Raw genomic sequence first — 57671 nt, forward strand, 5'->3', positions numbered from 1 at the left:
CGACGCGCCGATCTTTGGCGACGACGGCCGGCTCCTTGCCGCGCTCGACGTCTCGTCCGCGCGGGCCGATCAGACGGCGTCTTACAACCGGCTGATCGGCGCGATGGTCGCGCAAACCGCCCGCGCGATCGAGGCCGATTATTTCCGGGCGTCCTTTCCCAGGACTCGGATCGTGGTCGCCGACGGCGGCGATGCGGATGCCGCCGTCTTGCTGGCGCTGGACGGCGACGATCTGGTTGTCGGCGCGACACGCGCCGCACGTCGCGTCTTCGGGCTCGAGGCGCAGGGAGACCTGCGGCCACGCCCGGCCTCCGACCTTCTTGGCCGCGACGATGGCCCCTCGGGGTTCGAAAAGGCCGAACGGGCCGCGGTGATGCGCGCGCTCGCACGCGCCGACGGCAACGTTTCCGAAGCGGCGCGGGCGCTTGGCGTCGGCCGCGCAACGCTGTACCGGCGCATGAAACGGCTCGGCATCGCGGATTGATCCGGCGGCCTGTCTCAGTTCTGAGACAGGTTCGACATACCGGCCCCTCCCGCCCGGCTGACAGGAAAGGACCGATTCGACAAATCTCCCCCATCCGGGCCGAGGACCCGGTTTAAGGAGGAGATCCCATGAACGAGATGACCCAAACGACGAGCCAGTTCCGCTCGCCATTCAAGACCCGCTACGACAACTTCATCGGCGGCAGGTTCGTCGCGCCCGTGAAAGGGCAGTATTTCGATAACATCACCCCGATCACCGGGGCCAAGGTCTGCGAGATCGCCCGCTCCACGGCCGAGGACATCGACCTTGCGCTGGATGCCGCGCATGCCGCCAAGGAGGCCTGGGGCAAGACTTCGGCCGCCGAACGCTCGAACATCCTTCTCAGGATCGCCGACCGGATCGAGGAGAACCTCGACCTGATCTCGACCGCCGAGACCTGGGACAACGGCAAGCCGATCCGCGAGACGGTCAATGCCGACATCCCCCTCTCGGTCGACCACTTCCGCTATTTCGCCGGCGTCCTGCGCAGCCAGGAAGGCACGATGTCGGAGATCGACCACGACACGGTGGCCTATCACTTCCACGAACCTCTCGGTGTCGTCGGCCAGATCATCCCCTGGAACTTCTCGATCCTGATGGCGGCTTGGAAGCTGGCGCCGGCGCTGGCGGCGGGCAACTGTATCGTGCTGAAGCCCGCCGAACAGACCCCCGCCGCGATCATGGTGCTGGTCGAACTGATCGGCGACCTCCTGCCGGCGGGCGTTCTGAACATCGTCAACGGCATGGGCGCCGAGGTCGGCGCGCCCTTGGCCCGCAGCCCGCGCATCGCCAAGATCGCTTTCACCGGCTCTACCGCCACCGGCCGCAAGATCATGGAGGCCGCGACCGAGAATCTGATTCCGGTCACGCTGGAACTGGGCGGCAAGTCGCCGAACATCTTCTTCTCTGACGTGATGGCCGAGGATGACGCCTTCCTCGACAAGGCGGTCGAAGGCTTCGTTCTCTTTGCGTTCAACCAGGGCGAGGTCTGCACCTGCCCGAGCCGCGCGCTGATCCAGGAAGACATCTACGAGGCGTTCATCGAACGCGCCATCGCCCGCGTGAAGGCGATCAAGCAGGGCGACCCACGTGTCATGGAGACGATGGTCGGTGCCCAGGCCAGCCGGGAACAGCAGGACAAGATTATGTCCTACCTGAAGATCGGCGTCGAGGAAGGGGCCGAGGTGCTTGTCGGCGGTGATGCCGCGCGGTTCAACGGCGACCTTTCGAACGGCTTTTACATCCAGCCGACCATCCTGAAGGGCCACAACAAGATGCGCGTCTTCCAGGAGGAGATCTTCGGCCCCGTCGTGTCGGTCACGACCTTCAAGGACGAAGCCGAGGCGCTCGCCATCGCCAACGACACGATGTACGGCCTCGGGGCCGGCGTCTGGACCCGCGACGGCACCCGGGCCTACCGCTTCGGCCGCGCGATCGAGGCGGGACGTGTCTGGGTCAACAACTACCACGCCTATCCCGCCCATGCGGCCTTCGGCGGCTACAAGCAGTCCGGCATCGGGCGCGAGACCCACAAGATGATGCTCGACCACTACCAGCAGACCAAGAACATGCTGGTCAGCTACAATCCCAACAAGCTCGGCTTCTTCTGAGGCCGCCGGGAAAATATCGGGATGCGCCTGAAAGCGCATCCCGATTCCAGTATTTTCATGTCGGCCCGGACCGGCATGCAAGAGTTGCGGCGACGAAGCTCAACTGACGGCTCGAAGCTGGACAGACGCGCACCAATCGGAAGAGTTTTTGCGATTTTGTTCCCGGCTGGCCAACATTCACCAGTTTGTTGCCATCATTCGGGCGCATTTCCTGACGACTGTGGCGAATAGTTGACGGCCTCCGGGCATCGCATTTCTGTCACCACGCATCCAGGGAACAGAATTGGACAAGTCGCCGAACAAAGACGTTGTCGATCAACCCGATATCTTCGGGGACGAGTTGTCGCCGGGAACGGAACTGTGCGGCGGGCAATACACGATCGACTCCTATCTGAATTCCGGCGGATTCGGGGTCACCTACCTTGCGCGCGACAGCCTCGGCCGGAAAATCGTCATCAAGGAGTGTTTCCCCGGAGCGATCTGCTGCCGTACGCGGCAGACCGTGCGGCTTCGCTCGAAGGGCGGGGAGCAGGAATTCGGCAAGATCCTCGAGCTTTTTGAAAAGGAAGCGCGCGCCCTGTCGGAACTGCAGCATCCCTACATCGTCGGCGTCCACCAGATCTTCAAGGACAACGACACCGCCTACATGGCGCTCGACTTCATCGACGGGCGCGACCTCCTCCAGGTGATCGAGACGGAGCCGGGCCGGCTGAGCCCCGCAGTGATCAAGGATCTCCTGCTCAAGGTGCTCGATGCCGTAGCTTATATGCACGACAACGACATACTGCACCGCGACATTTCCCCCGACAACATCCTGCTCGAAGCCGACAATTCGCCGGTCCTGATCGATTTTGGCGCGGCGCGCGAAAGCGCGACGCAAGTGAGCCGGGTGCTCTCGAAGGTGCTGACCGTCAAGGACGGCTACTCGCCGCAGGAATTCTACCTTGCCGGCAGCGAACAGGCCTATTCCAGCGATCTCTACGCGCTGGCCGCGACATTCTATCACCTGGTGTCGGGCAAGGCACCGCCCAGCAGCCAGGTGCGGCTTGCTGCGGCGGCGAAAAAGCAGAAAGACCCGCTCGAACCGCTGACCCCGCAAACCGTCAGGGGCTATGACCGCTATTTCCTCGAGGCCATCAACCGTTGCCTCAGCATATTCCCGGCCGAACGGCTCCAGAATGCGCGGGAATGGCGCGACCTGATCGACACTGAACGTCGCAAGCGCCTGCTGCTGGAACAGGCCCAGAACGACCGCGAGATGGAAAAGCGGGTTGCGCAACTCGTGCAGGATTTCGAGCATCAGGCGCAGTTGGAGCCGTCTGTTGCCGCGCCGCGTGAATCATCCGAGCCACGGGCCGGGGCGGGCGTTACGGCCCGGCGGGTGCTGGCGACCTCCGGACGCGGCAGCGCCCGGGAAGACAAAACCGCTCGTGGCAAAACCGATCCGGAGCCGGAGACCTATGCGGACATTCCGGCTTCGTCGATGTGGAATGTCGTCCCGGTCGACGATCCGGCCGATGAGCCAGAGATCGAAGAAGTCGAAAGCCCAGAACTCCCAGATACGGCGTTCAACCGTTTCTTCGCCGGCTCACGTGTTTTGCGCATCTTCGGGGTCACCGTCGGCCCAAGACTGAAAGAGGTGAGAAGGTGAGATCTCTGAGGGACGTCATCGTGCGCAAACGACCCCTGCCGCCGTCCGAGAAGACGCGCGATACGGGTGATGCGGAACAGGTTTCCGATTTCTTCGATCTCGTTGCCATGCGCGAGAAGCTCCAGGAACCCGACGGCGCCGGGGAACAGACGACGGGGTCGCGTGCCGATCCGCCGCAGGAGGAGGCGTCGGTAGAGGCCGAAGCGCCCGCCAGCCCCGCCACGAAGAAGCAGATATGGGACATCGAGCCGGACGAACGCGACGAGGATACGGCCCGCTTGGCGCAAAGGCCGCAGAGGCGTGCGCCCGAGGGTCGGCATGCGGATGAAATGCTGCCGGCACGGGCCCTGACGGGGCTGGAACGCGACGGCGGCAAAGGCCCCGCGCTCACTGGCGCGGCGCGGGTGAAGACGCGGATCATCGGTTTCCACGCCGGCGGCGCTGAAAACGACGTCTTCGCCGCCGACCGGGCAACGCCGTCCGCGAGAGGCCAATATCCGGTCGGCTGGCTGGTGGTGGTCGACGGTCCGGGACGGGGCGCGTCGTTCACGATCGGGACGGGCGTCTCGACCATCGGTCGTGGCGCGGACCAGACGGTTTGCCTCGATTTCGGCGACACCAGCGTCTCGCGCGAGAACCACGCCCTGGTCGCCTACGATGACGAGCAGAACAAGTTCTTCGTCGGACATGGCGGCAAGTCGAACATCGTTCGCCGGAACGGCAACCCCGTGTTGGCGACCGAAGATCTCGCCGATGCCGACCTGATTCGGATCGGCAAGACGACCCTTCGTTTCGTGGCTTTGTGCGGACCGGATTTCACCTGGGGCCCGACGGAAGACAGGCAGGAAACCGATGCCCGGGAAGACTGAGATTGCGATCGACGCCGCGTCGGCGCTGTGTCTCGGCGCGCGGTCTCGTCAGGAGGACGCGCTCGCGACCTCGTTCTCGCTGGGCTCCGAACTCGGTTTTGCGGTGCTGTCGGACGGTATGGGCGGACATGCCGCCGGGGATGTGGCGAGCCGGATCATCGTCGCCGAGATCTTCGCCGAGCTGACGCTCGGGGTTGACGATCCCGGCTTGGCCGAAGCCGAATTGCCGGAGCTTCTGCGCAGCGCGGCAAACGTCGCGAACCGCCGCATCCGCGCGCGGATCGACGCGGCGCCCGAGACCGCCGGGATGGGCGGCACGGTGATCGTGGTCGTTGTGATCGAGGACCGTCTCTACTGGCTGTCGGTCGGGGATTCGCCGCTCTATCTGTTTCGCGACGGGCAGCTCACGCGCCTGAACGACGACCATTCGCTTGCTCCGCAGATCGACCTGATGGTCAGGGAGGGCCTGATCGACCCGGAAGTGGGCCGCAATCACCCTCAGCGCAATTGCCTGACCTCCGCGCTGATCGGCGGCGAGATCCCTTCGATAGATTGCCCGGACCAGCCGTTCACGTTGCGGAGCGGCGATCTGGTGCTGGTCGCCAGCGACGGCCTCCAGTACCTGCCCGACGATCGGATCGCGGCGGTGCTCGGGCGGACGGGCGGCGAGCCCAGCGCCACGATTGCCGGCGCCCTGATGGCGGGTGTCACGGGGCTGGCCGACCCGGAACAAGACAACATCTCGGTCATCGTGCTGAAGGCGACCGACACGGCGGCTGAACGGCGTCTGGCGCCGATCGCCTGGTTGTCACCAGCGACCATACTGCGTGCATGGACCGGCGCGATCGCACCGGCGCGGCACCTCGGGACAAGGAGCTGATCCCGTGGCATCGCTCGCGCCCTGCACCTGGAAGACGCTGGACGAACTCGAGGCTGTGCTCGGCTCTGCAGCGATTCCCCCGCGGATTGCCCGAAGCTGCGAAGAGCTTGTCGAGAGACTGCGCCGTCCGGTCCGGGTGGGGCTAATCGGGTTCGAAGCCCGGCAGCGCAAGCGCCTTCTCGGCGCGCTTCTCGGGATCGAGGTTCTGCCGGACCGGATGACATGGCCCACCGTCGAGATCGGCTTTGCCGAGCGGCCGCACACCAGGGCAACGCTGGCCGACGGAAGTACCCTCGCCGCCGAAGGACTGCCGCGCGCCGAACTTCTCGGGCAGGAGCCGGTCTTCCTGAAGATCGGGGCTCCTGTCGACGCGCTGCGGCGCATGACGTTTCTTCACCTCGCGGCCGGCGAAGACGCGGAGGAACAGTCGGCTGCCTTGCGCTGGGCGGCGCGCCGGATCGACTTTGCCCTCTGGTGTACCCGCGACTTCTCCGCGCTCGAGGCCCGGATTTGGAACGCGGCCGCGCCTGAACTGAAGAACCACGCCTATCTTGTTGCCTTCGCGCCGGAAGCCGGGGCCGGCAGTCTCGGTGCCCGAACGCCGCCGGATTTCGAACGGGTGGTGTTCCTGCCGGACGAAAACGCCAATCGCGGATCCGATGATGCGGATATGAAGGCCGGCGCCCGCAGGCTTTTCGATAAGCTCGCCGCCGATATAGATGATGCCGTTGCAGAAGACCTCGATGCCGCGCGTTTGCTGCTGCGTCAGTGCGATCAGGGGATCGCCGCGCCGGGGCCGGATGCGGGCCCGACGCCCGTCGATGTCGATCGCCCGTCCCCGGTGACGGCGGATCGATCGGACATACCCGCATCGTCCGACCTCGCCGGGCTTCTTTCCGAACCGCTCCTCTATCTCAGGCGTACCTCGCGCGACCTCTTCGAGGCTTTGGAATGGCACGACGCGGACTCCCCCGACTGGGCGGGCGACGTCCTGGAACGCTGCTGCGAAGTCACTGACGGGCTTCGGGACCGCGCTGCGGACTGGCCGGAAGACGAAGAGCCGGTGCTGGCGCTCCGGGGGATGATCGACGATGCCGCCGATATGGCGACGCTGCTCCAGATCGAGGGCGGCCCCGAGCAGGCGCAGGACGCGGCCGCGCTCCTGCTTCAACTCCGTTCCGCGTTCGAGGCAAGCCTGGTGCGTTCCGCAATGCCCCTGAATTGAGGAGATCGACGATGAATGCCGAACGAGATACCGCAGGGGCAGTCGACGTACCCGAGGGCGACCTGATCCGGTCGGCGTTTTCCGGACTGCAATCATTCGCGGAACGTATCCAGAAACTCGATACCGCGGTGGACGCGATCGCCGATGCCGGCGGAGACACCGCCCGCGCTGCGACGCGGAAGCTCAAGCGTCAGATCCGGAGCTTCGAGCCTTCGGTGACGATGATCGGACAGGTCAAGGCCGGCAAGACCACCTTGGTCAACGCACTGGCGGGCTGGCCCGGCCTCTTGCCAGCCGACATCAATCCGTGGACCTCGGTTGTGACCTCGCTCCACCTCGATCCCGCAACCCGCACGGGTTCGGGAAAGGCGAAGTTCCGATTTTTCGACGAAGAGGAATGGGCCCGGCTGCTCAACAGGGGCGGGCGCGTGGGGGAACTTGCGGCCCGCGCCGGCGCCCACAAGGAACTCGAGAAGGTGCGGCGCCAGCTTGAGGAGATGCGCGAGAAGTCGCGCCAAAGGCTCGGCCGGAAGTTCGAGATGCTCATGGGGCAGGAGCACGAATACGGCTATGTCGACGAGGAACTTGTGCAGCGCTACGTCTGCCTCGGTGACGATGCCGGCGACCAGGGCGGCGCCAGCCAGCAGCAGGGCCGGTTCGCCGACATCACGAAGTCGGCCGACCTCTATCTCGGGCAACCCGACCTGCCGCATCGGCTCTGCATCCGCGACACACCCGGTGTGAACGACACGTTCATGATCCGCGAGCAGATCACCGTCAATGCCATCCGCGAGAGCCGGCTGTGCGTCGTGGTGCTGTCCGCGCACCAGACCCTGTCGACCGTCGACATGGCGCTGATCCGCCTGATCTCCAACATCCGCTCGCGCGAGGTGATCATCTTCGTCAACCGGATCGACGAACTGAACGATCCCGTTCGGGAGACGGAAGAAATCCGCAAGAGCATCGTTTCCACCCTCGACGCGCTCAACGGTCCGACCGATGCGGAAATCATCTTCGGCAGCGCGTACTGGGCGGTCCACGCCTTGGCGCAGACCTACAAGGATCTGGGCAAGGCGAGTTCGAAGGCGCTGATCGACTGGGCGGAACACCGGCTGAACTCCGGCGAGGTTCCCGGAACGGTGCAAGAGACGATCTGGAAGATCTCGGGCATTCCGGCGCTCTGCGCGGCGATCTCCTCCCGGATCGATTCCGGCGAGGGGGCCGAGTTCGAGGAGCGCATCGTCCGCTCTGCGCGGAACGTCGCGACCAGCATCGAGGCGTCTCGGCAAGTCACGGCGAAACGCATCGACGGCGATGCGGTGGCGCCCGTCGCGCCCGCCGATATCGGCCGTGAACTCGACGCCATAGCCGCGCGCAGCCTCGGTCTTCTTGATGCCGAGATGGGCAAGCTGATCTCTGGGCTCGACAGCCGTCTCGCGGGCGCGCGCCGATCCTTCCTTGGCCGCGCGACAGCCTCTCTGATCCGCCACCTCGAAGACTTCGGCGATCACGAGATCTGGCAGTACGATCCGGCGGGGCTGCGGCTCCTCCTGAGCTCGGCCTACCGGGTCTTTTCGGCAAAGGCGGTGAACACCAGCGAGAAGATCTTCGCGACCACCGCCGACGAGATCCGGACACTCTATATCAGGGCGTTCCAGATTTCCGAAGACACCGCGGCGATCGAGGCCCCCGTGGTGCAAAACCCGCCTCCGCCGGTCATCCTCGGCAGTACGATCGCGCTGGATGTAAAGGGGAACTGGTGGACGAGCTGGTGGCGTCGCCGGAGAAGTTACCAGATGTTTGCCGAGGAGTACTCGGCGCTGATCGACGCCGAGATCGAGCCCTTCCTGGTCTCTCTCCGCGCCGATCATGCGGAGACCTTTTCTCTCGCCACCAGGCAGATCCTCACGGAATTCATCGACGCCCAGCGGGCGCACCTTCTCGAACTCGCGAACCAGACCGAGATCGGGGTCGACAAGCTCAGGCAGCGCGCCGAAGCGGCCGCGACGGATCGACGGAACACGCTCAACGACACCGTCGTGTTCCTGTCCGAATTGAAACCGCGAAGCGAATGGAGGGCTGCGGAATGACGGCCGAGTTCATGTCCGTAAACCCGGTATTGCGCCGGAAACCCCGGATCGTCCTGATGGGCGAATTCTCCGCAGGCAAGAGTACCCTGGCAAACCTGTTGATGAACGATGACTATTCGCCCGTGCAGGTGACGGCGACACAGATGCCGCCGGTCTGGTATGCGCAAGGTGACGGCCCCGCGCTTCGCATCGCGATGGACGGGTCGGAAGAACCGCTCGACTCCGATGAGGCCGGCGCGATCTCGGTCCGCAACACCCGCGCGATCCGGAAGTTCGTGGCGGCCGAAATTCTCGAAGCCTGCGACATCATCGACATGCCCGGCAGTTCCGACCCGAACATCACCGAAGACATCTGGCAGCGCATGTTGCCGCTGGCCGACGCGGTGATCTGGTGTACGCCCGCCACACAGGCCTGGCGCCAGTCCGAGGCGGCGCTGTGGGAGGAAGCGCCGGGGCGCCTGTTCCCGCGAAGTCTGCTTCTGATCACCCGTATCGACAAGGTCTTGTCCGAGGCGGACCAGCGGCGCCTGATTGGCCGCGTTCAACGGGAGGCGGGCCCGATGTTTCGCGAGGTCATCCCGGTGTCTCTCATCGAGGCACAGGACGCCGTCGACGACCCGGACGCATGGCGTTCATCCGGTGTGGAGGCCGTACTGGCCGGGCTGGGGGAGATCATCGCCGAGGTCGAACGGGGCCTCGCCTTAGAGCCGCAGACCGATCCTTCGGACCTGTTCGCCGCGAACCCGGTGGAACCCGATGAGGTCGGCGCGGAGGCGCCCATGCAAATCCATCCCGCACCCGTTGAGCCTGCGCCTGTTGCGCCCGCACCCGACGATGCCGACACCGTCGCATCCGCTCCGGATGCGGCCGCCGCCATGCCTGAAGCCGCGGAGGAGGCGCCGACCGTCCGGGTGGTGCCGAGGCGCGTCGTGGCGCGAACGGGCGGGCAGGCGCAGAGCCAACGGCCCCGCCGGGCTGCAACCGGTTCGCTGATCTAGCCGCGTGGTCCGCGGCGGTCCGGGCTTGTCGCGACCGGCCGGTTGACGCAAGATCGCGCTCTGACACCAGAGGAAGCCAATCGGCCAGCCGATGACCCCAACTGCACTCAATGCCTTTCGCCGGAATGTCCGGGACTGTGAACTCGCGGTCTACGTGGATCTGGACTCGCGGACCGTGCTCAGTTCCGACGGCGCCTTGCAGTTCCCGCAGGAATACCTCGACGCGCTGTGCGCCTGCGCCGCCGACCTGTTTGACGCGGCACCGAAAGGCGAGGGGCCGGTCGAACATGTGCTGTTCCTGTCGCCAACAGGCAGCCGGAGCTTCTTCCGGAACCTGGCAGAACCGAACGAGGCGTTGTGCTGCATGTGCGCGGCCGAGGTCGCCGTGGAAACGCTGATCGAAAACGCCCGCGCGGCCCTTGCCGGCGGAGCGTCCGCGCAATGAGCGATTTCGGACGGGTGAAGGCAACGCTCAGGCGGGCGGCGCGGGACGGAGCCGGGCAATCGGGCCGGGTCGAGTATGTGACCGCGCGGGACGGTGTCGCGCGCATCCTCGACGAGGTCGATGTTTCGGTCCTTGGCCAGCGCCTCGGTTTCGAGTTCGACGACGGGTCGTGCCTGCGCTGCGAAGCGTCGGGGCGACGGTTGCTGCGGTTGCTGGCGCCACGCCCACCGGGCTTGACGAAAGAGCAGATGGCGCTCTTCGACCGCGATGAACTGGCCGCCGACACCGCGCCGGTGCTTTCCAGCCTCTTCGTCCGCCTCTGCGAAAGAGGCGCCGGATTTTCCCGCACCGCAGAACCGATCGGCGGGGGAGCCGACCCTGCGCCGGGCGGCGTCGAGCCGGCGGCGATCGCCGAGGCGGCGGGCTTGCCGGTCGGATCTGTGCCCGAAACAGGCGAGGCCACGCCGCACGCGGCGTTCCTCGACGCGCTCCGACCGATGTTGCGGGCCGCGATCCTGATCGACGGCGACGATTCCTCGCTGATCCTCGGCGGGGAGGAGGAGGCGGCGTTGCTCGTCGACTGGGTCGAGAATTCCCTTGTGAACCTGCTGTCACCCGGCTTTGCTTTGCTTGGAACACTCGAAACGAACGGGATTCTGGTCTTCGACTTGTCCGAAGCGGCCGGACGCCACATGCTGGTGGCCGGCCGGCGCGGCAGCCTCCTGGTTGCGACGGTGAAGGGCGGCGACGCGGCGGCGACCCTCAATCTCTGGCGGACGCACTCCCGATCAAGGTCCGCTTGAGGCGGGCAAAGGTATTATTGGCGGCCGCGCCGGCCCGTATCCTCAACCGCGCAATCTTGCGCCCGCCGGGTCGAATGCCGGTTCGGCGAGGATGACCCCGCGATGCGGCCGCCCCAGGACGGCCACCGACACCGCGGTTCCGGCGACCGCGCTTGGCGTCTTGATGAAGCCGAGCGCAAGCGACTTGCCGACCGAGAAGCCATAGGCGCCGGAACTGACCGGGCCGGCCGGCGAACTGTCGGGCAGTAAGATCGGCTCACCGCCCGAAGCGTCGGCGATATCCGCCTCCACCTCGATCATCACGAGTTTTTCGCGCGGGGCCTTTTCGGCCAGCGCGGCATAGGCCGCCTTGCAGAGGAAGTCGGGCTTGTCCATCTTGATCAGCCGGTCGAGGCCCACTTTCGGCGGACAGTATTCGGGGCTGTATTCGCGGTCCCATGCCCCCGTATCCCGTCTCCGCCTCAAGCTCCTTGTAGAGCTTCATCATGCAATACCGGATCTTGGAGATGTTGTTGTTGTCGTGCAGGCCCTGGATGTTCGCAGCCGCGTCGCAGGCGGAGCCCGAAGTGAGTTTGTCGCGCTCCAGCAGCACCACATCGGTCCAGCCGAGCTTGGCGAGATGGTAGAGGATCGAACATCCGACCAACCCGCCACCGATCACGACCGCCTGTGCATGCGTCTTCATCGCAAGCTCCCGCGAGTTGAGACGCCACGATCATATCCAATGGCTTCACGCCGAAATCCAGTCGTCTTTGTGCGATCGGCCAGATGATTGGCGAAACTCCGTTCAGCCCGCGCACTGGCTTGTGCCGCTTCCCGGTCAGCCGTCGGCTGAGGCAAGATGTCCGGCACTCATGGGCGAAACCCCCAGATCGAAACCATCCCCTCGTCAGGCGCGGACAGCCCGATCACGACGATCACCGCCACTCCGCTCAGAAGGTAGTAGGCCGCGCAGGGGTCGGAAATGCCGAGCGCGAATGGCAGCACCAGGAACAAGACGCCGACGTTCGGAATGAACGGCGTCACGACAAGCGACAAGGTGACGGGATCGTTGAGTCAGGTGCGAACGGTCAGCCGCGCAGCGTCGCGTCTTCCCCGGCCTGACGAAAGGCGGCGGGGGAAACGCCAACTTCCTTCTTGAACACCCGGCTGAACGCGGATTCCGAGGCGTAGCCGGCAACGTCGGCCGCTTCCGCCACGCTCGCGCCGCGCGCCGCCAGAGCGTCCCGCGCGATCTGCATCCGCCATGATGTGACATAGGCCATAGGCGTGATGCCCAGCCGCGCCGAAAAGCGTTCGGCAAAACCGGTGCGGGACAGGCCCGCCTCGCGGGCGAGCTTCTCCACGCTCCAATCCGCCGCCGGCGCCCGGTGGAACCCCGCAAGCGCGCGGGCGAGGTGCGGGTCCGCGAAACCCGCTACCCCATCTTCACCGGACGCGGTCTGCTCGATATGGGCACGGATCGCCTGCGCAAAGATCGCCTCGGACATCTTCAGTGCGATCAGATCCCCGCCAAGCCGCGCCCCGCCGGCCTCTGCCCCGATCACGCGTAGAGTGGCCTCGAGCCAGGAACCGGCTTCGTCGCCGTAGCCGCGCAGGTGAATGAACGGGGGGAGGCGTTCGAAGAGGATATGCCTTGACCCCTCGGCCAGCGCGAAATGTCCGCAGATGAGCTGGGTGTCGCGCGGCGCCCCGTCGCCTCCCCAGACCAGCGTCCCGTGCCCCGGAAACCCCGACTGCGACAGAACGTCATCGAGTGGCAGCGCCTCGTCCGGGCCGGTGTGACGGCACGACAGCACATGGGCGGCGCCGTGCGGGATGATGATCAGATCGCCCTGTGCGAGGATCACCGGGTCTGGCTGACCCGCGACGCGCACCATCGCCTCGCCCCTGTGGGCGAAGTGAAATCGCGCAACGTTACGAAAGGCCGGGACCCGCACGCCCCACGGCTCGGTGAAGCTCGTGCGGAAATAGAGCGTGCCGCGCAACGACAGGCGCGTGAAAATATCGCTGAGCAGGTCCAACATGCGGACGAGGCTAGTCTGCTTTCGACACACGCGTCCAGCAGGCTGGACGATCTCACAGATATTCCGGACGTTCCCGCATCAGGCGGCCGGGATGGCGCCGGTCCGGCCGGGGGCGGAATGGGGGACGATGAGCAGGTTGGCGTCGCGGTCGCGCAGAAGTTCAGGGGCGATCTGCCAGTATCTGGCGACGACCTCCGGTGCGAACGCGGCATCGGGGCTGTCCTGGCAGATCAGCCGGCCCTCGGCGAGCAGTACGATCCGGCCGCAGAAGCGCGCGGCCAGGCTCAGGTCGTGGAGCGCGGCGATAACCGCGGTCCCGGTTTGGCGTGCGTGGGTGCGCAATGCCTCGAGCGCCGCGAGCTGGTGGTGAAGATCGAGCGCCGAGGTCGGCTCATCCAGTGCCAGAAGGGCGCTGCCGCGAAAGATCCGCTGGACCAGAAGAACGCGCTGTTGCTGTCCGCCCGACAGCGCCTGCATCGGTCGCGCCGAGAGTGTATCGAGACCGAACCGCGCAAGGATGGCCTCCGCCTCGGTGATGGCGCCGGACGGAATGCGCCAGCCGATCTCTTCCCGCCGCCCGAGAAGCACGCAGTCGAGCACGCTGAGTTCAGAGCGCACCTCGAACGCCTGTGGCAGAAAGCCGATCTCCCGTCGTCCGAGAACACGCGCCCCGTCACGCACCGTGACCCGTTCGCCGGCAAGCCCGGCGATGGCACGCAAGAGCGTCGACTTGCCGGCGCCGTTCGGACCGACGATCGCGGTCAACCCCCCGCGCGGCACGCTGAGTTGCATCCCCTCCAGCACCGTCTGTCGGCTCCGCCGCAGCGCCGGAGCGTCGATCTCGAACACGGGGCGGTTCATCTAGGTTTCCTTGTGTTTCAGGATGACGAGGGCAAGCATCGGAATGCCTGCGATGGCGGTCACGATTCCGACGGGGATCGCGGCGCCGGTGGACAGAAGTTTTGCCGCAACCGAAGCGGACGACAGGATCACGGCACCGGTGATCGCCGCGAGCGGAAGCGCGTAGCGATGGTCTTCGCCCACGATGGCGCGGGCGACATGGGGTGCGATCAGCCCGACGAAGCCGATGGTCCCGGTGAAGGATACGGCGGCGGCGGTCAGCGCGGCAGTGATCAGGAAGACCCGGCGGCGCAGCGCGTCGGTATCGAGGCCAAGGCTCTCGGCATTCGCCTCGCCCATGCGCAAAGTGGTCAGCGCCCAGGTCTCCCGCGCGATGAAGGGCAGGCAGAGCGCGACGATGACGCCCGAGACCTTGACGGCCGTCCAGTTGGCCTTGAGGAGCGACCCGAACAGCCAGAACACGATCTGCTGCAGCACTTCGGGCGACGCCATGAACTGGACCAGCGACTGGAGCGACTGAAAGAAGAAGAGCACGGAGATGCCCGCGAGGACAAGGATCTCAGGGGCGCTGCCCTTGAGGCGGGAAACGACCCAGACGAGTACAGTCGCGAGCAGGGTGGACGCGAAGGCGCAGGCTGGGGTCAGGAGCCATCCCGGCACCGGCAGCGCCAGTGCCGAGCCGAACATGAGCGCCAGCGCCGCACCAAAGCCCGCTGCCGCCGAGAATCCGAGCGTGAACGGCGAGGCGAGCGGGTTGGCGAGGATCGTCTGCATCATCAGCCCCGCGAGGCCGAGCGCACCGCCGACGATCAGCGACATCACCGTCTGCGGCAGGCGAATCTGAAACAGGATCGCGGCCGCGGCGCGGTCGGCGCCTTGGGGCCCGGAGAGTGCGGTTCGCCACAGGTCATGCGCCGACATGCCGGACGGGCCAGTCATCAGATCGACCAGCACGAGCGCGCAAAGCGCGAGGAGGGCGACGGCCAGCGCCGCCCCCCGGTATCGCGCCCGCGCCCGCCAAGCGGTGGATGCGGCCGGTGCAGGCCCGGATAGGCTCATTTCAGCTGCGTCACGAACTGGCCGTCGGCCGTGACCGGCATCCATTTGCCATAGTAATCGGCCAGTTCCTGCGCCGGATCGACATCGGCAAAGGCCACGGGGTAAAGCGCCTTGGCGATCATCCTCGCATACACGAAATCCGACAGCGTACGGTTGCCGCCGTGGTAGATGCCGTAGACCTGCTTGTTGCGGATCGCGGGCAGGTCGGACCAGCCGGCGCGGTTCGCATAGGCCGCCATCTTGGGCTGCGCCGCCTCGTCGCTCGTGCCGAAACCGAGCAGGACCGCCTCGGGCTTTCCAACCCATTCGGACCCGGCGAGCAGGATCACGTCAGGCTGTTGGGCGATGACGTATTCCGGGGAAAGCGGGCCCCAGTTCTCGATCTGACCTTTTGCGATATTCTCGCCGCCCACGAGGTCGATCACGCCGGCCCACATGCCCTTGCCGTAGCTGTTGCCAATCTCGCCGGGGCCTTTCTGCGCCAGCTCGACATAGATCTTCTTGTGCGAGGGACCGGCCTTGGCGACACGGGAGAGCGTGTCCTCGGTCTTGGCCTGATACATCGCGGCCAGCGCCTCGGCCCGCTCGGGCTGGCCCATCACAGCGCCGAGGACGCGGGTCGACATCATGTGCCGGTCCAGCGTCTGGGCATTGTAGTCGAGCGCCACGACCTTGATGCCCGCGGCCTCGATCTGCGCCAAGCCCGCCTCTCCGAGGGCGGCGGTCTGCCAGCTTGACAGGACCGCGACCTCGGGCCGCGCCGCGATCAGCGCTTCGACCGAGAAGGTGTTGTCGTCTGAATTTCCGAAGTCGGGCAGGGTTGCGAGTTGGGGGAACCGGGCAGTATAGACCGCCCACTGTCCGGGGCGCCAATCGGCCCAGGGCGCCCGCGAAAGCGCCACGATCTTGTCGGCGCCCTCCGCCCCCGCCACGGCAAGGTAGTCTTCATAGTAGAAGCCGAGCGCCACCCGGTCGGGAACATGATCGAGAGTGACAATGCGTCCGTCGAGGTCGGTTACGGATATCTCGGCGCGGGCGGGAGCGGCGAGAAGAAGGGCGGCAAGGGCCGCGAAAGTTGCGAGTTTCATGATCGTCTCCAATGGGTGGACGTCGCGCCGCGCATGGCGGCGGCGAACGGTCGGAAAGGTCAGGCCGGGGCCCGACACGAGCCGGAAGAGATGCGGGATCGGTGGCGCCGCGCGGCAATCCGCCCGCGCAACGCGCCCGCGGGCGCGATGCGATCGGGCGACGCCGCGGACATCGCTGGGGCGGCAAGCCCCGATTGGTCAGAGAATTGGCGGTCCGCGCGGTTGCGCAGGGCGCCATGCGGCCTCCAGAACTGGCCGCGCCGCGCTGTGGCCGGGGACAAAGGCGCTGAACTCGGCCGGTCGATGCAGGCCGGTGGCGTCACTTTGCGCGCCCATGAGCGCGAGCGTCACCGCGAGGCATTTTCCGACTTCGTGATTGCGTTCAGGCAGGGGGCCCTGCTCGCGCAGTGTTCCGTCCACGCCCATCCAGATATCGCGCGGCCCGTCTTCGGTGCAGAGCATAAGACGCGTGCCGTCGCCGCCCGCCACGCGCATCATGCCTTGCGGAACGACGCCGGATAGCCACAGCGACAGCACGAGGAGTGCAGGTAGCAGCCGCGCGAACATCTATAGCCCCTCGCTTATGCATGGGCCCGCTGCCTGCCCGGGTCGAATGCGGTGTGCGTACCACAACGTCATGCGCTCTCCTTACCCGACAGCGTAATGCAAGAGTTTGATTTTTCTCAAGCCATTGCAATTCAGACCGGGCTGCGTCCCGACGCCGCAACCCGGCCCACGGGTCGGCGTCGACCGTCAGCCGCGAAAGGCCCGCTCCACGGCGTGAATTCCGTCGAGCGCCTGAAGGAGGAGCGGCGTGCTGGTGAAATCCGGCCAGGTCGACACCTTCACCGCGACAAGGCCGGCATCGGGGGCGACGTAGATCATCTGTCCGAAGATTCCGAGGCAGAGGTGGCGCGGGCGGTCGCGATCCTCGATCCAGAACTGGTTCCGGTAGCAACCGTTCGGGAACTCCACGCGCGCACTGTCGTCGAAAAGCCCGTGCGCGCCGTGCCGCACATCCTCGACCCAGGCGCGCGGGATCACGTGGCGACCCTCGACCATCCCGTCGTTCAGAAGCGCCAGCGCGAACCGGGCGAGGTCGCGGAGCGAGGCGCTGATCCCGCCGCAGGCCAGACCGTAGCCGGCGGAATCGACGGTGATGTTGGCGTCCTCCTCGCAGCCGAGCGGTTGCCAGAGCCGTCGGGAAATGATCTGCGGCAGGCGCTGGCCGGTCACGCGTTCGACCGCATGGCCGAAGACGTCCGTCTCGATGGAGCGGTAGCTGAACCGCGCCCCGTGCTCGGCTTCGGCGACGGTGAGGCCGAGGATCTGCTCCCACATGCATGCGGGCCAGTCCGAGACATCAACCCCCTCCGGAGCCGGCTTCCAGCCGGAGGCATAGTCCATCTTGCCGACATCGCTGTCGCGGGCGGCGTAGGTTTCGTCGAAGCGCACACCGGAGGTCATGTCGAGGACATGCTGCACTGTCGCCCCGGCCCAGGCGGTTCCGGCCAGTTCGGGCAGGTAATGGGTGATCGGCGCCGCCGGGTCGATCAGGCCCTCGGAGAAGAGCCCGGCAGCGGCGGTCGCCGTGATCGACTTCGACACCGACTGCAACAGGTGCAGCGAGCGCGGCCCCATGCCGTTGTGATAGCTCTCATGGACGATGCGGCCATCCACCGCGACCAGCATCGCGTCGGTATAGGTCTCATCGAGCATCTGGCCGAAGCTCGTGGTGGTGCCGTGGCGGTCGCTATAGGTCAGGTCATCGAGCCGGCCCGCGCCGGCGGGTAGCGGCGACACCGTCTCGCCGCGCCGGATCGGGGCGGTCGGCATCATTTCCGTCACGCGCTGGAAGGTCCACCGGTTCCAGGGCGGCCGGTCCCAGTCGATGCGGGGCACGCGCCATTCGGGCGGCGGCGGCGCACCCAGCATGATCGGCGGGGTCGGGTCCGAATTCCGGTAGCTCGTCATCGCGTCAGTCTCCTCCTGCCCGGCTCGGCCCCCGCGGTCTTCGCCTCATTCTCAGCAAATTTCCGCGCTAAGGAAGCCCCGGTCACAAGAAAACGGGCAGAGACATGTTCCAGGCCGAGAGCAGAGCCGCAACGGGGCCGGGGATCATGATCCCGGTGATCTTCACCGCGACGATCTTTCTCAGCGCGTCGCTTCTTTTCTTCGTGCAGCCGCTTTTCGCCAGGATCGTGCTGCCGCAGATCGGCGGGGCTCCGGCGGTCTGGACCACGGCGATGCTCTTTTTTCAAAGCGTGTTGATCGGCGGCTATCTCTACGCGCATCTCGTGACCCGCTATCTGCCGGTGCCGGCACAGATCGCGGTGCATCTGCTCTTGTGGGTTTCCGCCCTCTGCTTCCTGCCGCTTGCGATCCCGGAGGGCTGGCGATACGAGCCGGGAACGCCGGCGGTCTGGCAGACACTGGCGCTCTTCGGGCTCGGCGTCGGGGTGCCGTTCGCGGTCCTCTCCGCCAACGCGCCCCTGATCCAGTTCTGGTATGCCCGAAGCGACGGGCCGTCATCCGACGATCCCTATTTCCTCTACGGTGCGAGCAACCTCGGATCGCTCGCAGCCCTTCTCGCGTTCCCGCTTGTGGCCGAACCGCTCTTCGGCGCGACGCTGATCGGGAAAGGCTGGGCTATGGGCTTCGTCGCGCTCGGCGCTTTCCTCCTGGCCAGCGGGGTCAGCGCTACGCGGGGCAGCGGCTGGACCCCAGTTCGGGCCGAGGCGCCTGCCGCGCCGGTCGGTCTTGGCCAGATCGGGCGCTGGACGCTCCTGGCGTTCATACCGTCTTCGATGATGCTGGCTGTGACAACGAAGATCAGCACCGATATTGGCGCGATCCCGCTTGTCTGGGTCATCCCGCTGTCGCTCTATCTCCTGAGCTTCGTGCTGACCTTCACCCGCCGCCCGCTGATGTCCCTTGGCGTCCTGCGCATCTTTTATCTTGCCGCCCTCGGCTGGCTTGGCGCGGTCTTTACGGGCCTGAGCGGCGCGCATGTGAACCTTTATGGCGTCGCCGGCCTGATCGCGGCCTTTTTCGCGGTGGCGATGTTCGCCCATACGAGGCTCTACGACGCGCGGCCCGACGGACGGCACCTGACGCTCTTCTATCTCGTCATGTCCGTGGGGGGCGCGCTGGGCGGGCTCTTCAACTCCATCATCGCGCCGGTCGTCTTCGACAGTCTCGCCGAGGGCGGAGTGACAACGCTTCTCGCGGCGACGCTCGTTCTCAGCAAGGAAATGCGCCTGACGCGGGGCCTCGCGACGCGGGGCGCGGTGGCGGGCGCCATCGCGGCGCTGCCGCTGATCCTTGCCGTGACGGTGTTCGGCATCGCCGACTGGCTCACCCTGAAGCTGGTGATGTTCGGTCTTGCCGCCGTCGTTGCGGTCCTTCTGCGCCGCACGGTGCCGGCCGCAGCGCTTGCCGCCGGGATCGTGACGGTCAGTGGAACCTACCTGATCCCCGACGGTGATATCTTCCGCGATCGCAGCTTCTTCGGGACCCATCGTGTCATGGACGGGGACGGGATGCGCCACTACGCGAACGGCACCACGATCCACGGGGCCGAGCGGCTGTCCGATTACAGCAGGGCGAAGCCTCAGCCGCTCTTCTACTACCACCCGAACGCACCGATGGCGCGGGTTCTGACCTCGGATATCGGCCGGTCCGCGAAGAGCGTCGGCATCGTCGGGCTCGGTGTCGGATCGCTGGCCTGCTACCGGAACGAAGGTCAGGATTGGCAGTTCTACGAAATTGACGCGGTGGTGGACCGCATCGCCCGCAATCCCGATTATTTCACCTTCATGTCGGCCTGTGCCGGGGATGCCCCCACGCATCTCGGTGATGCCCGGATGGTGTTGGCCGCGCAGGAGGGGCTGAAATACGACATCCTGATCATCGACGCCTATGGCTCCGACGCCGTGCCGATGCATCTGACCACGCATGAGGCGATGCAGCTTTACCTCGACCGGCTGGCTCCGGACGGCGTGCTCCTCTACCACATCACGAACCGCTACTACGCGATCCAGCGGCCGCTGGCGCGGAGCGCCGAGGCGCTCGGCCTGGTGGCGCGGATCGAGAACCATCCGGGCCGTCCCGACGTCGATCCCGGCGATACGGCGTCGCGTGTCGTGATGCTCGCCCGGAGCGAGGCGGCGCTGGGCGACATGGCGTCCGACGCGCGATGGCAGGAACTGCGCTCCGACGGAGAACGACTCTGGACGGACGACTTCGCGAACCTTCTTTCGATCCTCGAATAGGGCTTGCCCGCCCCGAGTTTGGGTGAGTTGGTAGCCGTCGGCTATACGGTTGATGGCAGAAAGCTGCCCTTCTCGGCGTCGATGAAGTTCCACACCGTTCGCATCGCCCCCGTCAGCGCGTGATCTTCGCGGTGAAGAAGGAACCAGTGCCGCATGATCGGCAGGCCGGGCACGTCGAGGGTGATGAGCCGTCCGGCCTTCAACTCCTCCGTCACCGTGTGCTGCGAGATCATCGCGATGCCGAGCCCGGCGATCACGGCCTGCTTGATCGTCTCGTTCGAACCCATCTCGGTCGTCTCATAGGGTCGCCCCTCGCCGATCCGGTCGAGGTACCGCGTTGCGAGGATCCGAGTGCCCGAGCCCGGTTCGCGCATGATGATCGTTTCGGAGAGGAGATCTTCCGGCCTCAGATTGGTCGCGCGCGCCAGCCGGTGCCCGGGCGGCGCGATCAGCACATGCGGGTGCTCGCCGATCGGCACGGCGACGACCGGGGGATCGCGCGGCGGGCGGCCCATGATCGCAAGGTCGATGGCGCTCTCATGAAGGGCCGAGATGATCGACGTGCGATTGCCGATCCTCAGGACGATCTCGATATCGGGATAGACCTCTCGCAGGCGGGCGACGAGGCCGGGGGCGAAGTATTTGCCGGTCGACACGACCCCAAGGATGACCGTTCCGGTGAACCCTTTCTGCAATCCGTCGATTCTGTGGATTGCCAGCTCGAAACCGGATTGCGCCCGGTGGAACGCGGTCAGAAGCGCCTCGCCCTCGGCGGTGCTTTCGAAGCCGGTCTGTCCCTTCCGCGACAATAGCGCGCAGCCGAAGTTGTCTTCGAGGGCCTTGAGTTGACTGTGCACGGCAGGTGCCGTCAGGCCCAATTCCTCAGCAGCGTGGCTGATTGAGCCGGTTCTGGCCACTGCATCGAGGGCCCTGAGCTGCTTGAATGTTAGAGCCGAAAGCCTCTTCATTCACTTTTTCCTAATCACAAGACAGAAAGTTTAAATTTTCTTATAGACACCAATAACCATGATCAAGCCTGTGTTTCACGTTGGGGAGAGGAGGCCCTGATGACGGATCGCAGCGCCCTTGAAGTGACAGACGGTATTCCGGCGGACCTCGCCGCGCCGATGAAAGCGCTCGCGGCGGTTGCCCGCGACCTCTCCATCCGGATCGCGCGCGGCCCGCTCGGCGGGGCGCTCGGCCAGCATGTTGGCGAGAATACCGATGGCGACCGTCAGAAGGCGCTCGACGTCATCGCCGACGAGGAATTCGCCGAGGCGCTGAAGGGCACCGGCATCCGCTGGTATGCCTCCGAGGAGCGTGACAATGTCATCCCGCTCGATGCAGACGGCGCCTACGCACTGGCGATCGATCCCCTTGACGGATCCTCGAATATCGACGTCAACGTTTCCATCGGCACGATTTTCGCGATGTTCGAGGCGAAGGATAATGCCGAGGCATCGTTCCTGCGCCCCGGACGCGAACAGGTCGCGGCGGGCTACTTCATCTACGGGCCGCAGACCGCGCTTCTCGTCACCTTCGGCGATGGCGTTCTGCACTTCGTGCTCGACCCCATGAACAGGGAATTCACCCTCGTGGACCGCGCGCAAAAAATGCCCGCCGCCTCGAGCGAGTTCGCGATCAATGCGTCCAACTACCGCCACTGGTCGAAGCCTGTCCGGGCCTATATCGACGACTGCCTTGCCGGTGATCAGGGGCCCGGCGCCAAGAATTTCAACATGCGCTGGGTGGCGTCGCTTGTCGCCGAGACCCACCGCATCCTGACCCGGGGGGGCATCTTCCTTTACCCCTCCGACAGCCGCCCCGGCTACGAGCGGGGCCGGCTGCGCATGGTCTACGAATGCGCGCCGATCGCGATGCTGATCGAACAGGCTGGCGGCCACGCCACCGATGGCAGCGATCGCATCCTCGGTCAGGCCGCGACCAGCCTGCATGCCCGAACCCCCTTCGTCTTCGGCACCGCCGACCAGGTCGACCGGGTCTGCGCCTATCACGATCTGCCCGACCAAGAGGTATCCGCCCTGTTCGGCACACGCGGCCTTTTCCGCGCCTGAGAGGATCCATGAGCAAGAAACATCCCATCATTTCGGTCACCGGTTCGTCAGGCGCGGGCACGACGACGGTAAAGTCCACCTTCGACCAGATATTCCGCCGCGAGGGGATCAAGGCGGTGTCGATCGAGGGCGATGCCTTCCACCGCTACGACCGCGCCGCGATGAAGGCCGAGCTGGAGCGGCGCAAGGCGGAGGGCGACCAGACATTCTCGCATTTCTCCTACGAGGCCAACGAGCTTGAGAAGCTCGAGGACGTCTTCCGCAAGTATGGAGAGACGGGGAAGGGCGAAACCCGCCACTACGTCCATGACAACGCGGAGTCCGAACGCTACGGCGTGCCGCCGGGCGAGTTCACCGGCTGGGAGGCCTTCGCCGACGGGTCTGACCTTCTTTTCTACGAGGGGCTGCACGGTGCGGTGGTTAACGACACCGTCAACCTTGCCGCGCATGCGGACCTGAAGATCGGTGTCGTGCCGGTCATCAACCTCGAATGGATCCAGAAGATCCATCGCGACCGGGCAAGTCGCGGCTACTCGACCGAGGCGGTGACCGACGTGATCCTGCGCCGGATGCACGCCTATGTGCACTGCATCTGCCCGCAGTTCACCGAGACCGACATCAATTTCCAGCGCGTGCCGGTGGTCGATACCTCGGACCCCTTCATCGCGCGCTGGATCCCGACGGCGGACGAAAGCCTTGTCGTGATCCGGTTCAAGAGCCCCCGCGGCATCGACTTCCCCTACCTCACCTCGATGATCCACGGGTCATGGATGAGCCGGGCGAACTCCATCGTCATCCCGGGCGGCAAGATGGACCTCGCGATGCAACTCATCTTCACGCCGATGGTCCACCGGCTCGTCCATGAATCGAAGCGCAGCTGAGGAGAAGACGATGAACCGGCCCGTTACGATGACGATGACCGCCGAGGACCGGATGGCGAACGCGATCCGGGCGCTGACGATGGACGCCGTGCAGGCGGCCAATTCCGGCCATCCGGGCGCGCCGATGGGCATGGCCGACGTCGCCACCGTGCTCTTCAACCGCTTCATCCGGATCGACCCTTCCGATCCCGTCTGGCCCGACCGTGACCGCTTCGTGATGTCGGCTGGTCATGGCTCCATGCTCGTCTACGCCATCCATCACCTGATCGGCTACGACGATATGGGGATGGATCAGATCAGAAACTTCCGCCAGATGGGCTACCGTACTGCCGGGCACCCCGAATACGGCCATGCCAAGGGGATCGAGACGACGACCGGCCCCCTCGGGCAGGGCATTTCCACCGCCGTCGGCATGGCGCTGGCCGAGCGGATGCAGAACGCGCGGTTCGGCGACGACCTGGTCGGCCACTTCACCTATGTCATCGCGGGCGACGGCTGCCTTATGGAGGGAATCAGCCACGAGGCGATCGACCTTGCGGGGCATCTGGGCCTCGGTCGGATGATCGTCTTCTGGGATGACAACGGCATCACCATCGACGGCAGCACGGATCTCTCCACCTCAACGGACCAGAAGGCGCGGTTCGCCGCTGCCGGCTGGCACGTTCAGGCCGCAGACGGTCATGACAAGGAGGCGATTGCCGCGGCAATCGGGGCCGCGCAGGCCGATCCACGCCCCTCGCTCATCGCCTGCAAGACGGTCATCGGCTACGGCGCGCCGAACAAGCAGGGCAGCCATTCTGTCCACGGCGCCCCGCTCGGCGCCGAAGAGGTGGCGGCGGCGCGCGCCATTCTCGGCTGGAACGCGGCGCCGTTCGAGGTGCCGCAGGACATCTACGAAAGCTGGCACGCCGTCGCCCGGCGCGGCCGCGCGGCGCGTGAGGAGTGGGCAAAGCGGCTCGAAGCCAACGAAAAAGCGGATGCCTTCCGCGCCAGCCTCGCAGCGCCTGATGCCCGCGCGCTCGACGCCGCGATCACCGCTTACAAGCAAAGGCTGTCCTCCCAGACGCCGAAGGTCGCGACGCGGAAGGCCAGCGAGATGGCGCTTGAGGTGGTGAACGCCACACTGCCGAACGCCATCGGCGGCTCCGCCGACCTCACCGGGTCGAACCTGACCCGCACGAAGGGGATGGAACCGATCACACCGGGAAGTTTCGGCGGCAACTACATCCACTACGGCATCCGCGAACATGGGATGGCCGCCGCGATGAACGGGATCGCGCTGCACGGAGGCTTCCGGCCCTATGGCGGCACCTTCCTCGCCTTCGCCGACTATTGCCGCCCGGCGATGCGGCTGTCGGCGCTGATGGGTGTGCCCGTCGTCTATGTCATGACCCACGATTCCATCGGACTGGGAGAGGACGGTCCGACCCACCAGCCCGTCGAGCAGATCGCGAGCTTGCGGGCCATGCCCAACATGCTCGTCTTCCGCCCCGCCGACGCGGTCGAAACCGCCGAGGCCTGGCAGATCGCCATTACCGAGGGGGCGGCGCCCTCCGTCCTCTGCCTCTCGCGGCAGAACCTGCCGACGGTACGCACGCACGATTCGGGCGAAAACCTCACGGCGCGCGGCGCCTATCTGCTGCGCGAAACGACGGGCCCACGCGACGTCACGCTCATCGCGACCGGATCGGAGGTCGAGATCGCGCTGGCCGCTGCCGACCTGCTTGCCGCCGAAGGCGTCGCGGCGGCGGTCGTCTCTGCCCCTTGCTTCGAGCTTTTCGCCAATCAGGATGCCGCGACCCGTGCCGAGGTCCTGGGCACGGCCCCGCGTGTCGGCGTCGAGGCCGCGATTCGGCAGGGCTGGGACGCGTTTCTGCGGCCCGAGGACGGGTTCGTCGGCATGACCGGCTTCGGCGCCTCGGCGCCGGCAGAGGTTCTCTACCGGCATTTCGGCATCACGGCAGAAGCCGTGGCGGAGGCGGCGAAAGGGCTGGTAGGCGAAAGGGAGCAGGCATGACGGTGAAGGTGGCGATCAACGGGTTCGGGCGGATCGGGCGGAACGTCCTGAGGGCGATCGTCGAGTCTGGGCGCAAGGATATCGAGGTCGTGGCGATCAACGATCTCGGCCCGGTGGAGACCAACGCCCATCTCCTGCGCTTCGATAGTGTCCACGGCCGCTTCCCGGCCGAGGTCACGACGACCGAGACCACGATCGATGTCGGCCGCGGGCCCATCGAGGTGACCGCGATCCGCAACCCCGCCGAACTGCCCTGGGCCCATATCGACGTCGTGATGGAATGCACCGGCATCTTCACCGACCGCGACAAGGCGGCGATCCACCTTGAGAACGGCGCCAGCCGTGTCCTCGTCTCGGCGCCCTCGAAGGGCGCCGACAAGACCATCGTCTACGGCGTCAACCACAAGACGCTGACGAAGGGCGACCTCATCGTCTCGAACGCCTCCTGCACCACCAACTGCCTCTCGCCGGTGGCGTCCGTCCTCAACGAGTCGGTGGGCATCGCCAAGGGCTTCATGACCACGATCCATTCCTATACCGGCGACCAGCCGACGCTCGACACGATGCACAAGGACCTCTACCGCGCCCGCGCGGCGGCCTTGTCGATGATCCCGACCTCGACCGGGGCGGCGAAGGCGGTGGGCCTCGTGCTGCCGGAACTCAACGGCAAGCTCGACGGCGTCGCGATCCGGGTGCCGACGCCCAACGTCTCGGTCGTCGACCTCGTCTTCGAGGCCGCGCGCGATACCAGCGTCGAGGAGATCAACGCCGCGATCCGCACCGCCGCCGACGGGCGCCTCAAGGGCATCCTCGGCTATACCGACCGGCCCAACGTCTCCTCCGATTTCAACCACGACCCGCATTCGTCGATCTTCCACATGGACCAGACCAAGGTCATGGACGGCCGCATGTGCCGCATCCTCGCCTGGTACGACAACGAATGGGGCTTCTCCAACCGTATGGCAGATACCGCCGTCGCAATGGGGAAACTGATCTGAAAATTCGGGAAAATCAGAAACAGGATAAGGACATGGCACTCATTACCCTCAGACAACTTCTCGATCACGCCGCCGAGAACGGCTACGGCGTGCCCGCCTTCAACATCAACAACATGGAGCAAGGCCTCGCCATCATGAAGGCGGCGGCGGCCTGCGACGCGCCGGTGATCCTGCAGGCAAGCCGGGGCGCGCGGTCCTATGCCGGCGACATCATGCTGCGCCATATGGTCGAGGCGCTGGCCGAGATGAACCCCGAGATTCCGATCGTCCTCCATCAGGACCACGGCAACAACGACGCGACCTGCCTTTCCGCGATCCGCCACGGCTTCACATCCGTGATGATGGACGGCTCTCTTATGGAGGACATGAAGACGCCCTCCAGCTACGAGTACAATGTCGAGATCACGGCGCGGGTGACGAAGGCGGCCCACGCCGTCGGCGCGAGCGTCGAGGGCGAGCTTGGCGTCCTTGGCAGCCTCGAAACCGGAGAGGCGGCGGCCGAGGACGGATCGGGCGCGGAAGGCAAGCTCAGCCGCGACATGCTGCTTACCGATCCCGATCAGGCGGTTGACTTCGTGATGAACACGAAATGCGACGCGCTCGCCATCGCCTGCGGCACCTCGCACGGCGCCTACAAGTTCAGCCGCAAGCCCGACGGCGAGATCCTGTCGATGAAGACCATCGCGGCGATCCACGAGAAGCTGCCGGACACTCACCTTGTCATGCACGGTTCGTCCTCGGTGCCGCAGTATCTGCAGGATCTGATCAACGCCCATGGCGGGGAGATGCCGCAGACCTATGGCGTGCCAGTCGAGGAGATCGAGCGCGGCATCCGGATGGGTGTGCGCAAGGTCAATATCGACACCGATTGCCGGATGGCGATGACCGGGCAGTTCCGAAAGATCGCCAGGGAAAAGGCCGCCGAGTTCGATCCGCGCAAGTTCCTGATCCCGGCAATGAAGGAGCTGGAGAGGCTTTGCCGCGACCGGTTCGAACGGTTCGGCACGGCCGGGAACGCCTCGAAGATCAAACCCGTGAGCCTTGACGAGATGGCCAGGCGATATGCCACGGTCGCGCTTGATCCCCGTATCGCTGCAAGGGCCGCAGCCTGATGGCCCCGTGATTCACCCCCAGAGAGGAGGAGAGAAATGAACGAGCATAGCAACCCGAAGGAAATCAAGGGCAAGGAGCGCTACAAGGCAGGCGTTCTGAAATACGCGCAGATGGGCTATTGGGACGGCGACTATGAGCCGAAGGACACCGATATCCTCGCGCTTTTCCGGATCACGCCGCAGGAAGGCGTCGACCCCATCGAGGCGGCCGCTGCAGTTGCCGGCGAAAGCTCCACCGCGACCTGGACGGTGGTCTGGACCGACCGGCTGACCGCCTGCGACCAGTACCGCGCCAAGGCCTACAAGGTGGAGCCGGTGCCGGGGCAGCCGGGGCAGTATTTCTGCTATGTCGCCTACGACCTCATCCTTTTCGAAGAAGGCTCCATCGCCAACGTCACCGCCTCGATCATCGGCAACGTCTTCTCGTTCAAGCCGCTTCTGGCGGCGCGGCTCGAAGACATGCGGTTCCCCGTGGCGTACATGAAAACCTTCAGGGGCCCGCCCACTGGAATCGTGGTGGAGCGCGAGCGGCTCGACAAGTTCGGCAAGCCCCTGCTGGGGGCCACGACGAAGCCGAAACTTGGCCTTTCCGGCAAGAACTACGGCCGGGTGGTCTATGAGGGCCTCAAGGGCGGGCTCGACTTCATGAAGGATGACGAGAACATCAACTCGCAGCCCTTCATGCACTGGCGCGACCGCTTCCTCTACTGCATGGAGGCGGTAAACAAGGCCACCGCCGTGACCGGCGAGGTCAAGGGCCACTACCTCAACATCACCGCCGGCACGATGGAGGAGATGTACGCTCGAGCGGAATTCGCCAAGCAGCTCGGCTCCGTCATCGTCATGGTCGACCTGATCGTCGGCTGGACGGCGATCCAGTCGATCTCGAACTGGTGCCGGCAGAATGACATGATCCTGCACATGCACCGCGCCGGCCACGGCACCTATACGCGGCAGAAGAACCACGGGATCAGCTTCCGCGTCATCGCGAAGTGGTTGCGCATGGCCGGGGTCGATCACCTCCACTGCGGCACGGCTGTCGGCAAGCTGGAAGGCGACCCCCTGACGGTGCAGGGCTATTACAACGTCTGCCGCGAGCGGGTGAACGCGGTCGATCTGCCGCGCGGTATCTTCTTCGAACAGGACTGGGCCGACCTCAAGAAGGTGATGCCGGTGGCCTCGGGCGGGATACATGCCGGCCAGATGCACCAACTTCTGGACCTTTTCGGCGACGACGTGGTGCTGCAGTTCGGCGGCGGCACGATCGGTCATCCGATGGGGATCCAGGCGGGCGCCACGGCGAACCGCGTGGCACTGGAGGCCATGGTTCTGGCACGCAACGAAGGCCGCGACATCAAGAACGAGGGGCCGGAGATCCTCAGGGCCGCCGCGAAGTGGTGCAAGCCCTTGGAAGCCGCGCTCGAAACGTGGGGCAACATCACCTTCAACTACACTTCGACCGACACGTCGGACTTCGTTCCGACCGCCTCGGTCGCGATGTGAGGAGAAAGACCATGCGTATCACTCAAGGCTGTTTTTCGTTCCTGCCCGATCTCGACGATGTGCAGATCACGGCGCAGGTCGAGTATATCCTCGGACAGGGCTGGGCCGTCGGGCTGGAATATACCGACGACCCGCATCCGCGGAACACCTACTGGGAAATGTGGGGGAACCCGATGTTCGACCTGCGCGACGCGAAGGGCGTGATGATGGAACTCGACGAGTGCCGGAAGGCCCATGGCGATGCCTATATCCGCATCAATGCCTTCCATTCCGAGCGCGGTTTCGAGACGGTGATGATGTCCTTCATCGTCAACCGGCCGAAGGTGGAGCCGAACCTGCATATGCAGCGGACCGATGTCGACGGTCGGGCGCAGCGCTACGCCTGGGACGCGCGCTGATTTCGGACCGGGCTAAGCGCCCGGTCCGACCCGCCGGGGGGCGTTGCCCCCCGGACCCCTCAGAGTATTTCAGCCAAGGTGAAGAGGTGACGCGATGAATGCCGAGAGCGGAGCGGCGGTACCGGTGACGGTGGACCTCGCGGCGGAGTACGAGGCATCGGGTGTCGCCGAGGTTCTGCGCGAGCTCGATGAAGAGTTGATCGGCCTCGCGCCGGTGAAGCGGCGCATCCGCGAGACGGCGGCGCTTCTGCTCGTCGACCGGGCGCGGCGGGACATGGGCCTCTCGCACGAGACGCCGACGCTGCACATGTCGTTTACCGGCAATCCGGGGACGGGGAAGACCACCGTGGCGCTGAAGATGGCAGGACTTCTGCACCGGCTCGGCTATGTCCGGAAAGGGCACCTCGTGAGTGTGACCCGCGATGACCTCGTGGGCCAGTATATCGGTCACACCGCACCGAAGACGAAAGAGGTTTTGAAGAAGGCGATGGGCGGCGTCCTCTTCATCGACGAGGCCTATTACCTCTACAAGCCCGACAACGAACGCGATTATGGTCAGGAGGCGATCGAGATCCTTCTGCAGGTGATGGAGAACAATCGCGACGATCTCGTGGTGATCATGGCCGGCTATGCCGACCGGATGGACAAGTTCTTCGCCGCCAATCCCGGCTTTCGATCGCGCATCGCGCATCATATCGAATTCCCGGACTACACCGATGCCGAGTTGGAGAAGATCGCCGAGACGATGCTCGCCGCGCAGAGCTACGCGTTCGACAAGGGCGGGCGGCAGGCCTTCGAGGAGTATATCGCGCTCCGCCGCAAGCAGCCGCATTTCGCCAATGCGCGGTCGATCCGCAATGCGCTCGACCGGGCGCGTCTGCGCCAGGCGAACCGGCTTTTCGAGACGGCGAAGGGGCCGCTCGACGCTACCGCTCTGTCGACAATCACCGAGGCGGACATCCGGCCGAGCCGCGTCTTCTCGGGCGGGCTCGACGTCGATCGCGAGCCCGCAGGAGGAGAGGCATGACGCTCGACCGTTCTATCAAGATCGCACCATCCATCCTGTCGGCGGATTTCGCGAATTTCGGGGCCGAGATCCGCGCGATCGAGGCCGAGGGCGCGGACTGGGTCCATGTCGACGTCATGGACGGCCATTTCGTTCCGAACCTGACCTTCGTTCGCCGCTCTGCAAGGCGATCCGGCCGCATATCAGGACGGTCATGGACGTCCATCTGATGATCGCGCCGGTCGACCCCTATATCGACGCCTTCGCCGAGGCGGGCGCCGATATCATTACCGCGCATCTGGAGGCCGGGCCGCATGTCCACCGCACGCTTCAGGCGATCCGGGGCGCGGGGGCGAAGGCCGGCCTTGCGCTCAATCCCGGCACGCCGGTCGAGGCGGCGGCGCCGCTTCTCGACCTCTGCGACCTTGTCTGTGTGATGACCGTGAACCCCGGCTTCGGCGGTCAGAGCTTTATCGCCAGCCAGGTCGAACAGGTCCGGCACCTGCGCGCGATGATCGGCGACCGGCCGATCCATATCGAGATCGACGGCGGTGTGACGCCGGAGACCGCTCCTCTCGTCGTGGCTGCGGGTGCGGATGTCCTCGTCGCTGGATCGGCGGTCTTCCGGGGCGGATCGGTGGCCGATCCCGCGCCTTACGGGGCGAATATCCGGGCGATCCGTGCGGCGGCGGAAGGGGCATGTCGCGCCGCCTGATCCGCACCTCGCATCAAGCCAGCACAGCACTTTCGTCGCGCGACCGGCAGCATTCGCGTTCCGATTGAAAATCAGGGTGGTTTTCGGCTACAATACCTCCACTTATTTCGATTTTTCATTTGGAGAACTTTTGCATGCAGCAGGAATTTTCCGCCCTGCGCGGGCGCCCGCTTCTGCCGGACGACGACCCGGTCATCGTGGAACTTGTATTCGCCGAGAACCGCACCCCGGCCGCCGTCGCGGATCAGGTCCGCGCCGCGCTGCCGGAGGCCGAGATCACAGTTGAATCCGCCTTCGGCCTTCCCGAGGATCGCTTCCATTTCGTCACCTTCCCCGGCGTCCCCTCACGTGGGCAGGAGCCAGAGGTCTTCGCGTTCGCAAGGGCCTTGCGTCGCGAGACCGGTGCAACGGACGCGAACCCTGTTCTGACCGACAGTCTCTATGGCGCGGCGGCCATCGGCGGTCCGGGATTCGACGTCGAGACCACGCTTTTTTCCTGCGAGACGCCGCGCCAGAACCTCAGCCCCTTTGGCTGGGTCCATCCCGTCATCCGCACCCCGCAGGCCTGGGGGCATACGCGCGGAAACGGCGCGACCGTGGCCGTGATCGACACCGGCCATTCGACGCATCAGGAACTCAACGGAGCCATTCGCGCCAACGGCCAGCTTAACCTCGTCGAGGGCGGCACGGATGCGTCGGACCGCTTCAGTTCGGGCTTTCTCCGGCATCCCGGCCACGGCACGCTTGTCTGCTCTGTTGTGGCCAGTCGTGGCGGTGCCAGCGATGCCGGCGAAGTCTCCGGGCCGGGCGCGATCACAGGATCGGCGCCCGAGGCGACGATATTGCCGATCCGGGCGATCAAGTCGGTGATCAACTTCAACCAGAAGACCATACCGGCGGCGATCGCCCATGCGGTGGCTCAAGGTGCGGATGTCATCACGATGGCGATGGGCGGGCCCACGCGGGTCAGCGCGACGGAAAAGGCGTTGCGCGACGCCACTCGCGCAGGTCTGGTCATTACCTGTGCTGCCGGCAATTGCTGGCCGAAGGTGGTCTTCCCGGCCGCCTATGCCGCGAACGGGCTTTGCACCGCCGTTGCGGCGCTGACCCATACACTGACGCCCTGGGCGAAAAGCGGGCGCGGGCCGGAAGTGACGATTGCGGCGCCGGGTGAGAACGTCTGGGGGGCGGCGAAGAACAAGGCCACAGACCCCGACAACGGGATCAAGGCCGCGCAGGGCACGACGCTGGCCACCTCGCTGACCGCCGGGGTGGCGGCGCTATGGGTCGCGCGGCATGGCGGGCGGGCGGCGCTCGCGCAGAAAGCCGCCGCCGCTGGCACCACCGTGCAGGCGATGTTCGTCCATTGCCTGACGCACGGGTTGTCGAAACCGCCGGTCTGGAACGGGGCCACTGATCTTGGCGCCGGGCTTGTCGATGCCGAGCGCGCCCTGAACGCCGCCCTGCCCACTGGCCCGACCGGCACCGAGGCGGTGGCCGAAGCTGCGCTGCCGGCGGCGGGGGTGGAACCAACCTCGGAAATCCTCGCCATCCACCTCGCCAATCACAATCCCGAGGCGCTCGACGAATACGGTCCGGAGATGGCCGAATACGCGGCCGAGATCCTCTGGCTCAGCCACCGCGCCGGCGCCAAGGCCCGCGCGGCCACGACCGAGGGGGTGGAGGCGGCGATGATCCGACCCGACCGCGCCAGCGCCGAACTGAGCGCCGCGCTCGCCACCCGGCCTGAGCTGCGCGCCGTGGTGGCGGTGCCATAGGGGGCGGCATGCCGACGGCCCTCACCGCCGACGCGCTTGACCCCCTGATCGGGGCGGAGCCGGAGCTTGTGCAGGCCGCGCTCCGGGCGATCTACGATCAGCAGTCAGACCCCCTCGACCTCGACGGGGTCGCGGCGGCGGGGCGCGGCATCGGCAAGACGCCGGGCCAGATGCTCGCCATGATCCTCAACGAGGACAAGATGGCCGGATCCTTCATCGCCTTCCTCGCGGCGCGCAACCATCCGCTCGACAGCGCGGCCTTCGGTGAGATGATCGACGGTATCAAGGCCGACATCGCCGCGACCCTCGGTCCCCTCGTCGGCATCGCCTTCGACGAGGCGAAGCTTGCGCGCTTCTCGCTTCAGTCGCGGGGGTTCCGTTGCCGGATCAAGGTCAACGGCCGGATGGCCGGCAGCGGGGCGCTGATCTCGCCCCGGCTTGTCCTCACCGCCGCCCACGTGATCGAGAACCCCGAAGGAAGCGCCGGCGATGCGGTGATCGAGGTCGTCGCCTCGGACGGGCTGAGCTATCCGGCGCGGGTCGCCTTCGTCCTGCCGCCGCACGAGAACGAGCGCACCGGCAAGCTTCCGCCCGCCGACGCCGCCGCGACCCATTGCGACGTGGCGCTCCTCCGGCTCGACCATGCGCTGGGGCGGCGATACGCGCAGGCGGACCTGCCCCCGACCCCGGTCGCCTGCCGCGGCAAGGGGCCGTTCATCCTCGTGCATTTCCCCGGCGGGGCGGCCTCCGGCATCTCCTTCGGCGAGGTCGAGCGGTTGTCGGCCGACGATCTTCGGCAAGCTCATACGGCCAAGGCAAAGAACGGGTCCTCCGGCGGGCCGGGCTTCGATGCCGATTTCCAGTTCATCGGTCTTCATCAGGGCAAACTGGATCACGTGAAACGCATCGTCCCGTTCGATCGCTTCGCCGCCAACGATGCCTTTCGCGCGGCCCTGCAAAGCGATCGCGACGCACGCTACCTCTGGTCTCTCGACGGCTCGCCGGATGGTCACATCGTCATCGGCCGGCAGGATTTCTTCGATGCCCTGACGGCGATGGTCGAGGGCGACGTGCCAGCCCTCAAGGGCATCTGGATCCGGCGGCAGGATATCGGCCGCACGACCGGGCTCAGCTTCAGCCACGAGATCGCGGTGGCCTTCCTCGACGGCGACCGCGCCGCGCATCGGGTCTTCCGCATCCCGACCGGATTCGACGTGCCGGACCTGATCGGAGAGATCCACCGCCAGGCGTTCGGGACCGATGTGCCGGACGCGGTCCCCGGTGTGCAGGAACACGAAACCACGCATGTCGCCCATGACGACGACCGCGCCAAGGCGCTCGCCGCGCGGCTGGACGAGGCCGCCATCACCGCCGGGGAAACCTGGTGGTTCTTCCTCGACAACCCCCCTTCGGGGCTGTTGCATGAAACTCAGGTTCAGCTTGAACACCTGGTGCAGGAACTCATCGCCCGGCCCCATCTCAGGCTGATCCTTTCGGGGTTCGAGACATACGAATTGGTAGAGGACGTGTTCGAGACGGTGGCCGAGGCGCGCAACGCCACCCGGCCGGGGCTCATCGCCGAACATGTGGGAGAATTCGGGCCGGCGGATGTCCGGCTGACCGTGTCCGAGATGAGCCGGGCGATGGGCTACGGCTGGTCCGCCGACGTGATCGACCGTATCGTGAAGCTCGCGCTGGCCGGCCTGCCGGTCTCGGGTGGGCGCTATTCGGCCGAACACATCGGAACGGTCGCGGAAAAACTTCGCGACGAGGCGCGGCGCGAGGAGGGGATCACGTGAAAACGCCCGGCCCCGATTTCGAAACCTTCACGGAAGCCGCGCGTCGGTTCGCGGCCCTTCAGGAGTCGTTCACACCCGAAGCGGCGCTGAAAGCCGCGATGGGACCGCGCGCGATTTCGGAGCCGATCCTCGCCGCGCGGGTCCTCTCCTCCTTGCGCAAGGAGTGTACGGTCGAACGCGGCAAGGGCGGCGAAATGTGGCTGATGCGGCCCGGGGCACGTCGCAAGACCCTCGGCGGCGCGTCCTCCGGCGCTGACTGGATCGCCGAAAGTGCCGCATCGGCGGCAACGCCGGTCCAGGCGGCGCTGGCGGGGCAGGGCGACTTCGCGCCCGAGGCGCTCGACGCGATGATCGCGGAAGGCGGAGATCCCGACCGACTTGGCGAAATCGCCATCGCGCTGGACCGCGCCGGCCCTTCGGCGCCGGGCTTCGGGCGGCTTGTTCAGATCCGCAGCGCCCTCAACGCCGCGCGGGCCGAGGCGCGCAGCGACGCGCTTCTGGCTGGCGGCTTCTTCGGGCGCGAGGCGGAGCTTGCCCTTCTGGCCGAATGGATCGCCCACCCGCAGGAACAGCCGCCCTTGCGCACCGTCCACGTGTCCGGTCTGCCCGGCATTGGCAAATCCTACCTTCTGGAGCGCGTGATCCAGATGGCGCGGCTCGATCACCGGCCGATCCTCGTCATCCTCGATTTCGATCGCTCTGGCCTCAACGTCCTCGATGTGCACGGCTTCTTTGAAGAGATCTCCCGCCAGATCGGCGACGCGCTGCCGGAAGCGGCCGGTCTGCTCCGCGACATGCGGCTGAGGTCGGCCGAACGGCGCGCGGCCGAGACCGGGGCGACGGCCCGCACCAGCGTCCCGCGAGAGCTTCTGGACGCGATGGCGACGGCCGTCGCCGCGAGCGGCCGCCGCACCCTGGTCGTGCTGGACACGCTCGAGGTTCTGCGCAGCCGCGGCGAGACGCAGGTGATGACCCTTTTCGACCATCTCGACCTTCTGGCCGAATACGGGCTCCGCCCGTTCGCCCTCATCTCGGCGGGACGTGGCGACGCGCTCGATCCGGTGCGGAAACGGCCCGGCCAGAAGATTGACCGGGTCGAGGCCGACATCCGCCTCGACGGCCTTGAAGACGGCGCCGCGCGGGTGCTTCTGGAAACGCGCGGCGTTCCGAAATCGCTCTGGCCCCGCATCCTGCCGCTGGCGCAGGGCAATCCGCTGCTGCTGACCCTCGCCGCGAAGGCGCTGACCGAGGCCGATTTCGACGAAACCGAATTGCCGCCGAATGCCAGTGCCGCGACAATCGGCGGCTATCTCTATCGCGCGATCCTGAGCCGTGTGCCGGAACGGCTGCGCCGCATCGCGAACGACGGGCTGGTCCTGCGCGCCATCGACCCCGAGACGCTGCGTGAGGTCGTCGCCCCGGCGCTCGGCCTAACCCTCAACCCGGACGAGGCGCGCGACTATCTCAACACGCTCGCCACCCATCACTGGCTCGTGGAGCATGATCGCGGCGACTGGATCCGCCACCGCAGCGATGTGCGCCGCGCCTTCCTGCCGCTTCTCTATGACGAGACGGCAGAGAACCGCGATGTCACCGAGGCGATCAACCTCCGCGCGGCAGAATGGTTCGCCACGCGCGATCCGCTGACGGCGCTTTACCATCGCCTGCAACTCACCCGGTTCGGGCACCCATTGCCCGAGGTGTCCTCCGCACTGGCCGGCGCGTTTACCGGCACCCTCCTCGAAGAACTGCCCGAACGGGCGCGCGACCATGTGCTGCAACTGCAAGGGCGCCGGAGCGGGGTTGCCCGGGGCGACAGGACGGAGGAGGAGGCGGCCCAAGGGGGGGCGATGCCGGCAGCCGCCGAGGCGCCGGCACCCGAGCGGACGATCAAGCGTGTACGCCCGGTCAAGCCTGCACCCGCCGGCAAATCCGGTTCCGGCCTCTTCGTGGTCGATCCGACCCGAATGCGGCTTGTCCGGGTCGAGGCGGACGAGGCCGGCGCCGCGCCGCCCGACGAACGCGCGGTGCGCGACCTCGAACTCATGCTCGAGAAGGGCGACCTGCGCGAGGCGGGGCACATCCTCGCCCACGGCTACGAAGGCAGTTTCGCCGCGTCCGACCGCGCCGGGTTGGTGGCGGTCAGCTATCTCTGGCTCTCCGGCCGCTGGTCGGCCGCGCGCGCGGTCCATCGCCGCCTCGAAGAGGCCGACATCGCCCGCGCGATGGTCGACAGCCCCCATCTCTCCGGCCGGGTGCTTCTGGAAATGACCGCCGAATTCGCGTTCTCCAAGGCCGTCCGGTTCCTTCGCTGGGATAAGGGGCTGGAACTTGCGCGGATCTCCTACGAGGGCTCCATGAGGGCCGGCTTGGTCGGTGGCGCGCTCGACTTCGCCTTCCTCGCGGCCGGCCTCGACCAAGACGCCCTTCCACGGCGCCTCGACCTGGCCCAAAGCCTTCTGGCACCTAGCATGTCGCCGGAGGCCGGTGGGGAGGCCGCGGACCTCGCGCTCACGGCGGCTCAAAGTTCGCGGAGCAGCTTCGGACTCTTCTACGAACCGATGGCGGCGGGCGGATCCGACGAACGCGCTCAGACATTGCAGTCGCTCAACCCGTATGGCGCTCCGCTCCATGCCCTCGTCTCGGGCGAAGGCGTCGACGACGTCCTGACGCGGTATCTGGCCGATTTGCAGCCAAACCTGCCGCGCGCGGCAGAGATGTTCCTGCCCGGGATCGGCGGCGCGGGCGACCTGCCGGACCGCCTGCGCTCCGGCCCGCCTGACGTGGTCTCCGCACTGACCGCGATGGGCCTTGCCGGCGATTGGCCGTCCGGCTACGCGCTCGCCCATCGGGGCGCGGATCTGCGGCTGATCGCGCAGTCGGCCGAACGCTGGCGGCGGACGGTTGCGGGCCTCTGGTCCTACGGCCGGGCCCGCCCGCCCGGCTGGGCCGGCGCAGGCGAGACAGACCTCATCAGCACCGACCGTCTCCGCCGTCTGGAAGCGGCGGCCGACCCCATGGGTGGCGCGCTTGTCCAGCTTCACTTCTGGGAGCAGCCTTGGGCCATGCCGGTCCCTGGGCGCGCCGCGCCTCCGGCGGTTCTGCGCCGCCTCGAAGCGTTCGTCTCCAAGGCCGCACGGCAGCGGCCGCAGACCGGGGCGCACCCCTCCGATACCGCCCTCGCAGCCCTGCTCAAGGCCGGCGCGCCGGGTGTTGTCGCGGTGCCGCTCGCGCTCATCATGACGCGCGGATTTCAGCCGGTCGGCATGCTTGCCGGGGCGCAGCCCGATTGAATTCAACGAAGGAGATTTCTCATGGGAAATACCGATTTCACCGAAAGCGTCCGCCGCCTTGAACGCTTCGCCGGCGCGGGCAAGTTCGACAAGGTGCGCAAGGCGCTCGACAAGGGCAATCCGGTCCTGAAGGAATTCGGAGTCAGCGATGCCCAGATCCGCGAGGCGCTGACGCTCGATCCACCGGCGCTCGAAGCCAGCGGGCTGATGCCGCCGACGATGCTGGAGGCGATTGTCCGCGTCACCGGCCGCCCGCCGCTGATCGTGCGGAACGGCAAGGTCGAGGGAAAGACCACGCTGGTCGAGGATTTCCCAGCGAATGTCGATGGCCTGATCTCCGGCGTCGAGAAGTTCCTGCCCTCGGTCGGACGGATCGAGTTCGTGAACCACGACATGTCCTGGGGCGGAACCGGATGGGTCGTGGGTGAGGACGGGCCGGGGCACCTTCTTATCGCCACCAACCGGCATGTGGCGAAACTCGTCGCGCGTCGGACCTTCCGGGGCGACGGGGTCTTCATGTTCAACCCCTACAGCAACACCCGCTACGGCGCCGAGATCGACTTCGGCGAGGAAAGCGGCGTGGCGCCCGATCCCGAGAAAGTCTTCAAACTCGACAAGTTCACCTATCTCGCCGACGACATCTCGGCCGACATCGCCATCGGCCGCATCCCGAAACCCGACGGCGCGGCCGTCATCGGGCTCCTCGACCTCGCGGATGATGAGGGCGGCGACGGAGAGATCGTGGCGGTTGTGGGCTACCCCGCCGCCGATCCCTACCGCAACGACCCGAACGACATGGAGCGCTACTTCCAGGGCCTCTATGACGTGAAGCGCTTCTCTCCCGGCTTTCTGCAACCGGGTGGCGCCGGTGCGACGGTTCTTGGACATGACTGCACGACGCTTGGTGGCAATTCAGGCTCCCCTGTCATCAGCCTCGAAAGCCGCAAGGTCGTGGGGCTGCATTTCGCCGGCAAGTACGGGATCGGCAATTCTGCCGTCCGCATCGGCACGTTGAAATCGGTCCTCGCGGGGCTTGGTGGTCAACCGGGCGCGGCGCTTCCGGCAAGTGTCGGGGAAGAGGCCGCCGACCGCAGCCATGACGCCGCGTTCTTCGCCGGGCGGGGCGGCTACGATCCCGACTTCCTTCAGGTTGCCGGGGTGCCCTATCCGGAGGTGCCTGCCTCGCTTTCCCTTGCGCGGCCGTCCGACGCGACCGATGAGCGCCCGCACGAACTCCGCTACGAACATTTCGGCGTCCTCTACAGCACCGTGATGAAAGGCCCCGTCGTCGCGGCCCACAACCTCGACGGATCGCGTTACCGGGGCATCAAGCGGTCCAACAAGACCTGGTTCCATGACCTGCGGATCCCGCGCGATATCCAGCTTGACCGGGAGGATTATGGCGACGCGGCGATCGACCGGGGCCATATGGTCCGGCGGTCCGAGACCAACTGGGGCGATACGGACGAGGAGGCGAAGCGCGCCAATCTCGACAGCTTCCACTACACCAATGCAAGTCCCCAGCACGAGGGCCTGAACCGCAGCCGCGACATGTGGCTCGGGCTGGAGGATTACATCCTCACCAATGCCCGCACCTTCGGCTTCCGCGCCAATGTCTTCACCGGGCCGGTCTATTCGGACGACGATCCTGAGCTTGGGACGACCGGGGCGCCGCTGCCGCTCAGCTTCTGGAAGGTGGTCACGATGCTTGCCGAGCAGGAGATGGAGACGATCCGTCTTCACGCCACGGCCTATGTCCTGAGCCAGGGGCACCTGATCCAGAAACTGCTTGCCGACCGCGATGTGGTCGAGGCGGCGGAGGGCTTTTCCTTCGGCGAATACAAGGCGTTCCAGGTCCGGATCCGCGATCTGGAGGAAATGACCGGCTATTCGTTCGGCGCGCTGAAGGATGCCGATCCGCTTGAGAGCGCGGAGGTGCAGGAGGCGCGGGGCGTGACCGGAAAGCCGGTTCTCCTCCTCAACCGGTTCGATGAAATCGCCCTTTGACCTCTGGCGGTTAACCGGGCAGCGGGGATGCGATCAGAAAAGCGGCCGCGGGGTGCAAGATCCCGGCCATCGCGATCGACAGCCCCATCGGAAAGCCCGTGCTTCCCGAGATCGACTTCCAGCCGAGCCGATGGGCGGCCGGAATCCGTCTGAGGCCGAGGACGATGACGATCCCCGCCAGCATCGAGGCCGAAAAGACGTAGCCGAAAAGCGGCATCGTCGGGACCGGCACGAAAAGGAGCAGGGCCGACAGCATCTTCACGTCGCCACCGCCGAAAAGCCGTAGGCAGAAAGCGCCGAAGCCGAGCACAAAGATCGTGCCCGCGACCGCGATCCGCACGAGCAGATCGTCAGGGGGGGCCACAACCGCAACCAGTCCGAAGACCGCCAGCGCGATGAGGCTGAGCACGTTCGGGATCCGCATCCGGCTCAGATCGGCATAGGCCACCACAACAAGGAGTGGCGCAATCAGGAGGAGCGGGATCAACGGCGCCATGGTTCAGGCGCAGCGCAGGTCGGACAGTGCGGAATCGTCCGGCCGCGCCCGGAGGAGGTTGAAGACCAGTTCCGCCAGCCCCGATGTCTCGGTCTTCGCATAGATGCTGCGCAGGTGCGACCGCACCGTCGCCTCCGAAACGCTGAGTTCCTCGGCCACGCCCAGAACCGAAAGCCCACGGCTGAGAAGCAGGCAGACCCGGAATTCGGCCCTGCTCAGCTTCGCCGGGTTGGAGGGGCCCAGAAGCATTTTCTGGCCGGGCCGAACGTCGCCCGTCTCTTGCGCGATGCGGTGATTGACGACCGTCCGCGTCACGAGTCCGACCTGACGGCTCGCCCAGGTCCGCGCCATCGTCGGCAGCACGACGCCCAGCGCCGACTGCGTTGCGATCGACATCCGCTCACCGAAATGCAGTTCGATATGGTCGCGCGTCGTCGGGCCGCTGGCGAGCACGAGGACGGCGAATTCGACCATTCCGCGCCGCGCCTGCCAGATTTCAAGCGCCGGGTCGGTGTCCTGGCTGCCATCGTGCATCGAGGCCAGCCAGACAGAAGCAGGACGCGGCCGTGCCAGATGGCGTCCGAAATGCCCGTCTGCGAAGGAGGCTTTCAGCGGCGAACTGCTGCGCTCTGCCAGATTGTCCCAGATCGCGATCCGGGCCGGGCGAAGATCGTTGAGATGCGTCCTGACCAGCATTCCGGCTTCGGCCCCCAGTCCCGACGCCAGCGCCGCGAAAGCATCTTGCAGCGAGAATTCCCCATGAAGCGCGTCACACCAATCCGCGATAGCTTCGATGACTTTGGATTCAAGATATCCGTTTGCCGGCGCCCCCCCGTGCGGCTCTTCGAAATACGCCTGCTTCATTTGTCACCCCGCACCAAATACCCGACGGGAAACAATCCCGTAAAACCATGGACCAATCGGACCGCGTCCGACGTTCATTCAAATTGGAAAGGCACCCACACCTGTCCCCCTGAAGAAAGTCTCCACTAGTGTCGCTGTTCAGTCAAATGGTTGCCGCGTTTCCCGCCCTGGACGATGAATAAATCAACCTTGGGTAGAAAAATATCATTCGATAAAAATGCATTCGGAAAAATTTTTGCGAATTGTTGAAAAGTTAACGAGAATCGTGCTTCCGAATCTGAAGGAAATACAAACCTCACCCCGCTATATAGCGCATATAACGGATAACGACGGGGCCGAGCGTTAAAAGAAGGAGGGCGGGCAGCATCAGCGACGCCATGACGCCCGACATTTTCACGGGCAGCTTGTTGGCCATTTCCTGGGCGCGGAATTCGCGGTTGCGGCGCATCTCGCTGGCATAGGTGGTGAGCGTTTCGGACATGCTGGTGCCGAACTTCATCGACTGCAACACGACATTGGCAAAGGCGGTGACCTCGTCCACGCCGGTCCGCCCGGCCATGTCGAGAAGCGCGCGGTCGCGTGACCGGCCCGCCTGGATCTCGCGCTGCGCCGCCAGCATCTCTCCGGCGATCGCCGGCGCGGTCTTTTCCAGCTCATTGCCGACCCGGATCATCGCGGCGTCGAACCCCAGCCCGGCCTCGACCGAGATCTGGATCAGGTCGAGCGCGTTCGGAAAGCTCTCCTCGATGGCGCGCCGCCGCTCCTGCGCGCGGGATCTGAGGCCAATGGCCGGTCCGAAGAATCCGATGCCCACCAGAACGCTGAGGATCTGGAAGATGCGCACCTGGCTCAGGCTTCCAATCCTCGAATCCAGGGCTTCAGGCAACGAAATCATCCCGGTTCTTGCCGCCCAGATAAGCGCAAGCAGGGCGGCCGGCAGGATGATCCCGAAACCGAGTCTAAGCAGGTAGTAGTTCCGCACCGAATGCGGCCCGGTGAACCCGGCAAGGGCAAGCTGGCGCTCGACCTCGGTCCGTTCCTTGCGGTCTGAGGGGATCAGCGTCTTCATCAGGCCCTTGGGATCGGCGCTCTTGTGGCGCAGCAGGCCGGCATCATCGGCGATCGGGCGGCGGCGGGCTTGCGCCTCCATCCTGCGCAGGACCGGGTCCTTGCCCGCCATCGTGCCGGACAAGCCGAAGACGACCAGCATCGCGCCGATGCCGGTGCCGAGAACGATCAGCGTCTGCGGCGTCAGGCCGGCATTCAGAAGGAAGGTTGCGAGTGCGTCGAACATGACTGTCCCTCCGGGGTCAGAACCTGAAATTCACCAGCCGCCGCATGACCAGGTAGTTGGCCACGACGAGGACACCGACCACGATGGCGAACGGCTTGAAGAGCGGATCGCCGCTGACATCGGCATAATACCCCGGCGCCGTGATCGAGGTGGCGCCAAGGATCACCAGCGGAAGGCAGGACAGGAAGATCGAGGTCAACCGCCCTTCCGCCGAGATCGCCTTGATCCGCCGCCGCATCGACAGCCGGTCCCGGATCACCTTTGCCAGCGTGTCGAGGACACGCGCGAGGTTGCCGCCGGTGCCGTGCTGGATCGCGATCGCGACGGCAAGGTAGCGCGCATCCTCAAGCCCGGTCCGCTCGGCAAAGTCCATCACCGCGTCGACCAGATCGTCGCCGTAGCTGATCTGATCGACCATGACGCCGAATTCCGTCGCAACCGGATCCTTCATGTCGCTGGCGACCGAGGCGATCGTCGCGTTCAGCGGATGACCGACCGTGAGGCCCCGCGCCATGAGGTCGAGCGCCTCGGGGAGTTGGGTAACGAGTGCGGCCATCCGGCGATTCCGAAGGACGTGGACCCGGATGACGGGCAGGACGAGGCAAAAGACAATCGCGATGCCCGCCGCCAGCCATGCCGGAAGGACGGTGGACGCCGCCAACGCCACGACGGCGGCGCCACCTGCCGAGAGCGTCAGGAACAACCCCGGGCGAATCGTCAGTCCGGCCTTGCGCAGATCCGCCGGCAGGTTCCCGATAAGCGGCAGTCCCGCAAGCTGCCAACCGTCGCGGTCCGGCTTCAGAAGGCGCAGGAGCTCCTCGGTCGATGCCCCTTCCGCGATCATCCGCATCCGCCGGTTTCGTGCCTCCGACAGGCTTTCGCTCCGCGTGACAAGCTGCCGGATCCCTTCGAACGTCATGAGGACGCCAAGGAAGACGCCGACATAGACCAGCGACGACCAGTCGAATTCCGTCAGGGGGGTCATGCGCTTGCTCCGCTGTTCATGAAGAGGTCGCTGCTGAGGTCGACCCCCGCCTGAATCAGCCGGTCGTAGCACTTCGGCCGGATGCCCGTTGCGATGAACTCACCCGTGATCGCGCCGGTTTCCGATACCCCGGTTTTGCGGAAGACGTAGATGTCCTGCATGGTGATCGTGTTACCCTCCATCCCGGTGATCTCGGAAATGCTCATCACCCGGCGCGAGCCGTCGCTCAGGCGATTGAGCTGCACGACCATGTCGAGGCCCGACGCGATCTGCGAGCGGATCGCCGAGACCGGGAAGTCGAGGCCGATCATCGTCACCATCTGCTCGATCCGGCCAAGCGCGTCGCGGGCGGTATTGGCATGCACCGTGGTCATGGACCCTTCATGCCCGGTGTTCATGGCCTGGAGCATGTCGAAGGTTTCGGCCCCCCGGACCTCGCCGACGATGATCCGGTCCGGCCGCATCCGGAGCGCGTTGCGGACAAGGTCGCGCTGGGTGACGGCCCCGGTCCCCGTCGGGCTTGCCGGGCGGGTCTCCAGCCGGACGACATGATCCTGCTGGAGCTGAAGCTCCGCCGCGTCCTCGATCGTCACCACCCGTTCGCGCGCACCGATATGAGACGAAAGCGCGTTCAGCATCGTCGTCTTGCCGGACCCGGTGCCGCCGGAAATCAGCACGTTCATCCGCGCCTGCACGAGGCCTGTCAGAAGGGCGGCGGCTTGCGGGTTGAGCGTTCCGATCTCGACCATCCGCTCCATCGTCAGCGGATTGCGCGAGAACTTGCGGATCGAAACCGACGGACCGTCGACCGCGCAGGGTCGGATGATCGCGTTGACCCGGCTTCCGTCCTCAAGCCGCGCATCGACCCAGGGGGTGGATTCGTCCACCCGCCGCCCGATCCGGCTGACGATCTTGTCGATGATACGCAGAAGATGGCGTTCGTCGCGGAAGCGGACCTTGCTTTTCTCCAGAACCCCGAAGCGTTCGACATAAACGTTCCGGTGCGAGTTCACGAGGATGTCGTTGATCGTTGGATCGGCGAGCAAGGGTTCCAGCGGGCCGAAGCCGAGAACCTCGTCCAGAAGCTCGTCGACGAGCTTCTTGAACTCCTCGGCCCGCATCGGCCGGCCCTCGTCGCTCAGGACCTGCGATACCAGCGCCGCCACCTCGCGGCGCAGCTCCTCGGGCTGGACCTTGTCTATGACGGCGAGGTTCAGCCGGTCGAGCAGCACGTCGTGCAGGTGGCTTTTCAGTTCGAGACGGGCGGTCAGCTCCGCCTCCTGCGGGGTCTGTTCCGGCGCGGCAGGCACGGGGCGGGCAATCTTCGCGCCAAGCTCGACGACATTCGATCCTGACGGCTTTTCGGAACGGGTAAAATGCCTGAACACGGCCGTTTCTCCTTATGACTTGTTTTGCTGAGCGGTGGCGGCGAAGCCGCTCCGGGTCGATTGGGCCAGCCGGGCCATCGCCTTGCCGAGCGCCGAACGGGGGGCGACGCGCGACAGGGGCTGCCCCCGGTCGGCGGCTGCGGCGGCGGAGTGCGGATCATGCGGCAGCCAGTGGTCGAGCGGCCGGTCAAGCACCTTCGCCGCCTCGCGCTGCAACCGGGAGCGCAGCAGTGGGCGGCGTTGGTGGTTGATCACGATCTTGACCGGCAGGGCGGGATTGTCCTGCGTGAAGAACTCGATCAGCCGACGGCAATGGCGGACCGAGGACACCGAGATATCGGTGACGACCATGAATTCGTCGGCGCGTTCGACAATGGGTTCGATCCAGCCGACGAGCGCGCGCGGCAGATCGACGACGACGTAATCATAGCTGCCGCGAAGCGTGTCGAGGATCGCCGCGACCTGATCGGGCCTGAGCGAGTCGAGCGGCGCGAATTTCGAAGGCGCCGCCAGAACCGAAAGCCCGTTCTTCATCACGACCATCGACTGGTCGAGGAAATTGGCGTCCGGGATCGTCCCGTCGAGGGCGAGTTGCAGGAGCGTGTCCTGTTCCCCGAGATCGAGAAACGATCCAATGGTTCCGAATTGAAGATCGAAATCCACGATCGCCACCTTCGGGCGCGCCTCGCGTTTCCGAAGGCCGGCGCCGGAGGCAAGCTGGTCGGCGAGGTTGACGGCGACCGTCGTCGACCCGACCCCGCCGCGCGCCTGCGCCACCGCGATGATCCGGCCGGCGCGATTGCCCGCGCTCCCCTTCTGGCGACCGAGCCGCGTGACCTGGCGGTCGACGCCGCCCTCCGCCGTCGGCAGCGGCAGGACCTCGTCCACGCCGGCATTCGACAGCGCCCGCGCCTGACTCAGAGAGATGTTCCCGTCGGCCAGCGCCACGAGTTTCGTGCCGGTTCGCCGGTGTGCGACAAGATCGCGAATCGCGGTCAGGTCGCCCTGATCGTCCGGGCTGGTCTGGAAAAGGATGACGTCATAGTCGGCCATCGCCTTGACCGCCCGCCCGTTCATCCCGGCCAGCGTGGAGGTATGCGTGTCGACCCGCACCCCGGGATCGGCGGCAAGGGATCGTCCGATCGCGTCCGAGACGCTGGCAGCTGGGGCAATCACGAGCATGGATCTGGTCGTCACAGTCATTTTCTCATCCTTCCGCCGGGCCGGTTGCCCGCGCACACTCATCCGTTCTCACCAAGGTCGAGGTCTTCGCCCGGCAATGACATGCTCATCACCGGGAAGGGCAGGGTACCGGCGGGACCGGTGCCCGTGCCCCCCGTCGCCAGCGCCGCGAGGCCGGCAAGCGGGGTCACGAACTGGAAATTCAGGTTCTGGATCTCGACCGTGACGACCGGCACGTAGGGGCCGCCGAGGAAATTCAGGGCCGGGTCGAAGTCGTATCTGAAGCTCAGGTTGGCAGTCGTGGCGCCCGCGGGCATCAGGGGCGAGATCGCCGCCCATATTTCGTTCACGACCAGCGGGTCGCCGGTCAGCCCCGTGCAGGCTGCGGACTGTGCCACGCAGATCGTTCCGCCCCCCGCCGAACAGGCCGTGCCGAACCGGGGCGGCGTCGTATTGGGCGGTACCGTGCCCCGGCGGTTCGTCGGCAACAGGCCGGCGCAAGCGGCGGGCCTCACCGCCGCGACGCGGCTTGCAATCTGCACCGCCTTGTCCGCCATCACGTATTCCGCCCCCATGCGGCCGAAGTCGACCAGCCCGAAGAAGAGCAGCAGGAACAGCGGCAACATCAGCGCAAGCTCTACCAGCGCCGTCCCATCCTCCTCCCGAGCGAAACGCCGCGCGGCTTGGGCGATATGGCACAGCACACTCATGAGCCATACACCCGTGCCGAGTCCGAGATTGTCGTCGTGAAGGTCGCGATGGCCGCCCCCCCGACCAGGGCAAAGATGTTTGAGAACGGCATCTGAATCTCGACGTCGGCCTCCACCGTCACCACGGCCACCGGAGAGGCGCGATATCCGCTGTTGTTGCAATGGATACTCGGCAAAACCACGCGGACATCCGTTACGGTGATTGCGCCAGGCAGGAAGAAAGCGCCCAGATCCTTGTTCTTGAGAGCAGGCACCAGATTGGTATAGGGCGCGATAGCAGAGGTCGTTGAACCCGTCGCGCAGATGTTCATGGGCACGACCCTGGCGAGGTAGCGGGTGGCGTCGCGCACGCCGCCGATCGCGCTCTGAAAGCCGATCATGATGCGTGCACTCTCCACGATCATCGCGAACACGAGGAGCATCATCGGCAGGACCAGCGCGAATTCGACCAGCGCGGCGCCACGCTCTTCGCGGGCGAAGCGGAGAAGCGGCGTGATTGGCGATGTCATGCGTCTTGCCATCCGATCACCTGTAAAGCTGCACGACATCGTGGATGATCCCCGCCGATCCGCCGCTGCCGCCATTCCCGCCGGCCGATCCGATGATCTCGGCGTAGATGTCGAGCGACGAGACCGAGCCGCCATTGTCGACGACGGGTTCCGTGATGAACATCTTGACGAACTGGTGGACCGGCACAGCCTGCGCGCTTCCGCTGATCGGATTTGCCGCGCAGTCGATCCCGGCCGCGATGATCACGCGGCGCTCGGGGTCGGGCGCCTGGTTGGGCGAGCACATCGGGCGGCCGGTTTCCGAAAGGCCGGTCAGGATGGAACTGCTGGAGCCGGCTCCGCCTGCCGATGCGATCTCGGCCAGATAATATTCGTAGCGCGTCGTTGCGCCCGGATGCGGGTCGGTGCCCCCGTAGTTCTTCGTCACATAGGCCGCCCGCCCGGTTGACCATGTGCCGTCACCGTAGGGGGCGCAGCCGGGGAAGCAATCGTCCCGGGGAATGGCCAGCGTGTCGGTGGTCGGTTGCGGGTTGTTCCAGTTGCACGAATTGCCGCCCGACGTTTCCAGTCCCTTGATGACATTCGGCGCCGGCGCGAAGACAGGATTGTTCATCTCGTTCTTCATCGCGCCGGTCCACATGTCGAAGCGGGTGTTCAGCGCCGCATTGGTGATGCCGACCTTCTGGCCCGGTTCTGTATCGACCCCGCGCTGCGCGAAGCACTGGGTGATGCTGCCAACGGCGCCAAGGACGCAGCGCAGCATCGGCCCGGTGCCGCCTGCCCCGGCACAGTTCCCTGTGGAATCGAGCGCAAGCGTCGAGGGTTCGAGGAAACCGAAATTGCCCGGCCCCCAGGCCGCACCTTGACCGCCGGACCGCAGCCGGATCATGTCGCCGATGGTGGCGGGGTCCGAAGCATCGAAGGTCGGGCCGGGGATGCAGAACATCATCGGCGTGATGTCGCAGGCATATTGGGTGAACCCGGCCACTGCCGTCGCACCGACGTTGGGATCGACCCGTGCTGAACCGGTCAGCACCTGCAGCGCGGCACCGAACGTATAGGGCACGGTCTTCGGCTCCAGCGTGACGCGGGCGTAGATCGCGTTTCTGGGCGCGGGCGGATTCGGATTGGGCGCCGGCGGCAGGGGGGTCGTGTCATTGCCCGGCAGGGCGGCAAAGAAATCGAGTGTGAAGTCGGCAGATGTCAGCGCCTGCGCGCCCAGGCCGAAGGTCTGGCTGTCGGCGATCAGGTTTGTCGCCGCATTCCTGGCGCGGATGATCGAGTCAGGGCGGCCGTCAAGCTCTCCGGCCGCTGCAAGAGCCACGTGATCGGCGTAAGCCTGCAACTCGGACTGCGTCGCGGCGACGCGGCCGATGTCGAAGGACAGCGCAACCATGCCAAGCACCACCGCCAGCGCCATGGCCCAGAAGACCAGAATGGCGCCGTCCTCGTCCTTCGCGAAGGTCCCGGTGTCGCGGTTGTTCGTCATGGTGCGCCCCGGTTCCGTCACTCGACTTCCACGGTCTCGACCGTGTTGGCACGGCGGACCCGGATCGTGGGCTTGGATTGGGTCGGTTCCGCGACCGGCGACTTTTCGCGCAGGATGTCGGTCAGGCGGATCGAATCGAGCGGCGCGTCGGCCGCATTTTCAAGTGACCGCAGCGACAGGCTGAGCGTGCCGGCCTTCTGGGCCAGCGCCAGCGTCTGGCTTTGTTCCGGGGTCACCTCGACGGTGACGGTCTTGGCCACGCCGGGCTGGTCGTTGTTGCGGTTCGCATCCTGATCGACGCCGATGACGCGGATGTTTTGCAGGATCGTGATGGCGCGCAGCGTTTCGCCGCCGCCCTGGGTCAGAACAATGTCGACACTGTCGCCGGGGGTGACGAAACCGCCGACGGCGGTTTCCGCATCGACCTTGATCGCCATCGCGCGCGAATTCTCGCCGAGGCTTTGGACGATCGTCACCTTTTCTCCGAAGGCCGAGACCTTGGAAGCGAGGATCAGCTCGCCCTGCGCCATCTCGCGCGTGGCGCGGCGCGGCGGCATGCCGGGGGCGGGGACGAGGGTGTCGAGTTCGGTGATGGCACCCGGCGGCAGGGCCGTACGGGGCCAGGACATGACCTGCAGCATCTGGGGCTGGATCGCCTGTCCGAAGGGGATGTCGCGCCCGGCGACGATGACCGAGACGAGCGCCGCCTCGGGATCGGTCGCGGCGACGGCGCGGCTGCGGTCGAGATATTCCCGGGCGCCGAAAGCCGATCCTCCGGCTACGGCGACACCGAGCATGGCGACGAGGATGGAACGGGCTCCCACGGCAGTTCTCCTATTTCCGGTTCCGGATACGGTCCGTTGCGATCTCAGCATCGAAACGGCTTCGTCGGGGCGCCCTGCGGCGCCCCGGAAGCGGCGGCCGACCGAAGTCGGCCGCGAATTGATTACGGGCAGACAGCGACGGTGCCGCCAGTCATCGCGGAACAAGCGCTGTCCATCTGGCCCTCGACGGTCGTGCCGAGGCCGGAGAGAGCGCCGACGCCGACGGTGACGGCCAGCACAAGGGCGACGCCATATTCCACCAGTGTGACGCCTTCGTCGTTGTGACGGAAGGAACGGAGCTTCTTCATCAGAGTTGCGCGCATTGTAATCTCCTCAAACGCGTTCAGATTAGTCCCGGATGGCCCGGGTCAGAGAGACGAACCGAAGGTCAAACTCGCGGCTCACCTTCAGGATTACGGCGGAAATGTGGCGGCGCATCGTCTGGAACGATGAAACTTTCTCCCGAAGGTTGTATTTTCCTTGCGCCTGCGCGGAAATCGGTGGTGCCGCCCGGTCGCCGGATCCGGACTTGCGCGGCGCGGAACGGGCGCCCATCCTGCATGGACGGACCAATGGAACGGGAACGAACACCCATGAAACGATCCGAGATCAACGCCATCCTGAGCGAGGCCGATGCCTTCATCCGCTCTTTCGGATATGCCCTGCCGCCCTTCGCCTACTGGTCGCCCGAGGAGATGCGGGCGGCGATCGCGAACGGCAGCGATCATGCCGCGCGCGGGCTCGGCTGGGATATCACCGACTACGGGCAAGGGCGGTTCGATGAACTCGGTCTCTTTCTCTTCACGGTCCGCAACGGCGATGCCGCAGACCTCTCCAGTGGGCGGGGGATGCTCTATGCCGAGAAGATCATGATCTCCCGCCGCGATCAGCTGAGCCCGATGCACCGCCACAACATCAAGGCCGAGGACATCATCAACCGGGGTGGCGGAACGCTGGTTCTGGAACTCTTCGCGCCGGATGGCGACGGCGGAATCGACCCGGCCTCCGGGGTCGAGGTGCCGGTCGACGGCACGCTCCGCCGCCTGTCCGCAGGCGGACTCCTGAAGCTCGCGCCGGGAGAATCGGTGACGCTGATGCCGGGTATCTGGCATGCGTTTTGGGCCGAGGGCGCCGACGTGCTGATCGGCGAGGTCTCGACCGTCAACGACGACCGCACCGACAACGTCTTCCGCGAGAAGATCGGCCGCTTTCCGTCGGTGGAAGAGGACGTGGCCCCGCTTCACCTTCTCGTCTCGGACTATTCCTGAAGCGCCGGCGTCACCGGCAAGAGCAAAAGCCACTGCCCCGCGCGGTGCCGATCGCCTGTCCCGTCACCGGTATGCATTCTCCTGTTGACAGGCCCAGCCGGGGGCACGTTTGTTGACGCGGGTAACGATGGTGCCGCAGGTTCGCCCGTCAGCGGGTGCGGCAACCGGCAGCGTCAGATCAGGGAGAGTGCGACATGATATTCGGCAAGATCGGGATTTCGGCAATTCTTGTGTTGATCTTTGCGGCTTCCACGGCCGCAGCCGACGAAAGCTGCGCGGCGGGCAAGACGCTGAAAGACGGCGTTTTGACGATCGCCACCGGCAATCCGGCTTATTTCCCCTGGGTGATCGACAACGACCCAGTCAGCGGCAAGGGATTCGAGGCCGCCGTCGCCTACGAGATCGCCGCACGGATGGGGTTCGACCGCGACCATGTGGAATGGACCTCGACCACCTTCGATCAGGCGATCCAGCCGGGCCCGAAGGAGTTCGACTTCAACCTCCAGCAATATTCGATCACCGAAGAGCGCGATCAGACCATCGACTTCTCCGCCCCCTACTACGCGGCGGCGCAGGCGGTTCTCGTGCGGCAGCCCACGGTCGACGGCGGCGCGACGCCGACTCTCGCCTCTCTGAAGGCGTTGAAATGGGGGCTCGCCGCCGGAACGACCGCGCCGGCTTTGGTGCAGGAATTGGTCGCGCCGGACAGCGCGCCGCTCCTGTACGATGAGACGGCCGATACGGCCGAGGCGCTGAAGGCCGGCCAGATCGACGCAACGATGATGGACCTGCCGACCGCGCTTTTTACCGCCGCCGTTCTGCTCGACGACGGTGTGGTGCTTGGCCAGTTCCCGAAGGGGGCGGAGGCGCCGGATTCCTTCGGCCTCGTCTTCGAAGAGGGCAACCCCCTGCGCGACTGCGCCAACGAGGCGATCGCCGCGATGACGGAGGACGGCAAGCTGGCCGCGATCGAGGCCGAGTGGCTACAGGAGGCGACGGGCGTTCCGGTCATCGAGTGACCGCTTGCCCATGACCCCGGACGGAATGAAGGACGCGGCCGCCGGCCTCAAGCCCGTGCGCGGGCCGACGCGGCGCGAGGTGCGGGAAGCGCGGCTGCGGCGGCGGAGCATGCTCATCGCCGCCGCGAGCACGGCGTTTGTCGTCACGCTTGTCGTGGGCCTCGTGCCGATGGCGCCTGGATGGGAGCGGGTCCAGAAATCCTTCTTCAATCCCGACATCTTCGCCGAGACCTTTCCGGGGCTTCTCGGGGCCTTCCTCCTCGATGTGATGATCTTTGCCTGGTGCGCGCCGATGATCGCGGTCCTGGGCCTTGTCATCGCGCTCGCCCGCGACGCCCGCTCGCCCGCGCTTTTCCCGCTCCGGCTCTTCGGGACGATCTACAACGATGTGTTCCGCGGGGTGCCGGTGATCCTCGTGATCTATCTCGTCGGCTTCGGCATTCCCGGTCTCGGTCTGCCACGGCCGTGGAACAGCCCCTATATCTGGGGCACGGTCGCGGTCGTGCTGACCTATTCCGCCTACGTGGCCGAGGTCTACCGGACCGGGATCGAGTCCATTCACGAAAGCCAGCGCGCGGCGGCCACATCGCTCGGCCTCTCGCACTGGGATACGATGCGCTACGTGATCCTGCCGCAGGCGATCCGCCGGGTGATCCCGGCCAACATGAACCTTCTGATCGCGCTTCAGAAGGATGTGGCGCTCCTTTCGTTCATCGGCCCCGTGGAGATCCTGCGCCAAGCGGGCGTCTACAAGTCGATCCACGCGAATTTCACGCCCTATCTCGGCGCGGCCCTGATCTTCCTTGCCGTGACCGTCCCGGCGACCCGAGCCGTCGACCGCATGATCGCCCGCCAGAACAAGGCGCGCAGCTGATGGCGCCCAAGCTGCGGATGATCGAGGTCTGGAAAAGCTTTGGCGCGAACGCGGTCCTGCGCGGCATCGACCTTGAGGTCGATGAAGGGCAGATGGTCTGCCTCATCGGTGCGTCCGGTTCCGGCAAGTCTACGCTCCTGCGCTGCCTGAACCTCTTGGAGCCGGTCGATGACGGCCGGATCCTTCTCGATGGCGCCGACATCACCGACCCCGAGCTTGACCCGCAGCCGATCCGCCAGCGGATCGGGCTGGTGTTCCAGAGCTTCAACCTCTTTCCGCATATGACCGCGCTCGAAAACGTCCTCCTCGCCCCCCGCCGCATTCATCGCAAAAGCCGCGCAGAGCTTCTGCCTGCGGTGCAGGCGCTCTTCTCGCGGTTCGGCCTTGCCGACCGGATGGGGCATTACCCCGACCAGCTCTCCGGCGGCCAGCAGCAGCGCGTGGCGATCATCCGCGCGCTCGCCATGAAACCCGAGGTGATGCTTTTCGATGAGGTGACGTCCGCACTTGACCCGGAACTGGTGGGCGAGGTGCTGGACGTCCTCCGCAGGCTCAAGGCCGAGGGGATGACGATGGTCCTTGCGACGCACGAGATGGCCTTTGCCCGCGAAGTGGCGGACAAGGTCTGTTTTCTTGATGCCGGGCGCATCGTCGAGGAAGGCAGCCCCGCCGAAATCTTCAGCGCCCCGCGCGAGGCGCGCACCCGCGCCTTCCTTGCCCGCGTCCTTTGACGCGCGCCGGGCTTGCCCCGGCACAACCGGAATGCGAAAACCTCTGTGGCCGCGTGCGGGAGGAACCATGCTCAGATCCAGAATGGACAAGGCGGTAGCCTTCATCCGCGAACGCACAGACCTTCGCCCGGACATCGCGCTGGTCCTCGGTTCCGGCCTCGGCCCCCTTGCCGGTCAAGTCGACGGCATCGCGATTCCCTATGCGGAGATCGCGGATTTCCCGGCCTCGACCGCGCCCGGTCATCAGGGCCGGCTGATCCTCGGCCGGCTCTTTGGGCGCGACTGCGTGGTGATGCAGGGACGGGTGCATCTTTACGAAGGCTATTCGCCGCAAGAGGTGGTCTTTCCCGTCTGTGTCATGGCCGCTTTGGGCGCGAGGACGATCGTCCTTACCAACGCGGCGGGCGGCATGAACCCGAACTACGCGGTCGGCGATCTTGTGGTGATCGAGGATCACCTGTCGCTCGCCGTCGCCTCCGGTCTTGACCCGCTTTTCGGACCGAACGATCCAGACCTCGGCCCCCGCTTCGTGTCGATGAACCACGCCTACGACCCTGCCCTCGTGGCGCTCGCCGAACGCATCGGCGGGCTCCGGCGCGGCACCTACGCCCATGTCGTCGGGCCGAGCTTCGAGCCGCCGGCGCTCATCCGGCTTCTGAAATCGGCCGGCTGCGACCTCGTCGGAATGTCGACCGTGCCCGAGGTGATCATGGCCCGCTACATGGATCTTCGCGTGCTCGCCATTTCCGCTGTCACGAACATCGCGGTGTCGAGCGTCGCCGACCCCCATGTAACGACCGAGGCGGAGGTGTGGGAGGCGGCGAAGGTCGCGCAACCGAAGCTCCTCACCCTGATGAAGGCGCTGATCCCGGCGCTGCCCGAGGTGACAGAATGACCGATTTCCCGGCGACGGCCGACACCCTCATCACCAATGCCCGCATCCTGACAATGGACGACCGCTTCACCGAGATCGCGAATGGAGCCCTCGCGATCTCTGGCGGCCGCATCGCGGCGCTCGGGCCGGTGGCAGAGGCGGCAGGGACGGTGGCGGCAGAAGTACTGGACGCGAAGGGCGGTCTCCTCCTGCCGGGTTTCGTGAATACCCATTGCCATGCGGCCATGGTGCTTTTCCGTGGCCTCGCCGACGACCGCCCGCTTGACGGGTTTCTCAAGACCGTCTGGGCGGCGGAGGCGGCGCATGTCACGCCGGGCACGGTGCGGGCGGGGGCCACGCTCGGGCTGGCGGAAATGGCGCTTGGCGGCGTGACCCATGTTGTCGACATGTATTTCCACCCCGATGCGACGATCGAGGCTGCGCGGAAGGTCGGCATCGGTCTCACGTCGGGTCCGGTCTTCATCGGGTTCGACGGGATAGACCATTTGCCCTGGCAGGAGCGGCTGTGCTTCGCCGAGGCGTTCGTCGCCCGGCATCGCGGCACCGACGGGGTCGAATTGATGCTGATGCCGCATTCGGCCTACACGCTCGACGCCGGAAAACTGCGCGAGGTTGCGGTGATGTCCGACCGGCTCGCTCTGCCCATCCACGTTCATGCCGCCGAGGCGCCGTCGGAAATCCGGCTGGTGGCGGAGCAGCACGGAACCACGCCAGCGCGCATCCTCGACCGCTGCGGCATCCTCAGGCCGGGCACGCTTCTTGCGCATGCCGTCCATCTCGACGACGCTGAAATAGCGCTTCTGGCCGAACGCGGTTCCACGATTGCGCATTGTCCTCTTTCGAACGCGAAGCTTGCATCTGGTATGGCTCGGTTGAAGGACCTGCGGTCGGCCGGTGTCACGGTGTCGCTCGGCACGGACGGCGCGTCCAGCGGCAATGACCTCGACATGTTCAAGACGATGCGGCAGGCGGCCTATCTCGCGATCCTCGCGACCGGAGAGCCCGATGTCCTGCCCGCCCGCGAGATCGTCGCGATGGCGACGCGCGGCGGGGCGGCGGCGGCCGGGCTTGCCGGCAGCAAGGGCATCCTCGCCCCCGGAATGGACGCCGATCTGATGCTGATCGACCTCTCTGCCCCGCACCTCATCCCGGCCTACGATCCCTATTCCACGCTCGTTTACGCGGCCGGGCGCGAAGATGTGCGCGACGTCTTCGCAAGAGGGCGCCGAATCGTTGCGGGCGGGCGGCTGACGGCCGAGATCGGTGACGATATTTCCGACGTGCGCGCCGTTGCCGCCCGCATCCTGAGAGAGAGGGGGCAGGGAGAGGCGCGGGTCTAGTTCCGCACAGGCCAATACCCGCCAACGGGAACAATTTTGGCCTCCGGCGTTTGAATGTTGCGGGGATCGCCGGTAATATCCGAGTCAGTTGTGGACGGGCGCGCTTCATCTGCCGAAGCGGCCCGCGCGTGGGTGTAACGCCGGCCTTGGGTCAATTGGACCCTCTTCGCTGCCGTCAAGAGGGTGGGGCTGATGGAACGAATGGCGACGGACGTCGCTTCGCCGCCTGTTTCGGGTGGTGATTTGCCAAGCTTTGACGAGCTTTTGGCGAAAGGGTCGTTCCATGCGCGATTGGCGCGGGCGCGAGTCGAGCGCGAAAAGGCCCTGGCCCGGTCCGGCGACGCCGTGGACGACGAATTCATCCTCAATACCGGTCGCAAGCCTTGGGAAAAGGGCCCGGGTTCCGCGCCGAAGAAGGATCGCCTGACCGACGCGCTGAGGCATTCCGTCTCGGTCGAGGATCGTTCGGTGCGGCCTGTGCGTCCGCCGGTCCCGTCCCCGCAGGCACCTGATGCGCCGGTTCCGCCTCCGGCCATCCTGACGAACGTTGCCACCCTTTCGGAACCGCTGCCGGACCGACTGCCGCCGCTCGCGCCGGCAGAAAGCCTGGTCGTTGTCCCGGCGAAGTTCACACGCAAGCGGACGCAGATCGCGGCCGGTTTCGGCGCGGGTCTCGTCCTTGGCGCCGCTGCCGCCGTCATGGTGCCACTGTTGCAGGGCCAACGGGACGCCCCCGTTCCCGTCGTTCTGACGCCCGTTGCGCCAGTCTCCGTCGCGCAGGCGCCGGCTGTCGGGGCGGCCGCGCCGGTATTGGCGGCGCTCTCGGCAGTCGTGGAGCCGGTGCCCGTTCCCGATCCGTCCGCACCGCGCCCGCTGCCCGCCCTCGTCGTCCGCCCGGCACCGCCGCAAGCCGCAGACGCGGCACCGGAGGAGGGCCGCACCGGTCCGCTTCTTGCCACTGCCGCGCCTTTTGGTTTCGAGGCCCCGGCCGCCGCACTTCAGGCGCCGCCGGCGCGTCCATCCCATGTCGAACTCGCCGCCGCCCGGCTTCCCGTGAGCGAGCCGGCGGTTGACCCATCCGCCGCCGATGGACTGCCGTCGATCGTTGCCGCGCCACCGCCGCGCCCCCGGATCGATCCCCGCGCCACCGATCTCGCTACGCTCGCCTCGCCCGATCCTGACGTGTTTGCCGCTGTCGCCGCCGCCGCCGTCGCGGGCTGGAGCGGACCGCCGTTGGGGCGGTTGACGGCGCCGCGCGATGCGGCCGGCGACGTGCCGCTTTCGGCGCAATCGCTGCCCGCCGCCTATTCCGCGCCGGATCTGCCCGGCACTACGGCGTCGGCCGCGACCCTGTTTGCCGGGCCGGTCATCCTTCACGCCCCGGAGAGCGTTGCGGATGCCGCGCTGACCGAGATCGTAAGCCAGCTCGGCGCGGCGGGCGTGCCGGTTGGCGAGCCGACCCGGGTCGGTTTCACGGTTTCGGAAAGCAACGTGCGCTATTTCCACTTCGCCGATGCCGAGGCCGCTACTGCGATTGCCGAAGCGATCGGCGCCCGCCTGCGCGACTTCACCAGCTTCGACCCGTCTCCGCCGACCGGCACGATCGAGGTCTGGCTCGCCGGAAGGGGAAATGCGACGGCTGCGGCGGTGAAGAAATCGAACAAACAGACGCGCGGCAATCTCGACCAGCGGCTTCTGAACTTGAGAAACCGGATCCTGCGACAGTTGCGGAACGGCGATCACCTGTAGGACCGAAGGCCGGGGCGGCCGGGGTCGAAACGACAAGATGGGGGCTGAATGCCTGATCCGAGACTACTT

The 57671-nt window shown here is 66.1% G+C and carries 52 protein-coding genes and 2 pseudogenes (2 of these 54 running past the window's edge); 32 read left to right on the top strand and 22 right to left on the bottom strand.

Annotated elements, in window-relative coordinates; translation table 11 throughout:
• Together V5734_RS04055 and adh are read left to right on the top strand one after the other, a co-directional pair.
• Positions 1–484 carry the 3' portion of a helix-turn-helix domain-containing protein gene (locus V5734_RS04055; protein WP_347312231.1) on the top strand. The gene continues 374 nt to the left of window position 1, outside the view, so only the last 484 of its 858 coding nucleotides appear in the window; its start codon lies off the left edge, out of view; it ends in the stop codon at positions 482–484.
• A gap of 128 nt (positions 485–612) precedes the next feature.
• The gene (gene adh / locus V5734_RS04060; protein WP_347312232.1) at positions 613–2133 is read left to right on the top strand and encodes an aldehyde dehydrogenase; all 1521 of its coding nucleotides are present in this window, start codon (positions 613–615) and stop codon (positions 2131–2133) included.
• Positions 2134–2392: 259 nt separating this feature from the next.
• On the opposite strand, the gene V5734_RS04065 is transcribed toward adh, so the two are convergent.
• Positions 2393–2749: a hypothetical protein gene (locus tag V5734_RS04065; RefSeq protein WP_347313707.1), complete on the bottom strand. Its 357-nt coding sequence runs from the start codon at positions 2747–2749 to the stop codon at positions 2393–2395.
• On the opposite strand from V5734_RS04065, the gene V5734_RS04070 reads away from it, so the two are divergent.
• The 8 genes from V5734_RS04070 to V5734_RS04105 all read left to right on the top strand — a co-directional run bounded on the left by V5734_RS04070 (position 2636) and on the right by V5734_RS04105 (position 11094).
• Entirely contained in the window at positions 2636–3784 is a 1149-nt protein-coding gene (locus tag V5734_RS04070; RefSeq protein ID WP_347313570.1) for a serine/threonine protein kinase, read from the top strand. The two genes, V5734_RS04065 and V5734_RS04070, sit on opposite strands and share 114 nt — an antisense overlap.
• On the top strand, positions 3781–4653 hold the full coding sequence (locus tag V5734_RS04075) for an FHA domain-containing protein (protein ID WP_347312233.1): 873 nt from the start codon (positions 3781–3783) through the stop codon (positions 4651–4653). The genes V5734_RS04070 and V5734_RS04075 overlap by 4 nt, the downstream gene beginning before the upstream one ends.
• The gene (locus V5734_RS04080) at positions 4637–5533 is read left to right on the top strand and encodes a PP2C family protein-serine/threonine phosphatase (protein ID WP_347312234.1); all 897 of its coding nucleotides are present in this window, start codon (positions 4637–4639) and stop codon (positions 5531–5533) included. The genes V5734_RS04075 and V5734_RS04080 overlap by 17 nt, the downstream gene beginning before the upstream one ends.
• 4 nt (positions 5534–5537) lie before the next feature.
• Entirely contained in the window at positions 5538–6758 is a 1221-nt protein-coding gene (locus tag V5734_RS04085; protein ID WP_347312235.1) for a hypothetical protein, read from the top strand.
• Positions 6759–6769: 11 nt separating this feature from the next.
• Positions 6770–8848, top strand: a complete 2079-nt coding sequence (locus tag V5734_RS04090; RefSeq protein ID WP_347312236.1) for a dynamin family protein — start codon at positions 6770–6772, stop codon at positions 8846–8848.
• Positions 8849–8904: 56 nt separating this feature from the next.
• Entirely contained in the window at positions 8905–9846 is a 942-nt protein-coding gene (locus V5734_RS04095) for a hypothetical protein (RefSeq protein ID WP_347312237.1), read from the top strand.
• A gap of 91 nt (positions 9847–9937) precedes the next feature.
• Positions 9938–10291 carry a hypothetical protein gene (locus tag V5734_RS04100; RefSeq protein ID WP_347312238.1) on the top strand — a complete coding sequence of 118 codons (354 nt, stop codon included), beginning with the start codon at positions 9938–9940 and terminating at the stop codon, positions 10289–10291.
• Positions 10288–11094: a hypothetical protein gene (locus tag V5734_RS04105; RefSeq protein ID WP_347312239.1), complete on the top strand. Its 807-nt coding sequence runs from the start codon at positions 10288–10290 to the stop codon at positions 11092–11094. The genes V5734_RS04100 and V5734_RS04105 overlap by 4 nt, the downstream gene beginning before the upstream one ends.
• 42 nt (positions 11095–11136) lie before the next feature.
• Here V5734_RS04105 and V5734_RS04110 read toward each other — a convergent pair whose 3' ends face one another.
• The 9 genes and pseudogenes from V5734_RS04110 to V5734_RS04145 all read right to left on the bottom strand — a co-directional run bounded on the left by V5734_RS04110 (position 11137) and on the right by V5734_RS04145 (position 18103).
• On the bottom strand, positions 11137–11469 hold the full coding sequence (locus V5734_RS04110; RefSeq protein ID WP_432759662.1) for a glycine cleavage T C-terminal barrel domain-containing protein: 333 nt from the start codon (positions 11467–11469) through the stop codon (positions 11137–11139).
• 67 nt (positions 11470–11536) lie between these two features.
• A pseudogene (locus V5734_RS21570) lies at positions 11537–11779 on the bottom strand (FAD-dependent oxidoreductase); the annotation flags it as partial.
• 167 nt (positions 11780–11946) lie between these two features.
• Positions 11947–12132 carry a hypothetical protein gene (locus V5734_RS04115; protein WP_347312241.1) on the bottom strand — a complete coding sequence of 62 codons (186 nt, stop codon included), beginning with the start codon at positions 12130–12132 and terminating at the stop codon, positions 11947–11949.
• Between the two features lie 32 nt (positions 12133–12164).
• Complete coding sequence (locus V5734_RS04120) at positions 12165–13121, bottom strand: AraC family transcriptional regulator (RefSeq protein WP_347312242.1); 957 nt, start codon at positions 13119–13121, stop codon at positions 12165–12167.
• 78 nt (positions 13122–13199) lie between these two features.
• Complete coding sequence (locus V5734_RS04125) at positions 13200–13982, bottom strand: ABC transporter ATP-binding protein (protein ID WP_347312243.1); 783 nt, start codon at positions 13980–13982, stop codon at positions 13200–13202.
• Complete coding sequence (locus V5734_RS04130; protein ID WP_347312244.1) at positions 13983–15041, bottom strand: FecCD family ABC transporter permease; 1059 nt, start codon at positions 15039–15041, stop codon at positions 13983–13985.
• Positions 15038–16129, bottom strand: coding sequence for an ABC transporter substrate-binding protein (locus V5734_RS04135; RefSeq protein ID WP_347312245.1), 1092 nt, complete (start codon positions 16127–16129; stop codon positions 15038–15040). Before V5734_RS04135 ends, V5734_RS04130 begins: the two co-directional genes overlap by 4 nt.
• Before the next feature lie 198 nt (positions 16130–16327).
• On the bottom strand, positions 16328–16696 hold the full coding sequence (locus V5734_RS04140) for a hypothetical protein (RefSeq protein WP_347312246.1): 369 nt from the start codon (positions 16694–16696) through the stop codon (positions 16328–16330).
• 186 nt (positions 16697–16882) lie between these two features.
• Complete coding sequence (locus V5734_RS04145; protein ID WP_347312247.1) at positions 16883–18103, bottom strand: serine hydrolase domain-containing protein; 1221 nt, start codon at positions 18101–18103, stop codon at positions 16883–16885.
• Between the two features lie 104 nt (positions 18104–18207).
• On the opposite strand from V5734_RS04145, the gene V5734_RS04150 reads away from it, so the two are divergent.
• On the top strand, positions 18208–20403 hold the full coding sequence (locus tag V5734_RS04150; RefSeq protein WP_347312248.1) for a spermidine synthase: 2196 nt from the start codon (positions 18208–18210) through the stop codon (positions 20401–20403).
• A gap of 41 nt (positions 20404–20444) precedes the next feature.
• On the opposite strand, the gene cbbR is transcribed toward V5734_RS04150, so the two are convergent.
• Positions 20445–21371, bottom strand: coding sequence for a LysR family regulator CbbR (cbbR, locus tag V5734_RS04155; protein ID WP_347312249.1), 927 nt, complete (start codon positions 21369–21371; stop codon positions 20445–20447).
• A gap of 99 nt (positions 21372–21470) precedes the next feature.
• Here cbbR and V5734_RS04160 point away from each other — a divergent pair, with 99 nt between their 5' ends.
• The 13 genes and pseudogenes from V5734_RS04160 (at position 21471) to V5734_RS04220 (ending at position 39985) form a co-directional block, all read left to right on the top strand.
• Entirely contained in the window at positions 21471–22478 is a 1008-nt protein-coding gene (locus V5734_RS04160; RefSeq protein WP_347312250.1) for a class 1 fructose-bisphosphatase, read from the top strand.
• A gap of 8 nt (positions 22479–22486) precedes the next feature.
• Positions 22487–23359: a phosphoribulokinase gene (locus tag V5734_RS04165; protein WP_347312251.1), complete on the top strand. Its 873-nt coding sequence runs from the start codon at positions 22487–22489 to the stop codon at positions 23357–23359.
• Between the two features lie 10 nt (positions 23360–23369).
• Positions 23370–25376, top strand: coding sequence for a transketolase (gene tkt, locus V5734_RS04170; RefSeq protein WP_347312252.1), 2007 nt, complete (start codon positions 23370–23372; stop codon positions 25374–25376).
• Positions 25373–26374: a type I glyceraldehyde-3-phosphate dehydrogenase gene (gene gap / locus V5734_RS04175; protein WP_347312253.1), complete on the top strand. Its 1002-nt coding sequence runs from the start codon at positions 25373–25375 to the stop codon at positions 26372–26374. The genes tkt and gap overlap by 4 nt, the downstream gene beginning before the upstream one ends.
• Positions 26375–26406: 32 nt before the next feature.
• On the top strand, positions 26407–27486 hold the full coding sequence (gene fba / locus V5734_RS04180) for a class II fructose-bisphosphate aldolase (RefSeq protein WP_347312254.1): 1080 nt from the start codon (positions 26407–26409) through the stop codon (positions 27484–27486).
• Between the two features lie 36 nt (positions 27487–27522).
• Complete coding sequence (locus V5734_RS04185; protein ID WP_347312255.1) at positions 27523–28989, top strand: form I ribulose bisphosphate carboxylase large subunit; 1467 nt, start codon at positions 27523–27525, stop codon at positions 28987–28989.
• An 11-nt stretch (positions 28990–29000) separates the two neighbouring features.
• Positions 29001–29387 carry a ribulose bisphosphate carboxylase small subunit gene (locus V5734_RS04190; protein ID WP_347312256.1) on the top strand — a complete coding sequence of 129 codons (387 nt, stop codon included), beginning with the start codon at positions 29001–29003 and terminating at the stop codon, positions 29385–29387.
• Positions 29388–29481: 94 nt separating this feature from the next.
• A complete protein-coding gene (gene cbbX / locus V5734_RS04195; protein WP_347312257.1) occupies positions 29482–30414 on the top strand; it encodes a CbbX protein in 933 nt (310 codons plus the stop codon).
• Positions 30411–31108, top strand: a pseudogene (rpe, locus tag V5734_RS04200) (ribulose-phosphate 3-epimerase). Before cbbX ends, rpe begins: the two are co-directional and overlap by 4 nt.
• 134 nt (positions 31109–31242) lie before the next feature.
• Positions 31243–32886 carry a S8 family serine peptidase gene (locus V5734_RS04205; protein WP_347312258.1) on the top strand — a complete coding sequence of 548 codons (1644 nt, stop codon included), beginning with the start codon at positions 31243–31245 and terminating at the stop codon, positions 32884–32886.
• Between the two features lie 8 nt (positions 32887–32894).
• Positions 32895–34685 carry a trypsin-like serine peptidase gene (locus V5734_RS04210; RefSeq protein WP_347312259.1) on the top strand — a complete coding sequence of 597 codons (1791 nt, stop codon included), beginning with the start codon at positions 32895–32897 and terminating at the stop codon, positions 34683–34685.
• Entirely contained in the window at positions 34682–37978 is a 3297-nt protein-coding gene (locus tag V5734_RS04215; RefSeq protein WP_347312260.1) for an ATP-binding protein, read from the top strand. The genes V5734_RS04210 and V5734_RS04215 overlap by 4 nt, the downstream gene beginning before the upstream one ends.
• A gap of 21 nt (positions 37979–37999) precedes the next feature.
• Positions 38000–39985, top strand: coding sequence for a DNA/RNA non-specific endonuclease (locus V5734_RS04220; protein ID WP_347312261.1), 1986 nt, complete (start codon positions 38000–38002; stop codon positions 39983–39985).
• Between the two features lie 10 nt (positions 39986–39995).
• Here V5734_RS04220 and V5734_RS04225 read toward each other — a convergent pair whose 3' ends face one another.
• The 11 genes from V5734_RS04225 to V5734_RS04275 all read right to left on the bottom strand — a co-directional run bounded on the left by V5734_RS04225 (position 39996) and on the right by V5734_RS04275 (position 50049).
• Positions 39996–40481 (bottom strand): prepilin peptidase, encoded by a 486-nt coding sequence (locus V5734_RS04225; RefSeq protein ID WP_347312262.1) that lies wholly within the window; start codon positions 40479–40481, stop codon positions 39996–39998.
• Positions 40482–40484: 3 nt separating this feature from the next.
• Positions 40485–41345, bottom strand: coding sequence for a helix-turn-helix transcriptional regulator (locus tag V5734_RS04230; protein ID WP_347312263.1), 861 nt, complete (start codon positions 41343–41345; stop codon positions 40485–40487).
• A gap of 295 nt (positions 41346–41640) precedes the next feature.
• Complete coding sequence (locus V5734_RS04235; protein ID WP_347312264.1) at positions 41641–42639, bottom strand: type II secretion system F family protein; 999 nt, start codon at positions 42637–42639, stop codon at positions 41641–41643.
• Between the two features lie 16 nt (positions 42640–42655).
• On the bottom strand, positions 42656–43624 hold the full coding sequence (locus V5734_RS04240) for a type II secretion system F family protein (RefSeq protein ID WP_347312265.1): 969 nt from the start codon (positions 43622–43624) through the stop codon (positions 42656–42658).
• A complete protein-coding gene (locus V5734_RS04245) occupies positions 43621–45012 on the bottom strand; it encodes a CpaF family protein (protein ID WP_347312266.1) in 1392 nt (463 codons plus the stop codon). Before V5734_RS04245 ends, V5734_RS04240 begins: the two co-directional genes overlap by 4 nt.
• A 12-nt stretch (positions 45013–45024) precedes the next feature.
• The gene (locus V5734_RS04250) at positions 45025–46215 is read right to left on the bottom strand and encodes an AAA family ATPase (RefSeq protein ID WP_347312267.1); all 1191 of its coding nucleotides are present in this window, start codon (positions 46213–46215) and stop codon (positions 45025–45027) included.
• A 38-nt stretch (positions 46216–46253) separates the two neighbouring features.
• Complete coding sequence (locus tag V5734_RS04255; protein WP_347312268.1) at positions 46254–46904, bottom strand: TadE/TadG family type IV pilus assembly protein; 651 nt, start codon at positions 46902–46904, stop codon at positions 46254–46256.
• Complete coding sequence (locus V5734_RS04260; RefSeq protein ID WP_347312269.1) at positions 46901–47413, bottom strand: TadE/TadG family type IV pilus assembly protein; 513 nt, start codon at positions 47411–47413, stop codon at positions 46901–46903. The genes V5734_RS04255 and V5734_RS04260 overlap by 4 nt, the downstream gene beginning before the upstream one ends.
• 16 nt (positions 47414–47429) lie before the next feature.
• Positions 47430–48902: a pilus assembly protein TadG-related protein gene (locus tag V5734_RS04265; RefSeq protein WP_347312270.1), complete on the bottom strand. Its 1473-nt coding sequence runs from the start codon at positions 48900–48902 to the stop codon at positions 47430–47432.
• A gap of 17 nt (positions 48903–48919) precedes the next feature.
• Positions 48920–49726 (bottom strand): Flp pilus assembly protein CpaB, encoded by an 807-nt coding sequence (gene cpaB / locus V5734_RS04270; protein WP_347312271.1) that lies wholly within the window; start codon positions 49724–49726, stop codon positions 48920–48922.
• Positions 49727–49848: 122 nt separating this feature from the next.
• Positions 49849–50049 (bottom strand): Flp family type IVb pilin, encoded by a 201-nt coding sequence (locus V5734_RS04275; RefSeq protein ID WP_347312272.1) that lies wholly within the window; start codon positions 50047–50049, stop codon positions 49849–49851.
• Between the two features lie 270 nt (positions 50050–50319).
• Between V5734_RS04275 and V5734_RS04280 the strand changes: the two genes are divergently transcribed.
• From V5734_RS04280 to V5734_RS04315, 8 genes are all read left to right on the top strand, one after another.
• Positions 50320–50994 carry a D-lyxose/D-mannose family sugar isomerase gene (locus tag V5734_RS04280; RefSeq protein WP_347312273.1) on the top strand — a complete coding sequence of 225 codons (675 nt, stop codon included), beginning with the start codon at positions 50320–50322 and terminating at the stop codon, positions 50992–50994.
• Between the two features lie 194 nt (positions 50995–51188).
• Positions 51189–52013 carry an ABC transporter substrate-binding protein gene (locus V5734_RS04285; RefSeq protein WP_347312274.1) on the top strand — a complete coding sequence of 275 codons (825 nt, stop codon included), beginning with the start codon at positions 51189–51191 and terminating at the stop codon, positions 52011–52013.
• A gap of 10 nt (positions 52014–52023) precedes the next feature.
• The gene (locus tag V5734_RS04290) at positions 52024–52887 is read left to right on the top strand and encodes an amino acid ABC transporter permease (RefSeq protein ID WP_347312275.1); all 864 of its coding nucleotides are present in this window, start codon (positions 52024–52026) and stop codon (positions 52885–52887) included.
• Positions 52887–53618, top strand: a complete 732-nt coding sequence (locus tag V5734_RS04295) for an amino acid ABC transporter ATP-binding protein (protein ID WP_432759663.1) — start codon at positions 52887–52889, stop codon at positions 53616–53618. The genes V5734_RS04290 and V5734_RS04295 overlap by 1 nt, the downstream gene beginning before the upstream one ends.
• A 67-nt stretch (positions 53619–53685) precedes the next feature.
• Positions 53686–54513 carry a purine-nucleoside phosphorylase gene (locus V5734_RS04300; RefSeq protein ID WP_347312276.1) on the top strand — a complete coding sequence of 276 codons (828 nt, stop codon included), beginning with the start codon at positions 53686–53688 and terminating at the stop codon, positions 54511–54513.
• Positions 54510–55853, top strand: coding sequence for an amidohydrolase family protein (locus V5734_RS04305; protein WP_347312277.1), 1344 nt, complete (start codon positions 54510–54512; stop codon positions 55851–55853). The genes V5734_RS04300 and V5734_RS04305 overlap by 4 nt, the downstream gene beginning before the upstream one ends.
• A 201-nt stretch (positions 55854–56054) precedes the next feature.
• The gene (locus V5734_RS04310) at positions 56055–57602 is read left to right on the top strand and encodes a hypothetical protein (RefSeq protein ID WP_347312278.1); all 1548 of its coding nucleotides are present in this window, start codon (positions 56055–56057) and stop codon (positions 57600–57602) included.
• A 48-nt stretch (positions 57603–57650) separates the two neighbouring features.
• A protein-coding gene (locus V5734_RS04315; protein WP_347312279.1) for a hypothetical protein crosses the window boundary here: on the top strand, positions 57651–57671 show its start. Its footprint extends 303 nt past the window's final position; 21 of the gene's 324 nt are visible here — the first part of the coding sequence; its start codon is at positions 57651–57653; the stop codon falls past the right edge of the window.

This window comes from Defluviimonas sp. SAOS-178_SWC, from assembly GCF_039830135.1.
In the GTDB taxonomy this organism is placed as follows: Bacteria; Pseudomonadota; Alphaproteobacteria; order Rhodobacterales; family Rhodobacteraceae; genus Albidovulum.

Excerpts from the sequence above, each read along its gene's own strand:
- adh (WP_347312232.1), top strand. The coding sequence starts at position 613 with ATGAACGAGATGACCCAAACGACGAGCCAGTTCCGCTCGCCATTCAAG.
- V5734_RS04080 (WP_347312234.1), top strand. The coding sequence starts at position 4,637 with ATGCCCGGGAAGACTGAGATTGCGATCGACGCCGCGTCGGCGCTGTGT.
- V5734_RS04090 (WP_347312236.1), top strand. The coding sequence starts at position 6,770 with ATGAATGCCGAACGAGATACCGCAGGGGCAGTCGACGTACCCGAGGGC.
- V5734_RS04095 (WP_347312237.1), top strand. The coding sequence starts at position 8,905 with ATGGGCGAATTCTCCGCAGGCAAGAGTACCCTGGCAAACCTGTTGATG.
- V5734_RS04100 (WP_347312238.1), top strand. The coding sequence starts at position 9,938 with ATGACCCCAACTGCACTCAATGCCTTTCGCCGGAATGTCCGGGACTGT.
- V5734_RS04105 (WP_347312239.1), top strand. The coding sequence starts at position 10,288 with ATGAGCGATTTCGGACGGGTGAAGGCAACGCTCAGGCGGGCGGCGCGG.
- V5734_RS04110 (WP_432759662.1), bottom strand. The coding sequence starts at position 11,469 with ATGGACAAGCCCGACTTCCTCTGCAAGGCGGCCTATGCCGCGCTGGCC.
- V5734_RS04120 (WP_347312242.1), bottom strand. The coding sequence starts at position 13,121 with ATGTTGGACCTGCTCAGCGATATTTTCACGCGCCTGTCGTTGCGCGGC.
- V5734_RS04125 (WP_347312243.1), bottom strand. The coding sequence starts at position 13,982 with ATGAACCGCCCCGTGTTCGAGATCGACGCTCCGGCGCTGCGGCGGAGC.
- V5734_RS04130 (WP_347312244.1), bottom strand. The coding sequence starts at position 15,041 with ATGAGCCTATCCGGGCCTGCACCGGCCGCATCCACCGCTTGGCGGGCG.
- V5734_RS04135 (WP_347312245.1), bottom strand. The coding sequence starts at position 16,129 with ATGAAACTCGCAACTTTCGCGGCCCTTGCCGCCCTTCTTCTCGCCGCT.
- V5734_RS04140 (WP_347312246.1), bottom strand. The coding sequence starts at position 16,696 with ATGTTCGCGCGGCTGCTACCTGCACTCCTCGTGCTGTCGCTGTGGCTA.
- V5734_RS04145 (WP_347312247.1), bottom strand. The coding sequence starts at position 18,103 with ATGACGAGCTACCGGAATTCGGACCCGACCCCGCCGATCATGCTGGGT.
- V5734_RS04150 (WP_347312248.1), top strand. The coding sequence starts at position 18,208 with ATGTTCCAGGCCGAGAGCAGAGCCGCAACGGGGCCGGGGATCATGATC.
- cbbR (WP_347312249.1), bottom strand. The coding sequence starts at position 21,371 with ATGAAGAGGCTTTCGGCTCTAACATTCAAGCAGCTCAGGGCCCTCGAT.
- V5734_RS04160 (WP_347312250.1), top strand. The coding sequence starts at position 21,471 with ATGACGGATCGCAGCGCCCTTGAAGTGACAGACGGTATTCCGGCGGAC.
- V5734_RS04165 (WP_347312251.1), top strand. The coding sequence starts at position 22,487 with ATGAGCAAGAAACATCCCATCATTTCGGTCACCGGTTCGTCAGGCGCG.
- tkt (WP_347312252.1), top strand. The coding sequence starts at position 23,370 with ATGAACCGGCCCGTTACGATGACGATGACCGCCGAGGACCGGATGGCG.
- gap (WP_347312253.1), top strand. The coding sequence starts at position 25,373 with ATGACGGTGAAGGTGGCGATCAACGGGTTCGGGCGGATCGGGCGGAAC.
- fba (WP_347312254.1), top strand. The coding sequence starts at position 26,407 with ATGGCACTCATTACCCTCAGACAACTTCTCGATCACGCCGCCGAGAAC.
- V5734_RS04185 (WP_347312255.1), top strand. The coding sequence starts at position 27,523 with ATGAACGAGCATAGCAACCCGAAGGAAATCAAGGGCAAGGAGCGCTAC.
- V5734_RS04190 (WP_347312256.1), top strand. The coding sequence starts at position 29,001 with ATGCGTATCACTCAAGGCTGTTTTTCGTTCCTGCCCGATCTCGACGAT.
- cbbX (WP_347312257.1), top strand. The coding sequence starts at position 29,482 with ATGAATGCCGAGAGCGGAGCGGCGGTACCGGTGACGGTGGACCTCGCG.
- V5734_RS04205 (WP_347312258.1), top strand. The coding sequence starts at position 31,243 with ATGCAGCAGGAATTTTCCGCCCTGCGCGGGCGCCCGCTTCTGCCGGAC.
- V5734_RS04210 (WP_347312259.1), top strand. The coding sequence starts at position 32,895 with ATGCCGACGGCCCTCACCGCCGACGCGCTTGACCCCCTGATCGGGGCG.
- V5734_RS04220 (WP_347312261.1), top strand. The coding sequence starts at position 38,000 with ATGGGAAATACCGATTTCACCGAAAGCGTCCGCCGCCTTGAACGCTTC.
- V5734_RS04225 (WP_347312262.1), bottom strand. The coding sequence starts at position 40,481 with ATGGCGCCGTTGATCCCGCTCCTCCTGATTGCGCCACTCCTTGTTGTG.
- V5734_RS04230 (WP_347312263.1), bottom strand. The coding sequence starts at position 41,345 with ATGAAGCAGGCGTATTTCGAAGAGCCGCACGGGGGGGCGCCGGCAAAC.
- V5734_RS04235 (WP_347312264.1), bottom strand. The coding sequence starts at position 42,639 with ATGTTCGACGCACTCGCAACCTTCCTTCTGAATGCCGGCCTGACGCCG.
- V5734_RS04240 (WP_347312265.1), bottom strand. The coding sequence starts at position 43,624 with ATGACCCCCCTGACGGAATTCGACTGGTCGTCGCTGGTCTATGTCGGC.
- V5734_RS04250 (WP_347312267.1), bottom strand. The coding sequence starts at position 46,215 with ATGACTGTGACGACCAGATCCATGCTCGTGATTGCCCCAGCTGCCAGC.
- V5734_RS04255 (WP_347312268.1), bottom strand. The coding sequence starts at position 46,904 with ATGAGTGTGCTGTGCCATATCGCCCAAGCCGCGCGGCGTTTCGCTCGG.
- V5734_RS04260 (WP_347312269.1), bottom strand. The coding sequence starts at position 47,413 with ATGACATCGCCAATCACGCCGCTTCTCCGCTTCGCCCGCGAAGAGCGT.
- V5734_RS04265 (WP_347312270.1), bottom strand. The coding sequence starts at position 48,902 with ATGACGAACAACCGCGACACCGGGACCTTCGCGAAGGACGAGGACGGC.
- V5734_RS04275 (WP_347312272.1), bottom strand. The coding sequence starts at position 50,049 with ATGCGCGCAACTCTGATGAAGAAGCTCCGTTCCTTCCGTCACAACGAC.
- V5734_RS04280 (WP_347312273.1), top strand. The coding sequence starts at position 50,320 with ATGAAACGATCCGAGATCAACGCCATCCTGAGCGAGGCCGATGCCTTC.
- V5734_RS04285 (WP_347312274.1), top strand. The coding sequence starts at position 51,189 with ATGATATTCGGCAAGATCGGGATTTCGGCAATTCTTGTGTTGATCTTT.
- V5734_RS04290 (WP_347312275.1), top strand. The coding sequence starts at position 52,024 with ATGACCCCGGACGGAATGAAGGACGCGGCCGCCGGCCTCAAGCCCGTG.
- V5734_RS04295 (WP_432759663.1), top strand. The coding sequence starts at position 52,887 with ATGGCGCCCAAGCTGCGGATGATCGAGGTCTGGAAAAGCTTTGGCGCG.
- V5734_RS04300 (WP_347312276.1), top strand. The coding sequence starts at position 53,686 with ATGCTCAGATCCAGAATGGACAAGGCGGTAGCCTTCATCCGCGAACGC.
- V5734_RS04305 (WP_347312277.1), top strand. The coding sequence starts at position 54,510 with ATGACCGATTTCCCGGCGACGGCCGACACCCTCATCACCAATGCCCGC.
- V5734_RS04310 (WP_347312278.1), top strand. The coding sequence starts at position 56,055 with ATGGCGACGGACGTCGCTTCGCCGCCTGTTTCGGGTGGTGATTTGCCA.